Source organism: Promicromonospora sp. NPDC023805, assembly GCF_040639635.1.
Taxonomy (GTDB): domain Bacteria; phylum Actinomycetota; class Actinomycetes; order Actinomycetales; family Cellulomonadaceae; genus Promicromonospora.
In genome coordinates, this window is record NZ_JBFAAH010000002.1 from 1 (window position 1) to 54,372 (window position 54,372).

57 protein-coding genes and 1 tRNA gene (1 of these 58 only partly in view) are annotated in these 54,372 nt (G+C 70.3%); 16 read left to right on the forward strand and 42 right to left on the reverse strand.

What is annotated here, in order from left to right; all coding sequences use genetic code 11:
* Positions 1-104 precede the first annotated feature (104 nt).
* From AB0F70_RS03310 to AB0F70_RS03320, 3 genes are read left to right on the forward strand one after another with little or no spacing between them, the layout of a single operon-like run.
* On the forward strand, positions 105-998 hold the full coding sequence (locus tag AB0F70_RS03310; RefSeq protein WP_357443609.1) for an alpha/beta hydrolase: 894 nt from the start codon (positions 105-107) through the stop codon (positions 996-998).
* Positions 991-1,617 carry a WHG domain-containing protein gene (locus tag AB0F70_RS03315; RefSeq protein WP_357443611.1) on the forward strand — a complete coding sequence of 209 codons (627 nt, stop codon included), beginning with the start codon at positions 991-993 and terminating at the stop codon, positions 1,615-1,617. The genes AB0F70_RS03310 and AB0F70_RS03315 overlap by 8 nt, the downstream gene beginning before the upstream one ends.
* On the forward strand, positions 1,614-2,249 hold the full coding sequence (locus tag AB0F70_RS03320) for a hypothetical protein (RefSeq protein ID WP_357443613.1): 636 nt from the start codon (positions 1,614-1,616) through the stop codon (positions 2,247-2,249). The genes AB0F70_RS03315 and AB0F70_RS03320 overlap by 4 nt, the downstream gene beginning before the upstream one ends.
* 73 nt (positions 2,250-2,322) lie before the next feature.
* Here AB0F70_RS03320 and AB0F70_RS03325 read toward each other — a convergent pair whose 3' ends face one another.
* Positions 2,323-3,219: a Bax inhibitor-1/YccA family protein gene (locus AB0F70_RS03325; protein WP_357443615.1), complete on the reverse strand. Its 897-nt coding sequence runs from the start codon at positions 3,217-3,219 to the stop codon at positions 2,323-2,325.
* A gap of 222 nt (positions 3,220-3,441) precedes the next feature.
* Here AB0F70_RS03325 and AB0F70_RS03330 point away from each other — a divergent pair, with 222 nt between their 5' ends.
* On the forward strand, positions 3,442-4,395 hold the full coding sequence (locus tag AB0F70_RS03330; protein WP_357443617.1) for an ATP-binding cassette domain-containing protein: 954 nt from the start codon (positions 3,442-3,444) through the stop codon (positions 4,393-4,395).
* Complete coding sequence (locus AB0F70_RS03335; protein WP_357443619.1) at positions 4,392-5,279, forward strand: ABC transporter permease subunit; 888 nt, start codon at positions 4,392-4,394, stop codon at positions 5,277-5,279. The genes AB0F70_RS03330 and AB0F70_RS03335 overlap by 4 nt, the downstream gene beginning before the upstream one ends.
* Before the next feature lie 131 nt (positions 5,280-5,410).
* Here AB0F70_RS03335 and AB0F70_RS03340 read toward each other — a convergent pair whose 3' ends face one another.
* Entirely contained in the window at positions 5,411-8,923 is a 3,513-nt protein-coding gene (locus AB0F70_RS03340; RefSeq protein WP_357443621.1) for an efflux RND transporter permease subunit, read from the reverse strand.
* 265 nt (positions 8,924-9,188) lie between these two features.
* Here AB0F70_RS03340 and AB0F70_RS03345 point away from each other — a divergent pair, with 265 nt between their 5' ends.
* The 3 genes from AB0F70_RS03345 (at position 9,189) to AB0F70_RS03355 (ending at position 10,890) form a co-directional block, all read left to right on the forward strand.
* A complete protein-coding gene (locus tag AB0F70_RS03345; RefSeq protein WP_357443623.1) occupies positions 9,189-9,404 on the forward strand; it encodes a hypothetical protein in 216 nt (71 codons plus the stop codon).
* A 62-nt stretch (positions 9,405-9,466) separates the two neighbouring features.
* A complete protein-coding gene (locus AB0F70_RS03350) occupies positions 9,467-10,165 on the forward strand; it encodes a helix-turn-helix domain-containing protein (RefSeq protein WP_357443625.1) in 699 nt (232 codons plus the stop codon).
* 122 nt (positions 10,166-10,287) lie between these two features.
* Entirely contained in the window at positions 10,288-10,890 is a 603-nt protein-coding gene (locus AB0F70_RS03355; protein WP_357443627.1) for an ATP-dependent Clp protease proteolytic subunit, read from the forward strand.
* Between the two features lie 4 nt (positions 10,891-10,894).
* On the opposite strand, the gene AB0F70_RS03360 is transcribed toward AB0F70_RS03355, so the two are convergent.
* Complete coding sequence (locus AB0F70_RS03360) at positions 10,895-11,392, reverse strand: helix-turn-helix transcriptional regulator (protein WP_357443629.1); 498 nt, start codon at positions 11,390-11,392, stop codon at positions 10,895-10,897.
* 171 nt (positions 11,393-11,563) lie between these two features.
* Here AB0F70_RS03360 and AB0F70_RS03365 point away from each other — a divergent pair, with 171 nt between their 5' ends.
* Entirely contained in the window at positions 11,564-13,804 is a 2,241-nt protein-coding gene (locus tag AB0F70_RS03365) for an excinuclease ABC subunit UvrA (protein ID WP_357443631.1), read from the forward strand.
* 15 nt (positions 13,805-13,819) lie between these two features.
* Here AB0F70_RS03365 and AB0F70_RS03370 read toward each other — a convergent pair.
* The 5 genes from AB0F70_RS03370 to AB0F70_RS03390 form a co-directional block, all read right to left on the reverse strand.
* Positions 13,820-13,893, reverse strand: a tRNA-Leu gene (locus tag AB0F70_RS03370).
* A 133-nt stretch (positions 13,894-14,026) separates the two neighbouring features.
* Positions 14,027-15,484 carry an NAD(P)/FAD-dependent oxidoreductase gene (locus tag AB0F70_RS03375; protein ID WP_357443633.1) on the reverse strand — a complete coding sequence of 486 codons (1,458 nt, stop codon included), beginning with the start codon at positions 15,482-15,484 and terminating at the stop codon, positions 14,027-14,029.
* A gap of 202 nt (positions 15,485-15,686) precedes the next feature.
* Positions 15,687-16,637, reverse strand: coding sequence for a Ppx/GppA phosphatase family protein (locus AB0F70_RS03380; protein ID WP_357443635.1), 951 nt, complete (start codon positions 16,635-16,637; stop codon positions 15,687-15,689).
* A gap of 93 nt (positions 16,638-16,730) precedes the next feature.
* On the reverse strand, positions 16,731-17,231 hold the full coding sequence (locus AB0F70_RS03385; protein WP_357443637.1) for a DUF501 domain-containing protein: 501 nt from the start codon (positions 17,229-17,231) through the stop codon (positions 16,731-16,733).
* Between the two features lie 68 nt (positions 17,232-17,299).
* Complete coding sequence (locus AB0F70_RS03390) at positions 17,300-18,139, reverse strand: septum formation initiator family protein (RefSeq protein ID WP_357443639.1); 840 nt, start codon at positions 18,137-18,139, stop codon at positions 17,300-17,302.
* Positions 18,140-18,264: 125 nt separating this feature from the next.
* On the opposite strand from AB0F70_RS03390, the gene AB0F70_RS03395 reads away from it, so the two are divergent.
* Together AB0F70_RS03395 and AB0F70_RS03400 are read left to right on the forward strand one after the other, a co-directional pair.
* On the forward strand, positions 18,265-18,411 hold the full coding sequence (locus AB0F70_RS03395) for a hypothetical protein (protein WP_357443641.1): 147 nt from the start codon (positions 18,265-18,267) through the stop codon (positions 18,409-18,411).
* Positions 18,412-18,522: 111 nt separating this feature from the next.
* Positions 18,523-18,933 (forward strand): glutathione peroxidase, encoded by a 411-nt coding sequence (locus tag AB0F70_RS03400; RefSeq protein ID WP_357443643.1) that lies wholly within the window; start codon positions 18,523-18,525, stop codon positions 18,931-18,933.
* Positions 18,934-18,976: 43 nt separating this feature from the next.
* On the opposite strand, the gene AB0F70_RS03405 is transcribed toward AB0F70_RS03400, so the two are convergent.
* A complete protein-coding gene (locus AB0F70_RS03405; RefSeq protein WP_357443645.1) occupies positions 18,977-19,252 on the reverse strand; it encodes a hypothetical protein in 276 nt (91 codons plus the stop codon).
* Positions 19,253-19,442: 190 nt separating this feature from the next.
* Between AB0F70_RS03405 and AB0F70_RS03410 the strand changes: the two genes are divergently transcribed.
* On the forward strand, positions 19,443-19,916 hold the full coding sequence (locus tag AB0F70_RS03410; protein WP_357443647.1) for a GNAT family N-acetyltransferase: 474 nt from the start codon (positions 19,443-19,445) through the stop codon (positions 19,914-19,916).
* A 12-nt stretch (positions 19,917-19,928) separates the two neighbouring features.
* Here the strand turns inward: AB0F70_RS03410 and AB0F70_RS03415 are convergent, their stop codons facing one another.
* From AB0F70_RS03415 to AB0F70_RS03450, 8 genes are all read right to left on the reverse strand, one after another.
* On the reverse strand, positions 19,929-20,570 hold the full coding sequence (locus AB0F70_RS03415; RefSeq protein ID WP_357443649.1) for a response regulator transcription factor: 642 nt from the start codon (positions 20,568-20,570) through the stop codon (positions 19,929-19,931).
* The gene (locus AB0F70_RS03420; RefSeq protein ID WP_357443651.1) at positions 20,563-21,858 is read right to left on the reverse strand and encodes a histidine kinase; all 1,296 of its coding nucleotides are present in this window, start codon (positions 21,856-21,858) and stop codon (positions 20,563-20,565) included. Before AB0F70_RS03420 ends, AB0F70_RS03415 begins: the two co-directional genes overlap by 8 nt.
* Before the next feature lie 50 nt (positions 21,859-21,908).
* Positions 21,909-23,021: a hypothetical protein gene (locus AB0F70_RS03425; protein ID WP_357443653.1), complete on the reverse strand. Its 1,113-nt coding sequence runs from the start codon at positions 23,019-23,021 to the stop codon at positions 21,909-21,911.
* Between the two features lie 137 nt (positions 23,022-23,158).
* Positions 23,159-24,523, reverse strand: coding sequence for a copper amine oxidase (locus tag AB0F70_RS03430; RefSeq protein ID WP_357443655.1), 1,365 nt, complete (start codon positions 24,521-24,523; stop codon positions 23,159-23,161).
* A 134-nt stretch (positions 24,524-24,657) separates the two neighbouring features.
* The gene (locus tag AB0F70_RS03435; protein ID WP_357443657.1) at positions 24,658-27,303 is read right to left on the reverse strand and encodes a choice-of-anchor G family protein; all 2,646 of its coding nucleotides are present in this window, start codon (positions 27,301-27,303) and stop codon (positions 24,658-24,660) included.
* Between the two features lie 408 nt (positions 27,304-27,711).
* Positions 27,712-29,973, reverse strand: a complete 2,262-nt coding sequence (locus tag AB0F70_RS03440) for a helix-turn-helix transcriptional regulator (RefSeq protein WP_357443659.1) — start codon at positions 29,971-29,973, stop codon at positions 27,712-27,714.
* A 354-nt stretch (positions 29,974-30,327) separates the two neighbouring features.
* The gene (locus tag AB0F70_RS03445) at positions 30,328-30,792 is read right to left on the reverse strand and encodes a hemerythrin domain-containing protein (RefSeq protein ID WP_357443661.1); all 465 of its coding nucleotides are present in this window, start codon (positions 30,790-30,792) and stop codon (positions 30,328-30,330) included.
* Between the two features lie 32 nt (positions 30,793-30,824).
* Positions 30,825-32,501, reverse strand: coding sequence for an NAD(P)H-hydrate dehydratase (locus tag AB0F70_RS03450; protein ID WP_357443663.1), 1,677 nt, complete (start codon positions 32,499-32,501; stop codon positions 30,825-30,827).
* Positions 32,502-32,671: 170 nt separating this feature from the next.
* On the opposite strand from AB0F70_RS03450, the gene AB0F70_RS03455 reads away from it, so the two are divergent.
* Complete coding sequence (locus tag AB0F70_RS03455; RefSeq protein ID WP_357443665.1) at positions 32,672-33,721, forward strand: LLM class F420-dependent oxidoreductase; 1,050 nt, start codon at positions 32,672-32,674, stop codon at positions 33,719-33,721.
* 13 nt (positions 33,722-33,734) lie between these two features.
* On the opposite strand, the gene AB0F70_RS03460 is transcribed toward AB0F70_RS03455, so the two are convergent.
* The 4 genes from AB0F70_RS03460 to glmS all read right to left on the reverse strand — a co-directional run bounded on the left by AB0F70_RS03460 (position 33,735) and on the right by glmS (position 37,561).
* Complete coding sequence (locus AB0F70_RS03460; RefSeq protein ID WP_116673618.1) at positions 33,735-34,085, reverse strand: holo-ACP synthase; 351 nt, start codon at positions 34,083-34,085, stop codon at positions 33,735-33,737.
* A gap of 308 nt (positions 34,086-34,393) precedes the next feature.
* The gene (locus tag AB0F70_RS03465; protein ID WP_357443667.1) at positions 34,394-35,221 is read right to left on the reverse strand and encodes an alpha/beta hydrolase; all 828 of its coding nucleotides are present in this window, start codon (positions 35,219-35,221) and stop codon (positions 34,394-34,396) included.
* A gap of 26 nt (positions 35,222-35,247) precedes the next feature.
* The gene (locus AB0F70_RS03470) at positions 35,248-35,604 is read right to left on the reverse strand and encodes a pyrophosphatase (protein ID WP_357443669.1); all 357 of its coding nucleotides are present in this window, start codon (positions 35,602-35,604) and stop codon (positions 35,248-35,250) included.
* A gap of 55 nt (positions 35,605-35,659) precedes the next feature.
* Entirely contained in the window at positions 35,660-37,561 is a 1,902-nt protein-coding gene (gene glmS, locus AB0F70_RS03475; RefSeq protein ID WP_357443671.1) for a glutamine--fructose-6-phosphate transaminase (isomerizing), read from the reverse strand.
* A gap of 121 nt (positions 37,562-37,682) precedes the next feature.
* On the opposite strand from glmS, the gene coaA reads away from it, so the two are divergent.
* A complete protein-coding gene (gene coaA / locus AB0F70_RS03480; protein WP_357443673.1) occupies positions 37,683-38,678 on the forward strand; it encodes a type I pantothenate kinase in 996 nt (331 codons plus the stop codon).
* Between the two features lie 4 nt (positions 38,679-38,682).
* Here the strand turns inward: coaA and AB0F70_RS03485 are convergent, their stop codons facing one another.
* From AB0F70_RS03485 to rplM, 4 genes are all read right to left on the reverse strand, one after another.
* A complete protein-coding gene (locus AB0F70_RS03485) occupies positions 38,683-39,405 on the reverse strand; it encodes a DedA family protein (protein ID WP_357443675.1) in 723 nt (240 codons plus the stop codon).
* Between the two features lie 190 nt (positions 39,406-39,595).
* Complete coding sequence (gene glmM, locus AB0F70_RS03490; RefSeq protein WP_357443677.1) at positions 39,596-40,960, reverse strand: phosphoglucosamine mutase; 1,365 nt, start codon at positions 40,958-40,960, stop codon at positions 39,596-39,598.
* Positions 40,961-41,085: 125 nt separating this feature from the next.
* A complete protein-coding gene (gene rpsI / locus AB0F70_RS03495) occupies positions 41,086-41,571 on the reverse strand; it encodes a 30S ribosomal protein S9 (RefSeq protein WP_357443679.1) in 486 nt (161 codons plus the stop codon).
* A gap of 43 nt (positions 41,572-41,614) precedes the next feature.
* Complete coding sequence (gene rplM / locus AB0F70_RS03500) at positions 41,615-42,064, reverse strand: 50S ribosomal protein L13 (protein ID WP_116673612.1); 450 nt, start codon at positions 42,062-42,064, stop codon at positions 41,615-41,617.
* 281 nt (positions 42,065-42,345) lie between these two features.
* On the opposite strand from rplM, the gene AB0F70_RS03505 reads away from it, so the two are divergent.
* The gene (locus tag AB0F70_RS03505; protein WP_357443681.1) at positions 42,346-42,771 is read left to right on the forward strand and encodes a DUF5709 domain-containing protein; all 426 of its coding nucleotides are present in this window, start codon (positions 42,346-42,348) and stop codon (positions 42,769-42,771) included.
* A gap of 82 nt (positions 42,772-42,853) precedes the next feature.
* Here AB0F70_RS03505 and truA read toward each other — a convergent pair whose 3' ends face one another.
* The gene (gene truA / locus AB0F70_RS03510) at positions 42,854-43,771 is read right to left on the reverse strand and encodes a tRNA pseudouridine(38-40) synthase TruA (RefSeq protein ID WP_357443683.1); all 918 of its coding nucleotides are present in this window, start codon (positions 43,769-43,771) and stop codon (positions 42,854-42,856) included.
* Between the two features lie 39 nt (positions 43,772-43,810).
* Here truA and AB0F70_RS03515 point away from each other — a divergent pair, with 39 nt between their 5' ends.
* Positions 43,811-44,572 (forward strand): ROK family protein, encoded by a 762-nt coding sequence (locus AB0F70_RS03515; protein WP_357443685.1) that lies wholly within the window; start codon positions 43,811-43,813, stop codon positions 44,570-44,572.
* An 81-nt stretch (positions 44,573-44,653) separates the two neighbouring features.
* On the opposite strand, the gene rplQ is transcribed toward AB0F70_RS03515, so the two are convergent.
* The 16 genes from rplQ to rpsH all read right to left on the reverse strand — a co-directional run.
* Positions 44,654-45,238, reverse strand: a complete 585-nt coding sequence (gene rplQ, locus AB0F70_RS03520) for a 50S ribosomal protein L17 (protein ID WP_357443687.1) — start codon at positions 45,236-45,238, stop codon at positions 44,654-44,656.
* A 55-nt stretch (positions 45,239-45,293) separates the two neighbouring features.
* A complete protein-coding gene (locus tag AB0F70_RS03525) occupies positions 45,294-46,310 on the reverse strand; it encodes a DNA-directed RNA polymerase subunit alpha (RefSeq protein WP_116673607.1) in 1,017 nt (338 codons plus the stop codon).
* Positions 46,311-46,493: 183 nt separating this feature from the next.
* Positions 46,494-46,898 (reverse strand): 30S ribosomal protein S11, encoded by a 405-nt coding sequence (rpsK, locus tag AB0F70_RS03530; protein WP_116673606.1) that lies wholly within the window; start codon positions 46,896-46,898, stop codon positions 46,494-46,496.
* Positions 46,899-46,973: 75 nt separating this feature from the next.
* Positions 46,974-47,348 (reverse strand): 30S ribosomal protein S13, encoded by a 375-nt coding sequence (rpsM, locus tag AB0F70_RS03535; RefSeq protein ID WP_253869160.1) that lies wholly within the window; start codon positions 47,346-47,348, stop codon positions 46,974-46,976.
* Positions 47,349-47,532: 184 nt separating this feature from the next.
* On the reverse strand, positions 47,533-47,646 hold the full coding sequence (rpmJ, locus tag AB0F70_RS03540) for a 50S ribosomal protein L36 (RefSeq protein ID WP_003956441.1): 114 nt from the start codon (positions 47,644-47,646) through the stop codon (positions 47,533-47,535).
* Positions 47,647-47,771: 125 nt separating this feature from the next.
* Positions 47,772-47,993 carry a translation initiation factor IF-1 gene (infA, locus tag AB0F70_RS03545; RefSeq protein WP_116673604.1) on the reverse strand — a complete coding sequence of 74 codons (222 nt, stop codon included), beginning with the start codon at positions 47,991-47,993 and terminating at the stop codon, positions 47,772-47,774.
* A gap of 294 nt (positions 47,994-48,287) precedes the next feature.
* A complete protein-coding gene (locus AB0F70_RS03550; RefSeq protein ID WP_357443691.1) occupies positions 48,288-48,674 on the reverse strand; it encodes a hypothetical protein in 387 nt (128 codons plus the stop codon).
* 99 nt (positions 48,675-48,773) lie between these two features.
* Positions 48,774-49,661: a type I methionyl aminopeptidase gene (map, locus tag AB0F70_RS03555; RefSeq protein WP_357443693.1), complete on the reverse strand. Its 888-nt coding sequence runs from the start codon at positions 49,659-49,661 to the stop codon at positions 48,774-48,776.
* Positions 49,662-49,664: 3 nt separating this feature from the next.
* Positions 49,665-50,222, reverse strand: a complete 558-nt coding sequence (locus AB0F70_RS03560; RefSeq protein ID WP_357444071.1) for an adenylate kinase — start codon at positions 50,220-50,222, stop codon at positions 49,665-49,667.
* A gap of 80 nt (positions 50,223-50,302) precedes the next feature.
* Complete coding sequence (gene secY / locus AB0F70_RS03565) at positions 50,303-51,598, reverse strand: preprotein translocase subunit SecY (RefSeq protein ID WP_357443695.1); 1,296 nt, start codon at positions 51,596-51,598, stop codon at positions 50,303-50,305.
* Between the two features lie 213 nt (positions 51,599-51,811).
* Complete coding sequence (gene rplO, locus AB0F70_RS03570) at positions 51,812-52,264, reverse strand: 50S ribosomal protein L15 (RefSeq protein WP_116677494.1); 453 nt, start codon at positions 52,262-52,264, stop codon at positions 51,812-51,814.
* A gap of 2 nt (positions 52,265-52,266) precedes the next feature.
* Positions 52,267-52,449, reverse strand: coding sequence for a 50S ribosomal protein L30 (rpmD, locus tag AB0F70_RS03575; RefSeq protein ID WP_020016131.1), 183 nt, complete (start codon positions 52,447-52,449; stop codon positions 52,267-52,269).
* Positions 52,449-53,102 carry a 30S ribosomal protein S5 gene (gene rpsE / locus AB0F70_RS03580; RefSeq protein ID WP_357443698.1) on the reverse strand — a complete coding sequence of 218 codons (654 nt, stop codon included), beginning with the start codon at positions 53,100-53,102 and terminating at the stop codon, positions 52,449-52,451. Before rpsE ends, rpmD begins: the two co-directional genes overlap by 1 nt.
* A 31-nt stretch (positions 53,103-53,133) precedes the next feature.
* Positions 53,134-53,505, reverse strand: a complete 372-nt coding sequence (gene rplR / locus AB0F70_RS03585; protein WP_274993158.1) for a 50S ribosomal protein L18 — start codon at positions 53,503-53,505, stop codon at positions 53,134-53,136.
* 2 nt (positions 53,506-53,507) lie between these two features.
* A complete protein-coding gene (gene rplF / locus AB0F70_RS03590) occupies positions 53,508-54,044 on the reverse strand; it encodes a 50S ribosomal protein L6 (protein WP_357443701.1) in 537 nt (178 codons plus the stop codon).
* A gap of 21 nt (positions 54,045-54,065) precedes the next feature.
* On the reverse strand, positions 54,066-54,372 hold the 3' portion of the coding sequence (gene rpsH, locus AB0F70_RS03595; protein WP_357443703.1) for a 30S ribosomal protein S8. The gene runs 92 nt beyond the window's last position; the window shows 307 of its 399 coding nt (coding positions 93-399); its start codon lies off the right edge, out of view — the gene reads right to left on this strand; it ends in the stop codon at positions 54,066-54,068.

Genomic DNA, 54,372 nt, shown 5'->3' on the forward strand with positions numbered 1-54,372 from the left:
ACGTGTCAGACGCTCAGGTCACCCGGGTGACCTGAGCGTCTGACACGTGCGCGAAGTTCTGACAAGTCTTGCGCCCCTTGGCTAATGGGCGTAGCTTTCTGGCTATGAGGACCAGCCATAGCACCCCGCTCGCCTTCCTTTCCCGCCCCGAGGGCAACATCGCGTACAGCGACACGGGCGCCGGGCCGCTCGTCGTCGCCGTCCCCGGCATGGGTGACCTCCGGTCCACCTACGACGACGTCGCCCCCGCACTCGTCGACGCCGGCTACCGCGTGGTCGTCGTCGACCTGCGGGACCACGGCGACTCGGACACCACGTTCCGCACGCACGGCGACGACGCGACGGGCACCGACCTCGTCGCGCTCGTCGAGCACCTCGGCGCCGGCCCGGCGGTCCTGGTCGGCAACTCGATGGGCGCCTCGGCCGCCGCCTGGGCCGCCGCGGAGCGCCCGGACCTCGTGCGCGGCCTGGTCCTGCTCAGCCCGTACCTGCGCCAGCCCGGCTCCCCTGGCATGCAGAAGGTCATGGGGGTGGCGTACCGGGTGCTCTTCGCCCGGCCGTGGGGCGCCGCGTTCTGGGGGTCCTTCTACACCTCGATCAGCAAAGGCCGCCGCTCTCCCCGGCACGCCGAGCACGTCGCCGCGATCCGGCGGAACATGAGCGACCCGGCCCGCCTGCGCTCCCTCCGCGACCTCGCGGTATCGCTCGACCACTCGGTCGTCGAGGCCCGCCTGGCGGCCGTCAAGGCCCCTTCCGTCACCGTGGTCGGCGCGCTCGACCCCGACTTCTCCGACCCGGCGGCCGAGCTCGACTGGATCACCGGGGCGATCGACACCCGCGGCATCCTGGTCCCGGACGCCGGCCACTACCCGCAGCACCAGGCGGCCGACGTCGTCGTACCCGCCGTGCTCGAGCTCCTCGCCGGGCTCCCGCCCCTCCCGGCTCCCACCACCGCCGAGACCACCGCACAGGCCCAGGACGGGGGCGCGCGTGCCTAGGGCGGGCCTGTCCCCCGACGCCGTAGTGCGTCTGGCGGTCGAGGTCGTCGACGCCGGTGGGACCACCGGGTTCGCCGACCTGACGCTGGCCAAGGTCGCCGCGAGGGCAGGCGTCGCGGCCCCCAGCCTCTACAAGCACGTCGGCTCGCTGGCCGACCTGCGCCGCGAGGTCACGCTGATCGCCGTCGGGGAGCTCACGGCAGCCGCCACCTCGGCGACCGTGGGCCGGTCCGGGGCCGACGCCCTCCGCGCTCTGGGGGCAGCCTGGCGCACCTACGCCCTGGGCCACCCCGGGCGGTACGCGGCGACCCAGATCGGCCCCGACCCGGACGCTCCCGCTGACGCCGCGCTCCGCGACGCGGCGGCCGAGAGCGTTCAGGTGGTGGTCGCCGTCCTGCGCGGCTTCGGGCTCCCGGACGCCCGCCTGATCGACGCCGTCCGTGCGGTCCGCGCGGGCGTGCACGGCTTCGTCACCCTCGAGCTCGGCGGCGGCTTCCGGATGCGGGAGGACGTCGACCAGAGCTTCACGGTGCTGCTCGACATGATCGTCGCGGGAGTCGCCGCGCTCGCACCGTCCGACACACCTCAGAGCGACACCACCACCGGGAGCCACTCATGACCACCGTCCGCTGGACCCGCGTCGCCTTCGTCGCCGCCGGCCTCGCCTTCCTCCTCTTCCCCCTGCTGCGGCCCTGGCCGGACGAGACGGTGGCTACCGCCGAGCTCGCCACGGCCTTCGCGTCCGACCGCTGGGTGGTGGCGCACCTGTTCGGGATCCTCGGCCTCGCCCTTCTCGCGCCCGCACTCCTCGGGCTACGGGCGATCCTCGCCCAGGCCGGTGTCGGTGCCGCGACCTGGGCGCTCGTCACCACGTGGACCGGTGCCGGTCTGGCGGCGCTCTACTTCGGCGCCGAGATCTTCGGCATCCGCACCATCGCGGAAGCCGCGCTGCGGGACGGCGACCTCGGGCTGCTCGCCGACATCGAGGTGCTGCGCATGCAGCCGTGGGCAGTCACCCTGTTCGCCACGGGTCTGCTCCTGCTCGCGGTGGCCGGGGTGCTGGTAGGGGTCGCCCTGTGGCGGGCGGACACCCGCATGAGGTGGGCCGGCATCCCGCTGGCGATCGGCCTGGTGCTCGTACTTCCCCAGTTCTTCGGCGGGCCGGAGCTGCGGATCACGCACGGGTTCCTGTTCGCCGCGGGATGCGTGCTGGTCGCGGTCGCCACACCTTCCCGAACAGCTCGGGCATAGTCTCCGCGCACGACGACGGCCCGGTCACCTTTCGCTGGAAGGTGACCGGGCCGTCAGTGGTACAGCAGGTGAGTCAGTCGCTGCCGAAGCTGCTGATGATCGTCACGAGACGAAGCAGCTCGAGGTACAGCCAGATCAGCGTCACCAGCAGGCCGAAGGCCGCCGCCCAGGCCATCTTGGCCGGCACGCCGGCCTCGACACCACGCTTGATGGAGTCGAAGTCGACGATCAGGGAAGCCGCGGCGAGGCCGACGGCAACCAGACCGACGATCACGCCGATCGGACCGTTACGCATGCCGAAGCCGTCCAGCACGCCGGTCATCATCAGCACGAAGTTGATCAGGCTGAAGAGGGCGTAACCCAGCAGGGCGAACATCAGCCAGCGAGTGAACTTGGGGGTCACCCGGACCTTGCCGCTCCTGAACAGGAACAGGCTCACGGCGAACACCGACGCGGTGCCGAGCACCGCCTGCCACACGGCGCCTTCGGCCATCTGGTTGAACATCAGCGAGATCGCGCCGAGGAACGCGCCCTCGAACACCGTGTACGCCACGATCAGCGCGGGGCTCGGGTTGCGCTTGAACGCGTTGACCAGACCGAGGACCAGGCCACCGATCAGGCCGACGATCATGACGATGCCCAGCATGGGCCGAGGCACCAGCGTCCACGTCGCCGCGGCCACCACGACCAGGAGGGCGAGCAGCCCGCCGGTCTTGATGATCACGTCGTCATAGGTCATGCGCTTGGTGTCCGCCGTGGTGGCGGACGGCGACTGGTACATCGCGTCGAGATCTGACGCGTCCATGGGCTGCTGGCCGCCGTACTGGCCGTACTGGCCGGCCTGCGGCGGGGTGCCGTATGCGGGAGTCTGGTTGGGGTAGGTGGCGGTGCCGCCACGGCGTGCGCCAGCTGCACCGGTGCGACGGGGCTCACCGAAGACGTCGCTTCTCGAAAAGACGGGGTTGCTCATCTGCTCCTCCTGGTCTGTCGGACCATCCTAGGGAACGCTGGGAAGGTCTCAGTAGTTCCCGGGTCATACCTTCGGATGAACTCGGTCCGTCCGAGGGATGATCCGGGCTGGAAAAGGGTGCGGCGGGTGCCGTCGGCTCCCTAGTCTCGTCGTAACCAATCTTGTAGTGACCGACCAGTGGCCGCAGAGGCCACCCCGGCGTGCCAGATGGAAGGGCAAGTGATGATCGAGGCCACAGGCCTGACGAAGAGGTACGGCTCGAAGACGGCCGTCGACGGAGTCACGTTCACCGTGCAGCCGGGCCAGGTGACGGGCTTCCTGGGCCCGAACGGCGCCGGAAAGTCGACCACCATGCGCATGATCGTGGGCCTGGACAAGCCCACCGCGGGCACGGTCACCGTGAACGGCAAGCCCTACGCCGCGCACCGCAGCCCGCTCGCCGAGGTGGGCGCGCTGCTCGACGCGAAGGCCGTGCACACCGGGCGGACCGCCCGCAACCACCTGCTCGCCATGGCAGCCACTCATGGCATCCCGACGAAGCGGGTCGACGAGGTGATCGAACTCACAGGCCTGCGGCCCGTCGCGAGCAAGCGTGTGGGCGGCTTCTCGCTCGGCATGGGCCAGCGTCTCGGTATCGCCGCCGCCCTGCTCGGCGACCCGCGCACGCTCATCCTCGACGAGCCCGTCAACGGTCTCGACCCCGAGGGTGTGCTCTGGGTCCGTAACATCGCGAAGTACCTGGCGTCGGAGGGCCGCACGGTCTTCCTGTCCAGCCACCTGATGAGCGAGGTCGCCCTCACCGCCGACCACGTGCTCGTCATCGGCAAGGGCCGCATCCTCGCCGACGCACCGGTCTCCGAGATCGTCGACGGCGCCGCACGCAAGATCGTGCGGGTCCGGTCGCCGCAAGCCACGGTGCTCGCCGAGCTCCTGAAGGGCACCGACGCCGAGGTGGACGCCGTCGAGCCCGGTCTCCTGGAGATCCGGGGCACGGACGCGGCCACCATCGGTGAGCTCGCCGCCTCCGCCAGGGTCGTGCTGCACGAGCTCACGCCCGTCGCGTCCACGCTCGAAGAGGCCTACATGTCGCTGACCGCCGATTCGGTGGAATACCAGTCCGAGGCGATCGCAGGCCACGCGGGCACACAGTCCGACCTCGAGGGGAGCAAGGCATGAGCGCGACGGTCACGGTTCCGGCGGGCGGATCCGCCCCGGGCACGACGGCGGGAAAGACCGAGGTACGCAACGTCACGTTCTGGCGGGTGCTGCGCTCCGAGTGGATCAAGCTGTGGAGCCTGCGCTCGACGTGGTGGACGCTCGGTTCGACGGTCGTGGTGATCGTCGGCTTCGCGCTGATGATGGCTCTCATCGTCCAGCTCGTCGGGAACGAGATGGAGGGCGCCGCACCTGAGGACCAGGCCGCCATGGGCGGGATGCTCGGCGGGACCATGGTCGTCAGCGCGGGCTTCGACATGGCGGCCCTCGTGGTCGCGGTGCTCGGCGCCCTGATGATCACCGGCGAGTACTCCACGGGGATGATCCGTTCGACGTTCGCGGCGGTCCCCAGCCGGCTTCCGGCCTTCTTCGGCAAGGCGGTCGTGCTGGCGCTCGTCACGGTGGTGCTCATCACCGTGTCGCTCGCGCTGAGCTGGCTCGTCACCTACCCGATCCTGAGCTCCAACGACGCGACCGTCGACTTCGGCGACAGCGGTCAGGTGCGGTCGCTGCTCGGCACCGTGCTGTACGTGACGCTCGTGGCGCTCTTCGCGCTGGGGCTCGGCGCCCTGCTGCGGCATACGGCGGGCGCGATCTTCACGGTGGTCGCGATCTTCCTCGTGATTCCGACCATCGTCCAGATCGCTACGTTCGCGGCCTCCCAGCTGGAGTGGGTAGGCACGGTGAACAAGCTGCTGCCCAGCGTGGCCGGGGCGCAGATCACCCCGAACGCCGGCGCGTTCCCCGACGTGCTCGAACCGTGGGTCGGCATCAGCGTGCTTGCGGGCTACACGGTGCTGGTCCTGACCGGCGCGGCGATGCGCCTGAAGCTTCAGGACGCGTAGCAGGCCGACGTCGGCCGGTCGCCAGCACCAGGCGCTCCGGCTGAGGCCCGCTTCCGTCACGCGATCAGGCACGGTTCTGGCCCCAGAACCGTGCCTGATCGCGTTCTCCAGGCGGACGTCGGAGCCCGCCGTCAGTCGGGCGGATCCAGCGGGTGGGGCCAGGCCGGAGGGGGCGTTGGCCGTTGGTAGGCCGGCTCGGCGACCGGCCCGGGCGGCGGTGGCCACGGTGACGGAGGTCGCCGCTGGGGCGTCTGGATCTGCGGCTGGAACTGAGGCGGCTGGAACTGGGGCGGCTGGTTCTGCGATGGCTGGTTCTGCGATGGCTGGTTCCGCGGCGGCCAGGCGGCCGGAACCTGAGCCGGGGTCGGCTTGCTGTGCCGCGCCGGGCGCGCCTGGTCGGGTCGCGCCGGCGGCCAGGTCGGCTGGACCGGTCCGCCCTGCGCCCGACGCCGCGCCGCAGCCTCCCGTCCGACGGTCTGGAAGGCACCCGTCGCCACGCTGGGGAAGGCACCGGTCAGTGGCCGGCGCGTGCTGCGCCCGGCTGCGTCGTCCGCCGCTCGTCGGCGCTCGGCCCGGCGTTCGAAGATCGTGTAGATCACGGGCACCACGTACAGCGTCAGCAGAGTGGAGGACACGAGCCCGCCGATCACCACCAGCGCCAGCGGCTGCGAGATGAACGCCCCGCCGCCGGTCAGCCCGAACGCCATCGGCAGCAGCGCGAAGACCGTGGCGAGGGCGGTCATGACGATGGGCCGCAGCCGCTTCCGGGCGCCCTCACGCACGGCTTGGTCGAGACCCATGCCGTCCTGCCGGTACTGGTTGATCAGATCGATCAGCACTATCGCGTTCGACACGACGATGCCCACCAGCAGGAGGGTGCCGATCAGCGCGGGCACGCCCAGCGGCGTGTTCGTGGCGACCAGCGCTACCAGAGCCCCGACCGCCGCGAACGGGATAGACACCAGCAGGATGAACGGCTGCGCCAGGCTGCGGAACGCCGCCACCATGACGATGAACACGAGGGCGATGGCGGCCAGGAGCGCCATGCCCAGGTTCGCGAAGGCCTCCGCCTGGTCGGCCGCCGCACCACCCACCGACACCGTCGCCCCTGCCGGCAGGTCTGTCGACCCGACCTCGGCGTTCACCGTCTCGGTGACCGCGCCGAGGTCGTCGCCCGCTGGCGTCACCGAGACGGTCGCCGACCGGTCGCCGTCGATCCGGCTGATCGACGTCGGCGTCCTGGCGACCTCGACGTTCGCGACGTCGCTCAGCGGTATGGCGCCGACCGCCGTCGGGACCGGGATCTGCTCGATCTCGGCAATGGTGCCCGGCACCGCACCCGCGGCGAGCGTGACCCCGACCGGCCCCTCGGCGGTGTGCAGCTCGCCGATCTCCCGTGCACCGGCCAGCGCGGCGGACGCGACGGCGGTCACCTGGGTCTCGGTGAGCCCGTACCCGGCCGCGGCCTTGCGGTCGACGGTCACCTCGACGATCTCCTGTGCCGCCGCCAGGTCGTTGCTGACCTCGGCCACCCCGTCCAGACCGCTCGTCGCTTCCTGCAGCTGATCGGTGGCCTCGGTCAGGGTCGCGTCGTCGCGCGCACGAACGACGAGGTCGATCGACGACGTACCCACGGAGTCACCGGCGGACACGGAGACCTCGGTCGCGGGTTCCTCGGTCAGCCCTCCGACGGCGGTGCGGATTTCGGCTGCGGCGTCCGCGCCGTCGGCATCCTCCGCGAGGGTGACCGCGAAGGATGCCTTGAGGCCCGCACTCGCCCCGCCGAAGGCCGCCATCGACATGTCGCCGCTGCTGCCGACGGTGGCCTGCACGCTCTCGACCGCGTCGACGTCGGCCAGAGCGGCCTCCACCTGCCGCGCCGCCTCGTCCTGCCCTGCGAGCGACGTACCGGGCGCGTAGTGCTGCGTGACGGTCACCGTGTCCTGGCCGCTGTCCCCGAGAAAGCTCGTCTCCATGTTCGGGACGAGGGCTGCCGTACCGCCGAGGATCGCGACGGCGACCGCGATCGTCACGACCGGCCGGCCCAGCGCGCCGTTCAGCGTCGGCACATAGATCCGCTGCCAGACGCCGCGGCTCTCCTTCTCCTCGGCCGCCGCCCGGGCGAGCGACGCGCCGCGGCCTGCCTTCTTCGGCGGGCTGATGAACCAGTACGCCAGCACCGGCACGATCGTCAGCGCCACGACGAGCGAGGCGAGCATCGCTATCGACACGGTCAGGGCGAAGGGCCGGAACAGCTCGCCGACCATGCCGCCGACGAACGCGATGGGCAGGAAGACGGCGACGGTGCAGATCGTGGACGCGGCGATGGCCCCGCCGACCTCACGCACGGCCGCGAGGATCGCGGTGGTCTTCTCCTCGCCGTACGACATGTGCCGCTTGATGTTCTCGATCACGACTATCGCGTCGTCGACCACGCGGCCGATCGAGATCGTGAGCGCACCCAGCGTCAGGATGTTGAGGGTGTAGCCGCCCGCGCTCATGGCGATGAACGTCACCGCCAGCGACAGCGGGATCGAGATCGCGGACACGAGCGTCGAGCGCATCGACATCAGGAAGACCAGGATGACGAGGACGGCGAACAGCAGGCCGAGCCCACCCTCCGTGGCCAGCCCGTGGATCGAGTCCTCGACGAAGGGCGCCTGGTCGAACACGACGGCTGTGTCGACGCCGCGCCCGGTCAGTGTGTCCGCCACCTCGCGCTCGGCGAGTGCCCGCTCGATCGCATGGGACACCTCGACGGTGTTCGCCTCCGGCGTCTTCGTGATGGCCAGGCCGAGGGAAGGCTCGCCGTCGAGGCGGGAGTACGACGTCGGCTCCACGGGCTCGAGCCGCACGGACGCGACCTGCCCCAGCAGCGGCGGGCTGTCCGGCACGGCAGGCGCACCCTGGACGACGGGCAGCTGTGCGATCTGGTCGACCATGTCGACGGGCTTGCCGAGCTGGACGGACCAGGCGCGCCCACCCTCGGTGATCTCGCCCGCCGGCAGGACCACGCCGTTGTCCTGCAGCACGGTGGTCAGGTCCTCGGCAGTGAGGCCCGCAGCGGAGAGCTTCTCCTGGTCGGGCAGGATGCGGACCTCTGTCTCGCGCTCGCCGGTGACCGCGACCGCGCGGACGCCGTCGACGTCCTCCAGTGCGGGAACGACCACGTTCTCGACCGTGTCGGCGAGCGCGTCGGAGCTCTTGTCGCCCGCCACGGCCAGCTGGACCACCGGCACGTCGTCGACGGAACCGGTGGTGACCTGTGGGCTGACGCCCTCCGGCAGGGCGGGCTGGATGCCTGCCACCGCGGTCTGGAGACGTTGGGAGGCGGCCTCCATGTCGGTGCCGTAGGTGAACTCGACGGTGGTGAGCGAGACACCGGTGGACGCAGTGGACCGGACTGACGCGATCGCGTCGATCGAGGCGACGGCCTCCTCGATCACGTCGGTGACCTGCTCCTCCACGACCTCGGGTGACGAGCCCTGGTACTGCGCGCTCACGATGCCGGTCGGGAGCTGCAGGGACGGGATCAGCTCCTGTTTCAGGGAGGTCATGCTCAGCACCCCGAACACAGCTATCGCGATGGTCAGCAGCGCCACGACCGCTCGGTTCGCGAGGGACAGCCGGGCGAGATGGAACACGAAGACTCCACGGTGCGGACGAGGTTCGGGCATACGGCACGACGCCGCCGTCGTGGCCTGGTTCGGACCAAGGGGGTGAAAAACGACGGAAGTCACAGAGTAGGGCAGGGCCCTGCGCCGCCCGCAAGCCCGGCGGGACGGCTCCACACCGAGGTGCCGCTCCAAAGAACCGGTTGCAAAGAAAGCCTTGCAAAGAGATATTTGCCTGCGTAGAGTCGTGCGCACCTGCTACTCCCCTCACGAGCCCCGAAGCCAGGAGATCGCGATGAGCGTCTACGCACCCACCATCCGCACCGCCGTTCCGCAGCCCCTCGGAGTCCCGCTTGCCGCCGCCCCCGCCAGGGTCCGGCGGCCCGCTGCGCCGCGGCAGACCGACCCCGAGGCGCAGCGCCGCGAGGCCGAGCGCGCCGAGCGGCAGCGAGCCCAGGCCGAGCGGGTGCGCGACAACATGGCGGCTCGCCACCCGCTCTCCCTGCGCTGATCGCCGCGCGCCCCGTGGCCACCGCCCGGTCTCGGTCACGTCGAGTGGGTAACGTCCTGCCTATGGCGACAGCACGTAAGAACCTCCCGGGCGGGCAGGCGGGACGAGACTCTCGCTCCTCGGCGCCATTACCTCGTGCGGTCCCGGACAGCGCCGCGTCCACCGTCGCGGGCCCGCCGGCCGAGCTCGGCCCCGCAGCACTGCGCGCGCTCGCTCATCCACTGCGCATCCGCATCCTCGACCTGCTGCCGATCCGCGGACCCCTCACGGCCAGCAAGCTCGGCGAGATCGTCGGCGAGTCGAGCGGCTCCACGAGCTACCACCTCCGCCAGCTGGCCAAGCACGGACTGGTCCGCGAGGTCGAGGGCAAGGGCACGGCGCGGGAACGCTGGTGGGAACGCACCCCCGGTGGGTTCAGCATCTCCAGCGCGGGCAAGGACTCCCCCGCGGGCCGGCAGACCGCCGAGGCGGTCAACATGGAGTTCCTGCGCCTCCGCAACGAACGAGTGCTGGCCTTCGCCCGCGCGGGACAGGACGCCGACGAGGAGACCCTGGAGTCGTGGATGGGCTCCGCCACGTTCGTCACGGTCAACAAATGGGCCACGCGGGAGCAGGCGAAGGCGGTCGTCGAGGCCTGGGAGCAGTTCGCAGCGGAACATCTCGACCCGCTCAGCGGCCAGGAGGGCAACCCTGGAGCCGTGCCGTTCGAGATCCACTTCGACGTGTTCCCCACTATCGACCCCGAGGGCAATCCGCTCTGAAGCACGGGGTCTGAAGCACGGGGTCTGAAGCACGCGATCTGACGCACGCGGTCTGCCGTCAGCAGATCTGCGGCGGGCAGAGACCGCTACCCGGCCGGCCCGCACGGGACGATCGTGGGGGCATGACCGAGACAGCGCACACCCAGCCCTTCGACGACCACCTCGGCTCGCGGCTCCTGCACCAGCGCATGGTGCTCGTCGGCACCGAGATCGACGACGCCGTCGCCAACCGCGTCACCTCGCAGCTCCTGCTGCTCTCCGCCGAGGACTCCGGCGCCGAGATCAGCCTCTACCTCAACTCCCCCGGCGGCTCCGTCAGCGCCGGGCTCGCCGTCTACGACACGATGAGGCTCCTGCCGAACGCCGTCTCGACGGTCGCCATCGGGTTCGTGGGCAGCATCGGGCAGTTCCTGCTCGCCGCGGGCACCAAGGGCAAGCGCTACGCGCTGCCGCACGCGCGGATCATGATGCACCAGCCGGCGGGCGAGGTCAGCGGTACGACGAGCGACGTCGTCGTGCAGGCCGAGAACATCCGGCACCTCAAGGACGTCATGACCCGGTTGCAGTCCGAGCACACCGGCCAGCCCGTCGAGACCGTCGCCGCGGACGCGGAGCGCGATCGCTGGTTCACCGCCGAGCAGGCACTGGCCTACGGCATGATCGACAAGATCGTGGACCAGGTGGACGACGTCCGCCCTGGCGGAAGGCGACGCGCCGGGCTCTGAGGCCTCACGCCGCGAGCAGCACCGCCTCGCCTCGCCGGCCGGCGCCGGAGGTGCCGGCCGGTGCCGCCGTCTGCTCCGCCTGCAGCGGATGACGGGACGACGAGAAGCCCGCCGCACGACGAGCAGCGGACGACAGGACACGAACCCTGCGGCTCTCCTCCTGCGCCGCCAGCGCGAGGGCGAGCTCGGCCCATGCCCGCTCCACCAGGTCGACGAGCCGCATGCCGAGCGCCTCGCACACGGCGGCGAGCACCTCGGAGGATGCCTCCTTGCGCCCGCGCTCGACCTCGGACAGATAGGCGGTGGAGACCCGGGCGTCAGTGGCGACGTCGGCAAGTGTGCGCCGTTGCTCCCGACGGGTGCGCCGCAGGATGCCGCCGACCAGGTCGCGCAACAGCGGTTCGCGGGTGTGTTCGAGCGTGCCGGGTCTGGTCCCGGGCCCGCCCTCGTTCGTGGTGCCGAGCCCAGCAGTACGTGCGGTACCCATTGAGATCATTGCCATCTGCCCACTCCCGCCGTTGGTACCCGTCACGGTACCCAACCCCACTGACACCGTAGGTCGTTCCGGCGTCTGCTCCTGGCGTAACGGCCCTCAGCCGTAAAGCCCGCCAGCGTAGTCAGGGTGCGTGTCAGTGCCTGCTGGCACGATGGGACCACCGACCAGGAAAGGACAGTGGTGTTCGGATCTATCGAGGTGCGCGGAGCCCGAGAGAACAACCTGCGGGGAGTCTCGGTCGACATCCCCAAGCGGAAGCTCACCGTCTTCACGGGAGTGTCCGGCTCGGGTAAGAGCTCGCTCGTGTTCGGCACTGTCGCCGCCGAGTCGCGGCGGCTGATCGACGAGACGTACTCGGCGTTCCTCCAGGGCTTCATGCCGTCCCGGCCGCGGCCCGACGTCGACACACTGTCGAACCTCTCTGCCGCGATCGTCGTGGACCAGGAGCCCATGGGCGCCAACGCGCGCTCGACGGTCGGCACCGCCACCGACGCCTACACGATGCTGCGCGTCATCTGGTCGCGGCTGGGCCAGCCGCACATCGGCGGGTCCAACCTCTTCTCCTTCAACGACCCGCAGGGCATGTGCGGGAACTGCGAGGGCCTGGGCCGCGTCTCGGCCATCGACACCGAGGCCCTCGTGGACCGCAGCAAGTCGCTGAACGAGGGCGCCATCACGTTCCCGAACTTCGGAGTGGGCAGCTGGTACTGGAAGGTCTACGCCGACTCGGGCCTGTTCGACGTCGACAAGCCGCTGGCGGACTACAGCGAGACCGAGTGGCACGACCTGATGCACGGCGCCGAGCGCAAGATCGTCGCGGGCGGCATCAACGTCACGTACGAGTCGCTGGTCCCCAAGATCACGCGCCTCTACCTCGTCAAGGACGTCGAGTCGATGAAGGGCGCGATGCGTGCCGCCGTCGACCGGCTCGCCACGTTCACGGCCTGCCCGGCGTGCGGCGGCACCCGGCTCAACGACCGGGCCCGGTCGTCGCTGGTCAAGGGCAAGCACATCGGCGAAGCGGCCGCCCTGCAGCTCACCGACCTCGCCGAGCTCGTGCGCGACCTCACCGACCCGCAGGTCCAGCCCATTCTCGACGGCCTCGGTGACCTGCTCGCCACGTTCGAGCAGATCGGGCTGGGGTACCTGTCGCTGGACCGGGAGTCGTCGTCACTGTCCGGCGGAGAGGCTCAGCGCACCAAGATGGTGCGGCACATGGGTTCGGCCCTGACGGACATGACCTACGTGTTCGACGAGCCGACGATCGGCCTCCACCCGCACGACGTGCGGCAGATGAACACGCTGCTCCAGCGGCTGCGGGACAAGGGCAACACGGTGCTCGTCGTCGAGCACAAGCCAGAGGTCATGGCTGCGGCCGACCACCTCGTCGACATGGGCCCGGGCGCCGGCAAGCACGGCGGCACCGTCGTCTACGAGGGCGACATCGCGGGGCTGCGCAGCTCCGGGACCGCGACGGGCAAGCACCTGGACCAGGCCGTCACGGTCAAGCAGACGCCGCGCACCCCCACGGGCTTCCTCCGGATCGAGCACGCGACCCTGCACAACCTCCAGGACGTCACGGTCGACGTCCCGCTCGGTGTGCTCGTCGCGGTGACAGGCGTGGCCGGGTCGGGCAAGAGCTCCCTCATCCACGGCTGCCTGCCGCGCGACGGCGTGACGTTCGTGGACCAGTCGGCGATCCGCGGGTCGCGGCGGTCGAACCCGGCCACCTATACCGGGATCCTCGAGCCCATCCGCAAGCAGTACGCCCGCGCGAACGGCGTCAAGCCCGCACTGTTCAGCGCGAACTCGGCCGGCGCGTGCCCGGCGTGCAAGGGGGTCGGCCTGAACTACACCGACCTCGCCTTCATGGCGGGTGTCGCGAGCCCGTGCGAGGCGTGCGGCGGCAAGCGGTTCACCGACGAGGTCCTCGACTACACCCTGCGTGGCAAGAACATCGCCGACGTGCTCGCCATGTCCGTCGAGGAGGCGCTGGGCTTCTTCACGGAGAAGGCGATCGTGCCGATGCTCTCCCGGCTGTCCGACGTCGGGCTGCACTACATCTCGCTCGGGCAGCATCTCAACACCCTGTCCGGCGGCGAACGGCAGCGGCTCAAGCTCGCCATCGAGATGGGCGGCGACACCCCTGCGTTCGTCCTCGACGAGCCCACCGCCGGCCTGCACATGCAGGACGTCGACAACCTGGCCGGCCTGCTCGACCGCCTGGTGGACTCCGGCCGGTCGGTCATCGTCGTGGAGCACAACCTGTCGGTCGTCGCGCGTGCCGACTGGGTGATCGACATGGGCCCCGGTGGCGGGCACGACGGCGGGCGGGTCGTCTTCGAGGGCACGCCCGCCGACCTGGCACGCGAGGAGGCGTCACTGACCGGCCGTCACCTCGCCGAGCTGCTCTCCTGACGCCGGAGCGCCGAGTGCCCCCACCCGGGTTCGAACCGGGACTGTGCCGGGTTTAAGCCGGCTGCCTCTGCCAGTTGGGCTATGGGGGCGCACCCCAGAGACTACCGAGGCAGCGGTCGTCGTAGTACGTACACGGCCATCAATGGTCGAGCTTGTCGAGACCACCAGGGTCTCGACAAGCTCGGCCAGCGGTACGGCCTGAGCCGGACCGGTGTCAGCTGGTCAGGACTTGGCGCCCGACTCGGCACGGTCGGCGGACGACTCCGCCTTCTGCTCGACCTTCTCGCCCGCCGGCTTCGGCGGCACGGAAGCGTTGCGGAACTCCTGGCGCGGGTCGTGCAGCGAGCCCAGCGAGACCAGCTCACGGCCCATGAGGAACTGCCCGATCCAACCGATCAGGATCCGGATCTTGCGGTTGCCGGTCGGCATCGCCATCACGTGGTAGCCACGGTGCGCCACCCAGGCCGGGAACCCGCGCAGCTTGATGAAGCCGAACAGCTCGGCGACACCCTTGTACAGGCCCAGCGATGCGACGACGCCCAGGTTCTTGTGGTCGTAGTCGACGGCGGGCTTCTCCTTGTAGAGCGCCACGATGTTGTCGGCAAGGCGCACCGCCTCGCGGATCGCGTGCTGCGCGTTCGGCGGGCAGAACTTGCCGGGGTTGTTCACGTCCGGCACGGCGGCGCAGTCGCCCGCGGCCCAGGCACCTTCGACGATCTCGCCGTCCTCGGTCGCCACCTGCAGCGTTGGCAGCACGGTGACGCGGCCCATCTTGTCGAACGGGAGGTCGGACGCCTCCTTGATGACCGGGTTCGCCTTGACGCCCGCGGTCCACACGATGGTCTCGGTGTCGAACTCGACGCCCGTCGACGTGACCACGTGCCCGTCCACGCAGGACGAGAGGAACGTGTTGAGGTGGAACTCGATGCCGCGCTTCTTCAGCTCGGCGAGGGCGTACTCGCCCATCGGCTCCGTGACCTCTGGCAGGATGCGCCCGGCGCCCTCGATCATGACGAACCGCAGGTCGGACGCCTCGATCGTCTGGTACTGGCGTGTCGCGTAACGCGCCATGTCCTCGATCTCGGCGAGGGCCTCGATGCCGGCGAACCCGCCGCCGACGAAGGTGAACGTGAGCATGCGCTTGCGCAGGTCGGCGTCCCACGTGGAGGACGCGACGTCCATCCGGTTGATCACGTGGTTGCGGACCGCGATGGCCTCTTCGACGTTCTTGAAGCCGATGGCCGACTCCGCGAGGCCGGGGATCGGCAGCGTGCGCGACACCGAGCCGAGGCCGACGACCAGCTGGTCGTACGACACCTCGTACTCCTCGCCCGACTCGGGCTGGATCTTCACGTGCTTGCGGCCGTGCTCGATCGCGGTGACCTTGCCCTGCAGCACGTCGATGCCCTTGAGGGCCTTGCGGTGCGGTGCTACGACGTCGCGGGCGTCGATCGACCCAGCGGCCGCCTCGGGCAGGAAGGGCGCATACGTCATGTACGGCCGCGGGTCGACGACGACGATCGCCGCCTCCCGCTTCTTCAGCTTCTTTCGCAGGCGGCGCGCCACGTAGAGGCCGACGGACCCGCCGCCGAGCACCACGATGCGCGGCACCTTCCGCGGGCGCGGCGTGCTCGCCGCATCGGAAGCATGGCTGACCGAGGTCAGGTCGTTCTGAGGCATGATTCCCAGGATACCGCGCACCGCGCATTCGCATTGACACGCCAAAGAACGGCGTGTGCGTGATGCACCCCACGCCGTCGTCGCCGCTGCAGGAACTTCCTCGATCCTCTGGCACCCACAACGGGCCACCGCCGCCGGAAGTTCCCGGCGGGCGGAAGTCACGCCCTGCGGGCATGGCGTGAGCCTGCGGTTCCGCTTCGGCTCACGCCATGGACAGCGCGATCCCGTCGAGGATGTCCTGCTCGCTCGTCACCACGCTCGTCAGCGAACCGCCGGCGGCCGCGACGTCGGCGGCCACGCGGGTGATCACCTCGGACCAGACGAGCGCCCCGGCCGCGATGACGTCGACCCGGCCCGGGTGCAGGAAGCCCATCGCCGCTCGCTCGGCGCGCGGGGCCTCGACCAGTGCCGCGCAGGAGTCCAGCACCACCTGCACCGGCAGCTCCGCCTGGTTCACCCGCTCGCGCCGGTACTCCGTCAGTCCCAGCGCGTGTGCGGTCACCGTGGTGATCGAACCGGCCAGCCCGACCAGGGTGGCCGTCTTCGCGAGCGGGACCGCGCGGGCGGCGTCGTCCAGGTGTGCCCGCACGTCCGCGCGGGCCGCCGCGATCTCCGCCGCCGACGGGGGATCGCTGTGCAGGTGCCGTTCGGTCATCCGCACCGAACCGACGTCCATCGAGACGCTCGCGTCGACCGAACCGGTGCCGAGGACCAGCTCCGTGGACCCGCCCCCGAGGTCGACGACGAGGAACGGGCCCGCGTGCGCCTCCGCGACCGCGCCGGTGGCACCGCGGAACGACAGCTGCGCCTCCTCGCCGCCGGAGATCACCTCGACCTCGACGCCGAGCGCCGAGCGCACGCCGTCGAAGAACGCGTCCCGGTTCCGCGCGTCCCGGGTGGCCGACGTCGCCACGAAACGCACCTGCTGCGCTCCGGCGGCCTCGATCGCCGCCGCGTACCGGCGCGTCGCCGCGAGGGTGCGCTCCAGCGCCTCGGGCGCGAGCTCACCGGTACGGTCCACACCCTGGCCGAGCCGCACCACCTCCATGCGGCGGTCGAGCTCGGTGAGGTTTCCGGCGGCGTCGACGTCCGCGAGGAGCAGGCGGATCGAGTTGGTGCCGCAGTCGATCGCGGCCACACGAGAGGAAGTCACGCGAAGATTCTTCCAGGCCCTCCGCCGCGAGGCGTCGAAGAAGCCGGATCCGCGAGAAACCTCACGCGGCCGCGGAGGTGGGTGCCGGCCCGGTCAGCAGGTGCAGCGGTCCGGGCGCCAGCTGTCCTTGGCCAGCTCCAGCGCCTCGTCGCCCAGCGGGTTCACGCCAGGGCCCGCGGCGAGCGCGTGCGCGAAGAGGACGTGCAGGCACTTGACGCGCGTCGGCATGCCGCCGGCCGAGATGCCGGCGATCTCCTCGACGTGCCCGATCGCCTCACGCTGGGCGAGGTAGTGCTCGTGCGCCTTCCGGTAGGCGGCGGCGAGCTCCTCGTCCTGCTCGAGTCGCGCCGTCAGCTCCTTCATGACGCCGTTCGCCTCGAGCGTCGACGCGGCCGCGGTCGCACCGGGGTGGGTCAGGTAGAAAACGGTCGGGAAGGGGGTGCCGTCGGGCAGGCGCGGCGCGGTGCGCACCACGGTCGGACGGCCGCACACGCAGCGCGCCGCGATCCCCACGACGCCGCGCGGCTCGCGGCCGAGCTGCTCGGCCAGGACGCGCAGATCGTCGTCGGACACTGTCTCGATCACGGAGTTCACCGCTCCATTGTCCCTCAAGAGACTGTCCCCAGGAGCGATGCGGCACGTGATCTGGCGAACGCGCGCGCCTACTCCTCGCCGCCCGCGATCCGCACGGAGTCCCACACGCTCGTGAACCAGGGGGTATCCGCATCCTCCGACGCGCCGGGCGACGGCTCGACGACACCGGGCGGCGGCTCCTCCTGCTGTACGGAGTCGGTGTCCAGGGGACGCCACACCTTGTCCCCCGGCATGACGAAGTGCAGCCGCGACCGTGCCTGCTCGATCACGTACGACGGGTCGTCCCAGCGTGCGAGCTCGGTGTCGAGCTCCTCCTTCTGGACCAGCTGCTGGTTCAGCTCGGACCGCAGCTCGCGCAGCTCGGCCTGCTGGGTCACGGCGGCGCGCACGGTCGGCAGCAGGAGCACCACCGCGAGGAGCACCACCACGGACAGCACCATCGCGCGGACCGTCAGCACCTCGGGCAGCACGAGCCCGAAGCTGCCGCGCTTACGGTCGGCACGCGGCGGCGGGACGCTGCCGTTGACAGCGCTGCGGCGACGCGGCTGCGTGGGTCGCTTCACCCCGCCGCCCGACGCCGGCCGCGCAGCCCTCGGGGCGGCAGACGCCGGGCGCGCGGCAGACCGTGCAGGCGCGCTCCGCGGCGTGGGAGCACGGCGGCTCGCCGACGACGGCGCGGCGGGCTGACGAGCGGCCGACCCGCCGGGCGCCGAACCTCTCGCGGTGGAACCACTCGCCGTCGGACCGGACGGCTTCTTCGGGGCGGCCTTGCCCTTCGGCGTCGGCTTCGAGTCCTTTGCCTTCTTCACGCCCGACGCACCCGCTCCGGCACGCGGAGTCGACGACGGGCGTGCGCCCGAACCGCGCGCCGAGCCCGAGGGTCGCGCCGGACGACGTGAGGAAGGCATGGGTCGATTGTGCCGATTCGCGAGGCCTTTGTACCGGCATTACCTCCGGCGCGCCGTGAACAGGAAAGTCCGCCTCGTCCATCTTCCGGACGTTCCTCAACGTCAACGGCGACACGCTCGTCGCGATGCTCGTCGCGAACGCGAGCGGCGAGATCGACCGCGACGTCTACGACGAGCGGAAGACGGTAGCGGAGAGCGACATCTCCGCCGCCGACGAGTCGAACACAGATGAGTCGAACACCACAGCCGCTCCGGAGATCCAGCCCGTCTGAAACCTTGCAGTGAGTGCAACAAAGATGGACGATGCGGGAATGGACCTCTACGACATCCGCTTCCACACCATGGACGGCACCGAGATCTCGCTGGCCGAGCACTAGGACGACGTGGTGCTTGTCGTCAACGTGGCATCGCGGTGCGGCCTGGCGCCGCAGTACGCGACCCTGGAGGAGCTGCAGAAGAAGTACCAGGACCGGGGGTTCACGGTGCTGGGCTTCCCGAGCAACCAGTTCCTGCAGGAGCTGGGCTCGAACGAGAAGATCGCCGAGTTCTGCTCCATGACGTACGGCGTCACGTTCCCCGTGCTCGACAAGATCAGGCTGAACGGCAGAAACGCTCACCCGCTCTACGAAGAGCTCAAGAAGGCAGAGGACGCCGAAGGGCACTCGGGCAAGATCCGGTGGAACTTCGAGAAGTTCCTGGTCCTGCCCGGCGGCGATGTGCGCCGCTACTCACCGAAGACCCTGCCGGACGACCCGGCGATCGTCGGCGAGATCGAGGCACACCTGCCGCGCTGAGGGTCAGGCCGCCGCCGCCGTCGAGGCGGCGGCGGCCTCCTCCTCAGTCATCACTGGGCGCGAGCGTGAGCCGCATGGCGACCGGCACCACGTCCGAGGCGTCGCCGAGCCAGCCGGTCCACACCCTCGTCAGGCCAAGCTCCCTTCCGGGGTCGGACTCCTCCGCGATCAGCCTGTGCTTGCTCACGAGCGGCAGGGCCGTGAGCTCGCTGACCGTCAGAATGTCGATGACCAGCACGTCGACCCGATCAAGGCCGAACGCGAGCCAGTCCTGACTCACTCGCAGCGAGAGCGTGTCGAGCGCCGTCAAGCGGGACATCACTGCACTGAATGCTGTATCTGTCATGCAGCCTTGACGCTCGAACCGCGCTGAGGTCACAGCACTTCCGGGAAATCTTTCACCCGATCTTCAGCAGCTGGGCCAGCCGGTAGGGTGCCCGGTCGATCGCGGCCCTCCGCAAATCTCGACGGTGGTGCCCGCGGCGCAGGCGGGGCATACGCTGTTGAGCATGGAACCGACCCGATTCCGGCAGGCCACGCCCGAGGACGCGCAGGCACTCCTCGATGTCGAGCGCGCCGCTGGGATCGCGGCGCTCGGCCATATCTTCCCGCCGGGCATGTATCCCTTCCCCGCCGACGAGGTCCGGGCCAAGTGGGAGTCCGCGCTCACCGAGCCAGGTGTGCGCGTGCTCGTCCTGGACGACGACGTGGACAGCTCCCGGCTGGCCTGCTTCGTCGCCCACGACGAGCGGCTGCTCCGGCACCTGGCGGTGCACCCGTCCCGCTGGGGCGCCGGCCTCGCCCGCGCGGCGATGGACGCGGCGGTCGCCGAGATGCGCGACCCGCGCCTGTGGTGCCTCGCCGACAACGACCAGGCCATCGGCTTCTACGAGCACCTCGGCTGGCGCCGGACCGGACGCACCCTGGCGTCCGACTACGCGCCGTTCCCGGACCAGGTGGAGATGGCCCTCCCCCGGGACTGACGCCCGGACCAGCTACAGGTCGACGAGCCCTGCCCGGTACCCGAGCACCACCGCCTGCGTCCGGTCCCGGGCCTGCAGCTTCCCGAGGACCGACGCCACGTGCGTGCGCACCGTCTCGACGCCGACCACTAGCGCGGCGGCGATCTCCGCGTTGGTCATGCCCTGGGCCACCAGCCCCAGCACCTCTCGCTCGCGCGGCGTCAGCACCGGCGCGCCGGCCGCCGCACGCGGACGGGTCCGGACCAGGTCCCGGAGCGCCTGTGGGTACAGCAGGCTCTGCCCGACGGCGACCGTCCGGACCGCCTGCACCATCTCGTCGGCGCCCGCCCGCTTGAGCAGAAATCCGGACGCCCCTACCGTCAGCGCGTCGAGCACGTAGCCGTCGTGCTCGAACGTCGTCACCACGAGCACGCGGGGCGGGTCCGGCAGCCGCAGCACGAGCTCCGTCGCGCGCAGCCCGTCCACGCCGGGCATCCGCACGTCCATGCAGACGACGTCGGGCCGCAGGGCGCGCGCCAGCTCGACCGCCTGGGCGCCGTCGCCCGCCTCGCCGACGACCTCGATATCTGGCTCGGCGTCGAGGATGAGACGCAGACCGCTGCGGACGAGCGGTTCGTCGTCGGCGACGAGCACCCGGACCTGGGTGTCAGGCATCTGGATCCTTCCGGTTGGCCCCGCCTGTTGCCTGGGGCGCGCAGGGCAGCGTCGCACGGAATGCCCACCGGTCGCCGTCCGGCCCCGCGTGGACGGCGCCGCCGAACAGGGCCACGCGCTCCCGGATACCCGACAGGCCGCGCCCTCCGGACTGGCGCCTGCCGGGACGCGCACCGAGGAGAATCGGGTTCACGACCTCGATCCGCACCTCGTCGCCGCCGTGCCCCACGGTGAGCCGTACGGGGCCGGGAGCGCCGTGCCGGTGGGCGTTGGTGAGCGCCTCCGTGACTATGCGCTGCACGGTCCGGCCCAGCAGAGCCGGCAGACCCGGAGGCAGGTCGATGCGGGCGGCCAGGTCGAGTCCTGCCCGGCGGTGGGCGGTGACGACGTCCTCCAGCGCGGGTGCGAGCGCCACGGGTGCGTCGTCGTCGGCGTCGTCCCGCAGGATCGCCAGCAGCTGGTCGAGCTCGGCGAGCGCCGACCGTGCGGTGTCCTCGATGGCGGCCAGCGCCTCGGCCGCCGCATCGGGGTTGACCGCGACCACCCGGCGTCCGGCCGCCGCCTGGACGCTGACGACGGTCAGCGCATGGCCTATCCCGTCGTGCAGCTCGCGCGCCAGGCGGGTGTGCTCCGCCTCCCGACGAGCCCTGGCGAGCGCCGTCTCCATGCGGTCGTGCGGCGTGGGCCCGAGCACCCGGCCGGCGAGCGCCGCGGCGGCGGCACCCAGCGGCCACGTGGCGATCAGGGCCAGCAGTGCGAACGCGGCGCACGCGACCAGCCGCAGCGCGAGGGACACCGGCCCGGTCGGCAGCGGCAGCCCGGTGTAGAACGAGTCCCCGGAGCGCAGCGCCTCCCCGGCGACTGCCTCAACGCCGATCAGAACCGCCATCGGGACGCCCGCGAACAGCCCGGCCGCCACGAGCAGGCCGGAGGCGAGGTGTCCCGCCACCCAGGCCGCCGTCCGGAGCCGGTGCGCGGGGCGGGGCCGGGCCGGGACCACCAGCTCGTCGTCCACGTCGAGCAGCGCGCGGGCCGCGGTGACCTCCAGCTCCCGTGCGCCGGGTACCAGCCCGAGCCCGATGGCGGCCGCGACCGTCGCAACCGCCACCACCCAGGCGGGCAGCCCTCCGGCGACGATGTTCAGCAGGCTGTAGACGAGCAGCACCAGGGCCAGCCCGATCGCCCCGCCCAGCATCTGCCAGGCGAACCGCCGAGCGAGATACCGAGCGAGATCTCTGGTGAGTTCCCTGGCGAGACCCCTGGTGAGCTGCCGCCTCGTCGCCCGCATGCCGTCATCCTCTCCGGTCCTCAGGTCCACCCGCCAGGCAACCTGCTGCCTCAGACGGCCGGGACCTGTTCCCGGGCGGGCGTCCCGGCGTCGGGCACCGGCGAGCGCTCGGACCGGGTCCGGTGGGCGACGTAGCCCCAGACGGCGAGCGCCAGGGCCGGACCCCAGTACCAGCACGGGAACACGACGGCCCCCACGACACCCTCGACGAGGCTCTGCCCGCTGAACATCACCAGCATCGGGACCACGGAGAAGACAAGGGTCACCGCGATCAGACCACCGGGCACGGCGGCCGCGGCGATGGGTACGCGGCGCCCGGCAAGCCCCGGCATCCAGCGGGGGAACACCTCGCCCCAGGGTCGGATCAGGCCCAGCGTGAGGAAGACGCCGAGCCAGGCGCCGCTGGACAGCGTCAGCCCCCAGATCCGCGTGGACATGTCCAGGTCGAACCCGAGCTGCGGCCACGGGGTGAGCCAGGTGAGCCGCACGAGGGCGTACGGGAGCGGTCCGGTGGCGGCAACTATCGTGATGGCCTTGCGGTGCCGCACCACCCAGTCCGTGGTGCGTTCCATGACCGGCGTGCCCGCCAGGGCCTGTACCCCGACGGCCGACCACAGGGTCCCGGCCGCGAGCACCAGCAGGGAGAGCAGGAGCCCTGCACGGTTCTCGAACAGGCCGGCACCGAGCATGCGCACCATCCCGGCGAGGGCGTCCCGCGCCAGGAACCCGCCGACGACGAGCAGGGCCAGGCCGGGTACGCCGACCGTCCAGCGGGCGACGCGGTACCGGCGCACCACCTGGACGAGCAGGACCACGACGGCCAACGGCATCGCCATGGCGACGAGGTAGCCCATGGTGGACAGCGGGCCGCTGCCCTGCAGCACCACGCCGAACACGACGAGCTGCAGCGCCGCTGCCCAGACCCGGCCCCGCATGCGCAGGACGCCGGCGAGCGCCGCGATACCACTCGCGACGCCGGCCAGCGCCGTGACGACGTGGACGGTGGTCGCGGCGTCCTGTCGGGCGAACCGGACCAGGAGTGCGGTTGCGGGGTCTGCGTAGACGTTCGGCAGGAGTCCGAGCATCCAGGCCAGGCCGAGCAGCGCGGTGGCGCCGCTCGCGATGGTGGCGCCGATGAGCGTGGCGCGGGGCAGGCGTTCCATGACGGTTCCTTCCGGTCGGTCGTGCGGTGTGCCTCCACACTCCCGTCCGCCACGTGCTCTCCCCCTCCCCCGACCGGGGGATATCGGCTGGTGGCCGGGGGATACGCGGGGATACCCTCTGGCTCAGGGCGGCTGCGTCAGGGCAGCTCGGCGGGCTTCCCGTTGACGTCCTCGCGGGCCGACGGCGGGTCGACGCGCTGGGCGGTCAGGTCACGCGGCGTCAGGGTGAAGCCCTGCCAGTGCATCTCCATCGGGCTCTGGTCCTCGTCGCGCGCGACGTGGTGGAAGCCGACGGCGACCCAGGTGACGACGTCGGACAGCTCCGCCTTGTCCTGCGCGAAGTCGAGCACACCCGAACCGCACGTGCCCTCCTTGTTCGCCGTGGCGAACAGCTGGCAGTCGTCGGCCTCGGTGAACGCGATCGCGTACCCGGCGTCGTCGACGTCGTCGTGATGGTGGTCCTGGGTGAGCTCGAACGGCGTCGTCGCGCCGAGATCGACCTGGTAGGAGATCTCGTGCCCGTCCTCGTTGAGGACGGCGGGGTTGACCACGCGCCACCAGCGGCGGTCCGCCGCCGCCGCGGTGCCCTCGTGCGTGATCGGGGTGAGATCGCCCTCCACGAGCGGTGCCCGCGGCCCCTGCTCGCCGGTCGGTGCGGCGTCGTACTGCTCGACCGCCTGCTTGCTCGGGCCCCCGAGCGCCCAGTGCACCCGCCACACCGCGTTGTGCGAGTGGCTGGTGGCGTAGTCGGTGTCTCCCGGGCCGACCGGCCAGCCGTGGGCGGGGTCGTCGCCGTAGTCCTCCGGCGACAGGTCGCCCGTGGCGCCGAGGTCGGACCGGATGGTCCCGTCGCTGCCGAACGTGTACTGGCTGACGTACTCGTACCAGCCGACCTTCGAGATGGTCGCGAGCCGCAGGTCGGTGCGCCGTGCCACCTCGGCACCTTCGCCTTCGCCGCTGCGGTACGCGATGCCGCCGTCGACCACCTCCTGGCAGAGCACCTGACGCTTCGCGCCGCCCCCGCCCAGCGAACCGTCGCCGACCTTCGGCAGGTACGTCTCGAGACGCTCGCCCAGGCACTCGGTCGGGGTGAGCGTCATCATCTGGGGGCCGCCGAAGCCCTGCGTGGTGATGTCCTCGGTATTGCGCAGGCCCGTGTCGTACGGCACCTCGAGCTGCCCGATGGACAGCTCGGCCAGCACCTGCACCGGCTTGTGGCCTGCCGGCGTGAAGTGGACGTCCTCGAGCACCAGCCCGCGGCTGGAGTCCACCCGCCAGCACATGGTCCAGGTCGAACGGCTGAGCAGCTCCTGCGTGATCGACTCGTTCTCCGGGCACCTCAGGTCCACACCGCCCGACGCCCTGTTCTCTTCCGTCAGCGGGGCAGGCGCTGCAGGTAGCGCGTGCTCCACGACCAGGATCGCAGCCACGACGAGCGCGACGATGGCCGCTGCTGCGACGACCGCCGGAATCACCCCTCGTCTCGGCGACAGCTCGGACACGACTCCCCCTTGGATCTCGGGCACACGGCCCGTTGGTGGGCCGTTCGGGAACAGGACCGGCCCGGTGCGACGACGTCGCACCGGGCCGGTCTTACTGCGTCAGACACTTGCTACTGCGTCAGAGACTCAGCTCATCAGACGGCAGGCTTGTCGCCCGACATCCGGCCCATCGCGGTGGCGAAGGCCTGGCTGATCTCGCGGCGACGCTTGATCATGACCGCACCGGCACCGAGCAGCAGCACCATGGCGGCGATCAGGACCGCGACGTTCGCACCGGTGTTGGCCAGGCCGCCGTCGCCGTTACCGGCGCCCGCACCCGAACCATCACCGTTGCCGTCACCGTTGCCGGAGCCGCTGTTGCTGGCCACGACGGTGATCGGCGTCTGCGCGCCTTCGCCGCCGTCTTCCGGCTGGGCGTCGACGATGATGACACCCGGCGGGGTCCCCTCGGGAACCGTGATCGGGGTCTCGAAGCCGCAGTCGTCGCCGACGGTCACGGTGACGGGGTCACCGATGTCGTTGCCCTGCGTGTCCTTCAGCTGGACGATGACCGTGGAGCCGGCCGGGAAGCCCGAACCGGTGACCATGACCTCGTCGCCGGCCTCGACCACTGCCGGGTCAGCAACGATGCTCGGGTTCGTGCACTCACCCGGGGGGTTCGTGCCCGGGGGCAGGATCTCGAGCGGCGCCTCGGCACCCTCGCTGCCGTCCTCAGGAACGGCCTCGACGACGTGGTCGCCGGGCTCTGCGTCCTCAGGAACGGTCAGGTCGGTGATGAAGCCACAGGCCTCGTCCGGGGTGACCATGACCGCGTCGCCAACCGGGTTGCCCTCGGCGTCGCGCAGCTGCACGGCGACCGGAACGCCCGCCGGGAAGCCCTGGCCGACGATCGAGACGGTGTCGCCCGGGTAGACAGCACCCGGCTCGACGGTCAGCGTCGGGTCCATGGCGCAGATGTCGGATCCGGCGACCACTGCCAGCGGGGCCTCAGCGGCCTCACCGGTGGTGTCGTCCGTACCCACGACCGGGTAGACGCCGAGCTCGGCGTCAGCCGGAACCGGAACCGCGACGGTGAACGAACCGTCCGAGTCGGTGTCGACCGGGATGGCGTCGCCCACGGGGTTGCCCTCGGGGTCGGTCAGCTGAACGGTCGCGGTCGAGTCGGGCGTGTAGCCCTCACCGGTCGTGATCGTCGACTGGCCAGGAGCGACAGTGGCGGGGTCGACCGACAGCGACGGGTCGATGTCGCCAGGTCCACCGTCGTCCGGCGTGATGCGCACGGCGGCGTTGCCAAGGTTGATCCGAGCAAGCTCGTTCTCCCCCGGCAGGAGCGCGATGCTCAGCGCGTTCAGGTCGAGCGACGTGACGACCTCGGCCGCCGTGGCGGTCGGGGCAACCGAGTCAGACGTCTCGGTGACCTGACGGTTGATCGTGATCGAGAGGACCTTGGACAGGACATCGAAGACCGGCGAGAGCAGCTCGCGGATCGGGGCAGTGATCGAGTCCGTCTTGAGGTCGTTGATCAGCAGCTCGAAGATGTTGTCACCCTCGTCGCTGATCAGCAGCTCGTACACCGGGGCCAGGATCGGCGCGAGCGCCGGGCCGACCGTGTTGATGGTGTTGACCAGGACCGTGGCGACCGGGCCCATGGTGCCCGTGCTGTTGTTGACTGCCTCGGGGAAGTCGCCGTTCACGGCGTCCACCAGGGGCAGCGACCACGAGACGTCGAGGGTGCCGAGGGCGCCCTCCTCGTAGAAGGCGATGTTGATCGTGACGGAGTTCAGCGAGTCCTCGATCGCACCGATGAGGACGCGAGTGACTTCCTGCATGAGCTCGTGCACGGTCTCCGCGATGAGCGGGTAGGTCGTGTCGTCGATGAGCTCGGTGTTCGCGGGCAGGCCGTTGAGGCCTTCCTCGTTACCCTCGGGGCTGTCGACAAGCTTGTCGAGGTGGATCTCCAGCTGACCGGTCGACAGGTCGATCGTGATGAGCTGGTTCGCCGAGGTGATCGGCTCGCCCACGACGGACTCGAACAGGTTCTCCTGCATGTTGCTGTCGACGGTGATCGAGGGCGTCGGAACACCCGGGACCGCGTCGAACAGGCCGGTCAGGGCGCTGTCGTCCAGGTTCTCGTTGACGAGGTCCTCGACGGTCGTGTCGATGGTGCCGCCGATGTCGTAGATCGACGCGGCAGCGTCCTCGATGACCGGGGAGTGCAGGAACAGGTCCAGGTCGGCAACGCGGTACTGGCCGAGGCCACCCACGCCGTCCTGGTCCAGGATGACGCCGTCCTCGGCCTTGACCTCGGCTGCGGCAGCACCTGCCTCGAGCAAGAGCTGGTCGACGATCTTGTCGGTGAGGCCGTCGATGCCCAGCAGGCGCGCGACGGACAGGACGTCAACGGACGCCTTGCCGAAGTCCTCGGTCTTGCCGTCGAGGTGGACGCCGCCGTCCGCGCCGAGCAGGCCCGACACCGCGTACGCGTCGACTGGGGACGACGCCTCGCTCCTGCTGACGAGCGCGCCAGCCTGACCGTAGTCAAGGATCTCGTCGAGGCGAACCTCGATGTCATTGAGCTTGATGAGCTCGGAGCCGAGCAGCTCGACGTTGAGGTTGCCCTCGTTCGGCCCGGGGTTCGACTCCGAGCCGGCCTGCGAGTAAGCGGCTGCCAGCAGCGCCTCCTGGAAGAGCGTCGAGTCGAGGACGCTCGCAGCGGCCTCGGACGGCTCGTCCGGGTAGTTGTTCACTGCGACCGCAGGCAGTCCGGTGGCCGTAACCACGACTGCGGTTGCCGCGGCCGTCGCCAGGGTCCGGCGCCACGGGGCGCCGCCCTTCCGACGTCGGCCTGACGGTACTTGCGTTCGGTTCAAGAGAACTCACTCCTCCATATACACGCTTCAAGTGAAAGCGTCCGGATCGGTACGTGATCACGTCCGGAATCGGCTGGGGCGAGGCGTATGACACACCCGTGCCCGGGCTTTAGAGAACAGTGATTCCCAGGGACCTGCCAGGCGGAGCGGCAATCGTGCGCTGACGCAACTCAACGCAATTCGCCGTGCGCTCGAATCGATAAGAGGCGCGATAAAGGCGTGCGCATGCAAGTGCGCGGGGAGAAGTGAAGGAAGTCCGAAATGCCGGGTGAAAAACCCTACCAACAGCAGGTGAAAACCTTGCGTTCAGGTCGGGTGTCAGCCACCGGCAAGCCAAGCGGGGGGACGGGTCTCGGCGAGCCGCACCAGGTCCCTACGGTCCCGGATGCCGAGCGTGGCGTAGGCCCGGCGCAGCCGGTTCACGACTGTCCGCTCGGACACGAAGGTCGCCTGGGCGATCTGCGAGTTCGTCGCACCGTGCACCGCCAGCTTGACCATCTCCCGCTCGTGCGTGCCGAGCACCTCCCACTCGGGGCCGGCACCACCGCTCGCATCGGCCTCCGCGAGGAAGACGTCGATACCCCGCAGCCAGCCGGCCATCCCGGCCAGCCGCACGAGCGTCCTCGCCTCGTCGAGCATCGCGTTGCCGGTGGCGCGGCCGCCGCGCGTCACCGCGTACCGGCCGTACGCGACGAGCATGCGGACCCGCTGCCACGGCGACATGGGGGCGGACGGGGCGTGCAGCGCGGTCTCGAACGCTACCGACGGCACACCGTCGTCGGCCAGCAGCGCACAGAGCCTTGCATAGGCGGCGGCGACGTCGGGCGTCGACCGTTCCTCGGGCGCCACGGGCGGATCGAGCAGCCGCTGGGCTCGTGGCCCCACCCTGCCGGGCGGCGTGGAGGCCATGACGGACTCCACGAGGTCGCACCGCACCTGCACGCGTCCCCGGTAGGGCCAGGCGCAGTGCTCGAGCGCGATGGTCAGCAGCGCGACCGCTCCTTCCGCCTGTCCGACGACGAGGTGGGCGGCGCCAAGGTCCGCGGCGTACTCGCCGAGCACCCGCGCCGACCAGCTGCCCGCCTGCGCCGGCATCGTGCTGCCAGGGACGGTCCCGTCGACGACGGCGTCCGCCGAGGCACGCATGCCCCGGGCCGGCAGCCACGCCTCGACGGACGGGCGCAGCTCGGTGGCGTGCGCGATATGCGTGCGGACGTCGACCGCGCGCCCGTCGAACGCGGCCACCCGGGCCGCCGCGAGGTCGCGCGCGACGATCTCCGCGACCGCCCTGTCCGGCGTCGCGCCGGAGTGGTCGGCGAGGAGACCGCGTGCGCCGACCACGTCCCCCAGCGTCAGGAGGGCGCGTACCTGGATGTCGACGCCCACCCAGTCCTGGCCGGGCGTGGGCCCGATCAGCCGCAGGTCTGCCCGCAGCGCGCCGGGGTCCGGCAGGTCGCCCGTGTCCTCGAGGCACAGCAGCGCCTCGGCGACCCGTGCTCCCGCGGCGCGGGCATCCGCGCCGACGCCCGTCAGGTCACGCCACCACAGGTGGTCGGTCCAATCAGCGCCCACCCCGTCCGGCACCAGCGAGCCGGCCAGATGGTCGCGCCAGGCGCGCCCGGTCATGAGGGACACCCCGACGGCGCGCGCAGCCAGGTGCGGGTCGGGCGCGGCCGCCACGGCCGCCCACGCGCGCGCCGGCAGCTCCTCCAGGTGCAGCCCGTCGAGGATCCTCAGCAGCGCGCCGGCGTCGGTGACGTCGCGTTCCGGCGCCAGGGTGTCCCGGCCATCCATCTGGCCGTCCGCACCCCGCACCTCCTTGCACAGCAGGGCGAGCAGCGGGTGCCGCACGCTCGAGCGGCCGTCCCGGCGCGCCGCCGAGGCGCCGCCGAGGGGTGCGGTCGCGAGCGCGGTCATGGTCGCCGGGTCGAGCCCGGCAAGCATCGCGCGGTAGGCGCGCCGAGCGGCCGAACCCACTGTCTCGGGTCCGGCCCAGGAGACGTCCCCGCGCAGCTCCGCGGCGCTCAGCGAACCCGCGAGCTCGAGGGCGAGGCGCGGGTTGCCTGCGCTCCACCAGCGCAGGTGCTCGACGACGTCGGCAGCCACCGGGGCGCTCATCTCCGTCGCGAGCGCACGGCGCAGGGACATCCGGTCGAGCGGGCCGAGCTCGAGCACCTCGACGTCGTCGGAGAGCGGCTCGACCGCGATGCTCCGCACCGCGGCGATCACCCGCCAGTCCTGTCCGTACGCCTCGTCCGCCAGGTGCTGGAGCCAGCGCGCTCGCTCAGCGGTCAGCACCCCGACGTCGTCGACGAAGAGGACACGCGGCCCGGAGCCGCCGTCGCCTGCCCAGACCGAGACCGCGCGCAGGAACCCTGCCGCGTCGAAGCCCGGGCCGTCCTCCGGATCGTCCGGCACGGACCAGGCCGACAGGTCGACCCGCCGGCTGTTGTCCAGGTCGTGCGCCGACGGCCTGGATGAGCACGGCCGTACCACGCGGACCGCTGACGAGCCCGCGCCGACCTGCTTCAGCGCGTGGAGCACCGTCGAGGTCTTGCCGATCCCGCTCAGTCCGCGCACGACAAGGACCGTCGGGTCCAGGTCGGTTGCGAAATGCCCGATGACCCGCAGCTCTCGATCACGCCCGTGGACCACGAGGTCCCTCCCCCTGCTGCCTGCCTGGTTCGTCCATGCCTTCGGCACTGCCGAAGGCACTGCCACGGAAGGCCCGTTACTTGATGGCACGCACACCCCAATTCGCCACTTACATGAATGTCTATCAGTAGCGCCTCAGGAGTCTATGACAGGAGATGAATCGTGCAGGATGAGCGTGTGGTACGGGATATTACGGCTCTACTGGCGGATCTCGGACAGGTAGGGGAAACTCCGCACCCGCAAATCCGGGCGGAATGTCTCATTCCAGGGGCGGGGGCGTCACGCCAGGGGGCCGAGCATTTCCTGTCTGCCCACGTCGGGCCGCACCGCGCCGTCGAGCACGTCGACCAGCTTCTTCTCCTCGTACCGGAAGTGCGTCTCCATGACGGCCTCGATGCCGTCGAGGTGCCGCAGCAGCTCGTCCTGCGCCGCACCCGACACGGCGGCGCGCTCCAGCTCGCCCAGGAGGTGGTCGAGCATCGAGTGGTCCCGCTTCAGGTCGGCGACGACGGGCGCCAGCTCGGGCCGGTCCGCCAGCACCACGTCGAACAGCGTCGCGTCCTCGCTGCGGTGATGGCCGGTGAGTGCCGCGCAGAAGCCCACGCAGTAGAGCTGCAGCTCCCTCGCCGCCGCCGGCCCCTCCGCGCCGTCCTCGACCGCGGACCGCGCCACGGCGAGCGCGTCCCGCAACCGCCGGTGGACCTCACGGAGCTCCTGACCCCAGGCGACGACACGTTGACTCATCGCAGCAACCCTAGCCCGGGGCGCGCCCGGTCTCAGGCGCGCAACAGCTCGGCGACGACGGCGGGCACCGCCCGGGCGATCTCCAGGGCGGTCACGGGACCACCGGCGGACGCCCGCGCCGCGGCCCGGCCGTGCACGAGCACGGCGACGGCCGCGAGCCGGGCCGCGAGCGTCTCGTCCTCCACGACGTCGGCGGAGCGGCCGGCGAGCAGCGTCCCCAGGATCCCCGCGAGCACGTCACCCGCCCCGGCCGTTCCGGTCCAGGCCGGCGCGTCGGCCTGGGCGTACACGTCGCCCGGCCCCGCCACGACGGTGATCGCGCCCTTGAGCAGCACGGTCGCGCCGGTGGCCTGGTGCGCGGTACGCACCCAGTGCAGCGGCTGCGCCTCGACCGCCGTGCGGTCGACGTCGTGTCCCAGGCCCTGCAGCAGCTCTGCCAGCTCGCCGGCGTGCGGGGTCAGGACCGCCCAGGCCGGGAGCCTGTGCTCCAGCATGGTGAGCGCGCCCGCGTCGATGACGGCGGGCATCTTGCCGCCGGTCACGTCCTCGGAGAGCACGCCGGTCACCGCGGCGAGCGCCCCGAAGATCCGGCGGGCCTGGCCGTCGTCGTCCGGCCCGTCCTCGGGGCCGAGCGCGGGGACACCCGGCCCGAGTACCCATGCCTGCACCCGGCCGCCCGCCACGACCACCTCGGGGTGGGCCAGCAGCACGCGCGCGCCGACCGCCTCGGGCCCCAGGTAGCGCACCATGCCGGGTCCGGCCAGCACCGCACCCGACGTCGCGAGGACAGCCGCGCCCGGGTAGGTGCTCGTACCCGCGATCACGCCGACCACGCCCCTCGTGTACTTGTGGTCGTGCGTGCTGGGGACGGGCCACAGCCCGGCGACGTCGGCCGGCTCCATCCGCCGCACCCGGCCCGACGCCGGGTCCGTCCCGCTCATCGCGTGCCTGCCCGTCGCCACGCCCCACACGGTGCCTGACCAGCCTTCGGCGCCCGCGACCACGGGGAAGCCGACGTCGACCAGCTCGACGTCGCCCCCGAGGTGGGCCGCGGGCGGCAGGAGCAGGCCGGGCTTGAGCGCGCCGAACGTCACCGTGCGGTCGGCGCGCAGGACGGGGCCGGGTACCGCGCCGTCGTCCACGCCGATGCCGCTCGGGATGTCGACGGCGACGGTGAGCGGCCAGCGCTCCCCCGCCTTCTCGCGGGCCTCCGCGAGCGTCCGGACCAGGCCGCCGGCCGGGGGACGCAGCGCGCCACGTGCGCCGACGCCGACCAGACCGTCCAGCAGGACGTCGGAGGCGAGTGCGGCCTGGACCACTGCCGGGACCCGGACGTCGGCGAGCGTCAGCACCTTTCCGCCCGCCGCCCGGAACGCCGCGAGGCCGTCCTCGTGGGCGCGCGCCGACGCGAGCACCGCGGTGACCGTCATACCGCGCCGCACGAGGTGCGCGCCGGCGAACAGGGTGTCGCCGCCGTTGTTACCGGGTCCGACGAGCAGCAGAGCGCTGGTGCCGCGTACGTCGACCCTGGGGCCGGTCGCGCGGCCGGGGCGGATGCGGGCGGTGCCGGGGAGTCCGTCGGAACCGAGGCTGCCGCGCAGGCGGACGGTGCCCGGACGGCCGAGCCGGTGATCGGGGGCGCGCCCGGCCCGCGGCGCCGCCACCTCGCGGAGCACCGCCTGGGCCAGCGCGTACGCCGCTCTGGCCATGAGCGGCTCGCCGGCAGCGATCAGTGGCTCTTCGGCCTTTCGTACCTCGTCGGAACTCCACGCGTCTTTCACAGTCCTATAGTGCCGCTTCCGCCACCGTCCGAGGTACAAATCCTGGGCGAAATGGACGGCCCCTCCCGTCCGCAACCTTGTCGGCATAAGGTCGGACCATGCGATTCGGACTCTTCATCCCGCAGGGCTGGCGTCTCGACCTGGTCGACATCCCCCCTGCCGATCAGTGGGCTTCCATGCTTTCCCTCGTGCACCGCGCGGAGAACCAGGCGGCGGGCGAGGCCGTCCCCGGCGGCGAGTTCGCCTGGGAGTCGGCGTGGGTCTTCGACCACTTCCACACCGTCCCGGAGGTGACCACCGAGGCCACGCACGAGGCCTGGTCCCTCATGGCCGCGTTCGCGGCCGCCACCCAGCGCATCCGGCTGGGCCAGATGTGCACCTGTATGGCGTACCGCAACCCGGCACACCTCGCCAAGGTCGCCTCGACCGTCGACACGATCTCCGGTGGCCGCGTCGAGATGGGCATCGGCGCAGGCTGGTACGAGCACGAGTGGCGCGCGTACGGCTACGGCTTCCCGTCCGCAGGCGAGCGGCTGCGGGCGCTCGACGAGGGCGTGCAGATCATGTCGAACATGTGGCGCACCGGCTCCTCCGGCACGTTCGAGGGCAAGCAGTACCAGGTCGACGGCGCCCTCTGCTACCCGCAGCCCCTGCAGCAGCTCCCGGTGGGCGACGGCGGCGCCGAGGTGCCGTCCATCCCGCTGTGGATCGCCGGCGGCGGCGAGAAGAAGACGCTGCGCATCGCCGCGCAGCACGCCCAGTACACGAACTTCGACGGCAGCCCCGACGGGTTCGTGCACAAGTCGGGCGTGCTCGAGGCGCACTGCAAGGACGTGGGGCGCGACTTCGGTGAGATCACCCGGTCGGCGAACTACAACGTGGTGATCGGTGAGAACGACGCCGAGGTCGCCGAGCGGCTGGGCTGGATCGAGGCGCACCTGCGGAAGTGGGTCCCCGAGAAGGCCGACCAGGAGATGAACACCTGGCGCAGCGGGCTCCTGGTCGGGACACCCGAGCAGATCGTCGAGCGGCTGCAGGACATGCGTTCACGCGGCATGGAGTACGCGATCACGTACTTCCAGGAGGCCGCCTACGACCAGACGGGCCTGGAGCTCTTCGAGAAGCAGGTCATCCCCGAGCTCCAGTAACTGGGGCGGAAGGTCACCCTTCCGCGATCACCATGGCCGACGCGATGCCCGCGTCGTGCGAGATCGTGATGTGCCAGGTGCGCACACCGAGCTCGGCGGCGCGGGCGGCCACGGTGCCGCTCGCGTCGATCCGGGGCGGGCCACCCACCGTGCGGTGCACCGTGACGTCGTGCCACCGGAGGTTTCCCGGAGCACCGAGCGACTTCGCGATGGCCTCCTTCGCGGCGAACCGGGCGGCCAGGGACGCCGGCGGCAGCTCGCGCTCGACCTCGGTGAACAGCTTCTCGCGCAGCCGGGGCGTCCGGTCGAGGGTCTCCATGAACCGGGCCACGTCGACCACGTCGATGCCCGTCCCGATGATCATTGGCACAGCCTAGGTGGCCGCCGACGGCCGCAGGCTCCGTCCCGTCCCACAACCGCAGTCTTGCGCAGGATGCCCGACTTGGGGCACCATGTCACAGTAACGTAACGGTAAAGATTGCGCCCGCGTTCTGCCCGCGGCGCATCATCTTTCATTTTCAGGAGGTAACCATGCCTGCGGACGACGACAAGCTGCCCTTCCCCAAGGTCATGGTCCTGGTCTTCGGCGTCATGATCGCCGCCATCCTCACGTTGCTCGTCTACGTCGCCGTGTCGGGCTGAACCCTCGGCCGCACCCGGCGCGCCCCGCGCTCACGCCGCACCCGCCTCCTCGACGCGGTCCAGCCACTCGCCGACGAGCGCCTCGAACAGCCCACGCTGCTCGAGGTGCAGCGAGTGCCCCGCGCGGTCCAGCACGGCGAAGGCCGCCCGGGGGTAGTGCTCGACGAGCCCCCACGCGTCGCGATAGCCGGTGACCGAGTCCTGCCGCCCGACGAGCACGAGCGCCGGCTTGTCGAAGGGCACCGGCTCGACCGGGAAGCCCCCTGCGTAGTGCGCCTCGACCCGCGCGACAACCTCTGGGTCGGCTGCGGCCAGGCCGGGATCGACCTCCTGCCGCGACCGCGTCCAGGTCTCGTCCGTCTGGACCACGAGGACCTCCTCCGCCGCGAGCGCCTCCGGCCCGACCCGCTCCACGAGCGCCGGGTCCTGGACCAGCACCTGACGCCGCGGGAGCTCGCGCAGTTCGTGGCGCGGTTCGACGACGGTCACCACGACGGCCAGGCCGGCCACTCGTCCGGCGTCGGCGGCAGCGAGCCCGCGCGCCAGGTACCCGCCGTACGACTGCCCCACGACGGCGTACGGCCCCTCCGGCACGAGCGCCTGAACGGCGGCCCGCAGGGTCCGGAAGACGTCGTCGGTGCTCGCGACGTCCGGCGCAACCGTCCCGCCCATGCCCGGCAGGTCGACATAGAGGCGACGCCAGCCCGGCCGGTCCGCGAAGACCGGCTCGAACGCGCCGACCATGAGCCGCTGGTCCACCGGGAACCCGTGGACCAGCACCACGGTAGCCACCCCAGGCCCTGCCGAACCGTGCTCCACGTAGTGCACCCGGACCCCGTCAACCTCCACGTACGCCATGTACGCCCCTCTCGTCAGCCATGAGGTTAGACGGGGTCACCGACATCCCGGATGCCCGCGGTGTCCTCCGGCTGGACGAGGTGCCGCCAGCGGAACCACTTGCGCTCCAGCTCCTCGGGCAGGTCGACGTCGAACCGCCGGGCCACGAGCAGCAGCTGCGCCAGGGCGTCCGCGACCTCACCGCGGAACGCGTCCCGCGTCTCGTCGTCGGACAGGCCGCGGTCGCGCGAGCGGCCGGACAGGTTGAGGAACGCCTGCGTGAGCTCGCCGACCTCTTCGTGGAGCTTCAGCATGAGCCAGTCGTCGGTGCGTTCGACGCCGTATATCCGCGCGTACGCGCGGCTGATGATCTCGACGTCGTCGGAGAGCTTCTTGAGTTCCACGCCGCCGAGCGTGCCACAGCGGGACGCTCGGTTCGGCGGGAACGGCCAGGACGGACTACTCCACGGTGACGGACTTGGCGAGGTTGCGCGGCTGGTCCACGTCGAGGCCCTTGGCGGTAGCCAGCGCCATCGCGAAGATCTGCAGCGGCACCACGGCTAGCAGGGGCTGGAGCAGCGTGGGCGCCTGCGGGATCCAGAAGATCTCGTCGGCGTACGGGCGCACCGCGTCGTCGCCGTCCTCCGCGATCACCAGGGTGCGCGCGCCGCGCGCCCGGATCTCCTGGATGTTCGAGACGACCTTCGAGTGCAGGGAGTCGCGCCCGCGCGGGGAGGGTACGACGACGAACACGGGCTGGCCCTCGTCGATCAGTGCGATCGGGCCGTGCTTGAGCTCACCCGCCGCGAAGCCCTCCGCGTGGATGTACGCGAGCTCCTTGAGCTTGAGCGCACCCTCCAGGGCAACCGGGAACCCGACGTGCCGCCCCAGGAACAGCACCTTGTCGGACTTCTCCATGGACCGGGCGGTCGCGCGGACGTACTCGCCGCGCTCGATCACCGTCTGGATCTTGCGCGGCATGTCGCGCAGCTCGTCGAGCAGCGTGGCGATCTCGTCCGGGAACTTGTTGCCGCGCAGCTGCGCCAGGTACAGGCCCAGCACGTAGGCGGCGGTGATCTGCGCGAGGAACGCCTTGGTGGAGGCGACGGCGATCTCGGGGCCGGCGTGCGTGTACAGCACTGCGTCGGACTCGCGCGGGATCGTGGAGCCGTGGGTGTTGACGATGGAGATCACCTTGGCGCCCTGCTCGCGCGCGTGCCGCACGGCCATCAGGGTGTCCATGGTCTCGCCGGACTGGGTCACGGCGACCACCAGCGTGCGCTCGTCGACGATCGGGTCGCGGTAGCGGAACTCGTGCGCCAGCTCGACCTCGACGGGGATGCGGCACCAGTGCTCGATCGCGTACTTGGCCACGTGCCCGGAGTAGGCGGCCGTGCCGCAGGCGACGACGATGATCTTGTTCACCGCGCGCAGCACCGACTCGTCGATGCGCAGGTCGTCGAGCACGAGGGCACCGGAGGCGTCCGTCCGGCCGAGCAGCGTGTCGGCGACCGCCTGCGGCTGGTCGTGGATCTCCTTGTCCATGAAGGAGTCGAAGCCGCCCTTCTCGGCGGCGGCGGCGTCCCAGTCGACCGTGAAGCGCTTGGCGTCGGCGGGCTTGCCGTCGAAGTCGGTGACGACCACCGACGTCGGGGTGATGGTCACCACCTGGTCCTGGCCCAGCTCGAGGGCCTCCTTGGTGTGCGCGATGAACGCCGCGACGTCGGAACCGAGGAAGTTCTCCCCCTCGCCGAGTCCCACCACGAGCGGGGAGTCGTGCCGCGCCCCTACCACCGTCTCCGGTGCGTCGGCGTGCACGGCGAGCAGCGTGAACGTGCCGTGCAGGCGCCCCGCGACGACCGTCATGGCCTCCGTGAGGTTGCCCGTCTCGCGGTACGCCTTGGCCAGCAGGTGAGCGGCGACCTCGGTGTCGGTCTCCGAGCGGAACGTCACGCCGTCGGCCAGCAGCTCTGCCTTGAGCTGGGCGAAGTTCTCGACGATGCCGTTGTGGATCACGGCGAGCCGGTCGCCGTCGGCCAGGTGCGGGTGGGCGTTCGCGTCGGTGGGGCCGCCGTGCGTGGCCCAGCGCGTGTGGCCGATCGCCGCGGTGGCGGCGGGCAGCGGGTTCTGCTCCAGTGCCTCGATCAGGTTGGCGAGCTTGCCCGACTTCTTGGCCCAGGCGACGCCGTCCAGCCCAGGCGCGACGAGCGCGACGCCTGCCGAGTCGTACCCGCGGTACTCCAGCCGGCGGAGCCCTTCGACCACCACCTCGAGAGGCATGCCCGACGGCGCGGCGGCACCTGACGCGTTGCCGTCCGCGATAGTCGGAGCAGTTCCCGTGTAACCCACAATCCCACACATGCGGGCGAGTCTAGCGAGCGTCCGGGCCTGCCCCCATGACCGGGCTCACAGGCCCGCACCCCGGGCACCGCGCGAGGTCGCGCAGCGGCCGGTGGAGATTCCCGCGCCCGGTTGGGGCACAATGCTGCAGGTGGTTTCCCAGTTTCCGACGACGGACCTCAGCGAGCACCTGCTGGCCCTCGCGCCGTCCTCGCCCTATGTGGATCTCGACCGTGCGGCGTGGAGCCGCCTGTCGGCCTCCACTCCGCTGCCGCTGACCGACGAGGACGTCGAGCGCCTGCGCGGTCTCGGTGACCCGATCGACCTTGCCGAGGTCGACGCGATCTACCGCCCCCTGTCGCGCCTGCTCAACCTGTACGTGCAGGCCACCGCCGGCCTGCACGACGCGACGTCCACCTTCCTGCACGAGGATCCGCCCCGCACGCCGTACGTCATCGGGGTGGCCGGCTCCGTCGCCGTCGGCAAGTCGACGACGGCGCGCGTCCTGCGCGAGATGCTCGCCCGCTGGCCCGAGACGCCGCGCGTCGAGCTCATCACCACCGACGGGTTCCTCTACCCGAACGCCGAGCTCGAACGGCGCGGCCTGATGGAACGCAAGGGCTTCCCCGAGTCGTACGACCGGCGCGCCCTCATCCGATTCCTGTCCCGTATCAAGGCCGGGCAGCCGGAGGTGCGCGCACCCCTGTACTCGCACGTGATCTACGACATCGTGCCGGATCAGGAGCTGGTGGTGCGCAAGCCCGACGTCCTCATCGTCGAGGGCCTCAACGTGCTGCAGCCGGCCCGGCCGTCCACGGTCGACGAGTCGACGGTCGCCGTGAGCGACTTCTTCGACTTCTCGATCTACGTGGACGCCCGCACGCGGAACATCCGGCAGTGGTACGTGGACCGGTTCCTCGAGCTGCGCAGGACCGCGTTCACCAAGCCCGACTCCTACTTCCGGCGGTACGCCTCGCTCTCCGACCAGGAGGCGACCGAGCGGGCCATGAAGATCTGGGAGTCCATCAACGCGCCGAACCTGGAGCGGAACATCATCCCGACCAGGGGCCGCGCGACGCTGGTGCTGACCAAGGGATCGGACCACGCGGTGCAGCGGGTCCGCCTCCGTAAGCTCTAGCCGGTCAGCGGGCGGCGCGGGGCTTTCCGTCGCCGTCCGCCGGGACGGTGACCTTCTCGTCGGCGTGCTCCTCGGCGTCCGTCGCGCTCGCCGTCTTCTCGGGGTCGAGGTGCCGGTGGGAGAACCAGCCCACCACGACGTCCACGACGAAGCCCATAGCGACGCCCAGGACCACGCCGATGCCGATGGCCAGCATCGGGTTGTGGCCGAACCACTGCGCGGCGACGAGGCCGATCCCCGCCGAGTAGAGCGCCCACATGACCGCCGCGATGGCGGCGATGAACATGAACCGGCGCCGCGGATAACCGACGGCGCCCGCCGTCATGTTCACGGCCACGCGGCCGATCGGGATGTACCGCGCCGCCAGGATGAACGAGGCACCGCGCCGGGACAGCGCACGCTCGGCCCAGGCCACCGCCCGGCGCCCGCGCCGGTTCCGCAGGAACGGCACGCGGTCGGTGCCGATCATCTTCCCGATCTGGTACGCGATCTGGTCGCCCACCCACGCCCCTGCCGCCGCCGCGATCAGCACGAGCCACATCCACGGCGTGCCCGTGGTGTGCGCGGAGACCGCCAGAGTGATCACCACGGACTCGCTGGGCAGCGGCGGGAAGAACCCGTCGATGGTCGCGAAGGCGAACATCGCCGGGTAGATCCACGGCGAGGCGGCCATCGCGAGGATCCACGCCTCGGTGGCGCTCAGGACGGTGGAGATGAGATCGAGCACGGGACCTCGAGAGTCTCGTCGGGAGCTACCCTGCGAACGGCTCAGGGCGGCGCCCGGGGGCGGGGAGAGCACTTCTTAGTGCCTGGTGCCAGCCTACGCAAGGGGCGCCCCTGAAAAGCATCAGGGGTGCCCCTGGTAGGACCCCGCTTCCCAAGCATTCACGGGGTGTTCACGGCGGTCCCGCCTACCCCTACAACGCGAGCCGCTCCCGCACGACGGCGGCCAGGTCGTCCGCGACCTTGTCCGCCTCGTCCTGCGCCGGGGCCTCGACCATCACGCGCACCAGCGGCTCCGTGCCGGACTGGCGCAGCAGCACCCGCCCGGTGTCCCCCAGTCGCGTCGTCGCGTCCAGCACGGCCGCCTGGACGCCCTCGTCGGTGCCCGCGCGGGACTTGTCCACACCACGCACATTGACGAGGGTCTGCGGCAGGCGCTCGATCTCACCCGCGAGATCACCCAGTCGCTTGCCCGACGCCTTGACCCGCGCCGCGAGGTGCAGCGCCGCGAGGACGCCGTCGCCGGTCGTGGCGTGGTCCGCCAGGATGATGTGGCCGGACTGCTCCCCGCCCAGGCTGAAGCCGTTGGCGCGCATCTCCTCCAGCACGTAACGGTCGCCGACCGCGGTCTGCACGGTGGTGATGCCGCGCTCCCGCATCGCGAGGAGCAGGCCCAGGTTGCTCATCACCGTCACCACGAGGGTGTCGCCCGGCAGGCGGCCCTCCTCCTTGAGCGCGGTGGCGAGGATCCCGAGGATCTGGTCGCCGTCCACGATGGCGCCGGTGTGGTCGACGGCGAGGCAGCGGTCGGCGTCGCCGTCGAACGCGACACCGAAGTCCGCCTCGGACGCCACGACGACGGCCTGCAGCTGCTCGGGGTGCGTGGAGCCGCACTTCTCGTTGATGTTCCGGCCGTCCGGGCTCGCGTTCATCACGACGACGTCGGCGCCCGCGGCGCGCAGCGCCTCCGGGCCCACCTCGCTCGCGGCGCCGTTGGCGCAGTCGAGCGCGATCCGCAGGCCCTCGAGCGGCCGGTGGTCCGGCGTGGTGCCGACGCTGTCGGTCAGGTGCCGCACGTAGCGCTCGGCGGCGGCCTGGCCATCGGTGCGGATACGTCCGACGGCGGCGCCCGTCGGCCGCTCCCAGTCGTCGCCGAGAGTGGCCTGGATGGCGTCCTCCACGGCGTCGTCGAGCTTGAGACCGCCGCGGGCGAAGAACTTGATGCCGTTGTCCGGCATCGGGTTGTGCGAGGCGGAGACCATGACGCCGAGGTCGGCCTCCAGCTCGGTCACGAGGTACGCCAGCGCGGGCGTTGGCAGCACGTTGAGCATCACCACATCGACGCCGGCGGACGCCAGACCGGCGGCGACGGCGCCCGCGAGGAACTCGCCGGAGGCGCGCGTGTCGCGCCCGACGACCGCGCGCGGACGCGGCCCCAGCAGCTCACCCTGCGCGGTCAGCACCCGCGCGGCGGCGGCGCCCAGCTCCAGCGCCAGCTCCGCGGTGATGTCCTTGTTGGCGAGGCCCCGAACTCCGTCGGTGCCGAACAGCCTGCCCATGCCGGTTCTCCTCAGATCGTTCGAATCCCACCGTAGCGGGCCACCGGCACCTGCCGGCAAATGCAGATGGCCCCGCTGAACAGTGTCGACACTGTTCAGCGGGGCCATCCAGCCACGCGCTGGGGTCAGCGCTTGCTGTACTGCGGAGCCTTGCGGGCCTTCTTGAGACCGGCCTTCTTGCGCTCGACCGTACGGTCGTCGCGGCGGAGGAAGCCGGCCTTCTTGAGCTCGGCGCGGTTGGCGTCGCGGTCGATCTCGTTCAGCGCACGGGCGATGCCCAGGCGCAGAGCACCGGCCTGGCCCGACGTGCCGCCACCCGTGATGCGGGCGATGATGTCGAAACGGCCTTCGACCTCGACCAGGCTCAGCGGGCTGTTGACCAGCTGCTGGTGCACCTTGTTCGGGAAGTACTCCTCGAGGGTGCGACCGTTGACCTTCCAGGTGCCGGTGCCGGGGACGAGGCGCACGCGCGCCACGGCCTCCTTACGGCGCCCGAGGGCCTGAGCCGGGGCGGTGATGGACGAGCCGCGCGTTGCGGGCGCAGTCGTCTCGGTGGTGTAAGAGCTGGGCGCCTCGGCGTCCTGCTCGATGTCGACGGTGGTCTCGGCCACTGTGGTGTCCTCGCGTCCTTCAGCGTTGCGATCCGGCAGCGGCTCAAGCCTGCTGCGAAACCTGGGTGATCTCGAACGGCTTGGCCTGCTGCGCCGTGTGCGGGTGCTCAGAGCCTGCGTAGACCTTCAGGTGGGTCATCTGCGTCCGACCGAGCGAGGTCTTGGGGATCATGCCGCGCACGGCCTTCTCGACGGCGCGTTCCGGCTTGGTGTCCAGGAACTCGCCGTAGGGGGTGGCAGTGAGGCCGCCCGGGTAGCCCGAGTGGCGGTAGGCCAGCTTGGTCTCGCGCTTGTTGCCGCTCAGCGCGACCTTGTCCGCGTTGATGATGATGACGAAGTCACCACCGTCGACGTGCGGAGCGAAAGTCGGCTTGTGCTTCCCGCGCAGCAGAATGGCGACCTGGCTTGCCAGGCGGCCCAGGACGACGTCGGTCGCGTCGATGACGTGCCAGTCGCGCTGGACGTCGCCGGGCTTGGGGGTGTACGTACGCACGGTTCGTAACCTTTTCGTTTTCGGTGTCGTCGGGCGAGAAGCAGCGCCCGAAGAGTCAGGTCGTTGTGCGCGGGGGTCAGAGTGACGTCCGGGCCGTTCGTCGGCACACGAGTGGGCTCGGTGCTTACGCAGGACGTCGTGACAAAGCACAACGACTCATTAGAGTACCTGGCCGGTTCCCCGGGGGTCAAAGCGAAGCGGGTCAGGGGACGTGATCGGCCGCATGAGGTTCGACACGTCTGCCTGTGGCGTCTGCACGGAACTGGTGCGACGGTAGGGGCATGACCGAGGAAACCCCAGGCACCATGCCAGGACCGGACGGGATCGCTGAGGGCGACACCGACCAGCTCACCTCCGATGACACGCTGCTCAACCGCGGCCTCGCGGACAACCTCGACGAGGGCTACTCCCCGCCCGAGCGCCCCCGTAGCAACCACTGGGGCGAGACCTCGTGGGAGGAGCGGCACGGCGAGCCGATGGACCAGCGCCTCAGCGAGGAGGAGCCCGACGTGTGGCAGGCCGACCCGCTCGACCGCGCGGACACGTCACGCGCGGGACGGCTCGTGTCCGACCCCGACGCGGACCCCGGCAGCTACGCGGCCGAGGACGGCAACCGCCAGAACGACGTGTACGGCACCGACGCGGGCATCGACGGCGCCGGCGCCAGCGCCGAGGAGGCCGCGGTCCACTGGGTCGAGGAGCCGTAACCCGCCGAGGTAGATCCGTGGCGAAGTAGAACCAGGGCGACGTAGAACCGCAGCGGACCTGCGGTTCTACGTCGCCCTGGTTCTATCTCGCGGTGGTTGTGTCGTCCCAGACGTCCTCGTCCATCCGCTTGGCGCGGACGGCGTCCGCGCGGGCGGCGAGCTCTTCGTCCGGCGGGAACGTGATCTCCTCGAGGCACAGCCCCTCCGGGGGCACGACGAAGACGCCCGCGTCCCGCCGGCGGCTCGCCAGGAGCTCCGCGGGCCAGCTCACGGGGCGCCGCCCCTCTCCCACCCCCATCGACGCCCCGACAAGGGCGCGCACCATGTTGTGGCAGAACGCGTCGGCGACGACGTGCCCGACCACGAGGCCCGCATCCGGTCCGTCGGCCGGCCGCTCCCAGGCGATGTGCTGCAGCTCCCGGATGGTCGTCGCGCCCGGGCGGGGCTTGCAGTACGAGGCGAAGTCGCGCACCCCGGTGAGCGGGCGTACGGCGTCGTCCATCGCGGCGGCGTCGAGCGGCTTGCGGGACCACAGGACGTGCCTGCGTCGCAGCGGGTCCCGGAGGCCCGGCGCGTCGGCGATCCGGTACGTGTAGCGGCGGCGCAGGGCGGAGAAGCGCGCATCAAAACCGGGCGCCGCCTGCCTGGCGCCGCGTACGACGACGTCGGTGGGCAGCACGCCCGTCAGCCGGGACACCAGCGCCTCCGCAGGGGTACGGCTGGACCGCCCCGAACGGCCGGGGAGCGCCGCCCAGGCATCGGCCTCGAGGTCGACGTGCGCCACCTGGCCGCGCGCGTGGACGCCCGAGTCGGTCCGCCCGGCGACGGTGAAGCGAGGCGTCGGCCGGCCGAGCTGCTCGCTGCGCAGGACCCGTGCCAGACCGTCCTCGAGGGCACCCTCCACGGTGCGTAGACCCGGCTGGCGCGCCCAGCCGGCGAAGTCGGTGCCGTCGTAGGCGAGGTCGAGCCGAACCCTGATGAACTCGTTCACGCCTGCCATCTTCCCCGATCCCCGTCCCAGAGTTCGTACAGTGACGTCATGGCAGACATCCTCACGCTTGCGGTCGACTGCGGTGGTGGCGGGATCAAGGCAGCGGTCCTCGACTCGTCGGGCACCGCTCACGCGGCGCCGGTCCGCGTACCGACGCCCTACCCGCTGCCGCCCGAGCTCCTCGTGGACACGATCGCGAAGATCGCCACCGACCTCCCTGCGGCCGGGCGGGTCACGGTCGGCATGCCCGGCATGATCCGCAGCGGCGTCGTCGTGCACACACCGCACTACATCACCCGGTCGGGGCCGCGCTCCCGCGTGGATCCGGCTCTGCTCGACGCGTGGCACAGCTTCGACATGCGCGCGGCCGTCGCCAGCCGGCTGAACCTGCCCGCACTGGTCCTGAACGACGCAGAGGTGCACGGCGCGGGCGTGGTCGCCGCGTCGGGCCTCGAGCTGGTCATCACGCTCGGCACGGGCCTCGGGACCGCGATGTTCCACGGCGGCCGGATCGCGCCGCACCTGGAGTGGTCGCACGCCCCGGTGCGCCGCAGCCTGACGTACGACCAGTACATCGGCGAGCCCGAACGACGTCGGCTGGGCGACGGCCTGTGGTCACGGCGCGTGGTCACCGTCGTCGACGGGCTGCGGCCCGTCTTCCACTGGGACCGGCTCTACCTCGGAGGCGGTAACGCGCGGCGCATCACACCGTCGGCGCTGGCCAGGCTCGGCGACGACGTCGTCATCGTCCCGAACTCCGCCGCCCTGGTGGGCGGCGCGCGAGCATGGGACCTGCTGCCTGCTCAGTGACGTGCGGCCACGCACGACGACGCCGGGCCGCACCCTCCGTACGGAAGGTGCGGCCCGGCGTCGTGCAGGGGAGAAAGAGGCTCAGGCCTCCTTCTTCTCCTCGGCGGCCTTCTTCTTGGGAGCCGCCTTCTTCTTCTTGGGGGCCTCGGCAGCGGCGTCCTCGGCGGGGGCGTCGGTGACGTCCTCGGCCGGGGCGTCCTCGACCGGAGCGTCCTCGACGACGACGTCCTCGGCCGGGGCCTCGGTCACGTCAGCGGCCTTCTCGGCGGCCTTGGTGGCCTCCTTGACGACTGCCTGCTTGGGGCTCACGGGCTCGGTGATGAGCTCGATGACCGCCATGGGCGCGTTGTCGCCCTTGCGGGTGCCGATCTTGGTGATGCGCGTGTAGCCACCGTTGCGCTCGGCCATGGCCGGGGCGATCTCGGTGAAGAGCGTGTGCACCACGCCCTTGTCACGCACGACGGTGAGCACGCGGCGACGGGCGGACAGGTCGCCCTTCTTCGCGAACGTGATCAGACGCTCGGCCAGGGGACGCAGGCGCTTGGCCTTGGTCTCCGTGGTCGTGATGCGGCCGTGCTCGAAGAGGGAGGTGGACAGGTTCGCGAGAATCAGACGCTCGTGAGCCGGGCTACCGCCGAGCCGCGCGCCCTTGGTAGGGGTAGGCATTACTTGTCTCCTTGGAAGTGGTTCCGCACGTCCGGCCTAGGCCGGACGTGGGACGTCAGTACGACTGCTCGTCGCCGCTGTAGGCCGCGGAGTCGCTACCCTCGAAGTACGAAGCGCCGGCCGGATCGAAGTCCAGCGGCGAGTCCTTCAGGCTGAGGCCGAGCTCGGCCAGCTTCTCCTTGACCTCGGTGATCGACTTCGCACCGAAGTTGCGGATGTCGAGCAGGTCCGCCTCACTGCGGGCAACAAGCTCGCCCACCTGGTGGATGCCCTCGCGCTTGAGGCAGTTGTACGAACGGATGGTGAGGTTGAGCTCCTCGATCGGCAGCGCCAGGTCCGCGGCAAGCGCGGTGTCCGTCGGCGACGGCCCGATCTCGATGCCCTCGGCCTCGACGTTCAGCTCACGTGCCAGGCCGAACAGCTCGACCAGGGTCTTGCCAGCCGAGGCGAGCGCGTCGCGAGGCGTGATTGCCTGCTTCGTCTCGACGTCGACAATGAGCTTGTCGAAGTCGGTGCGCTGCTCGACTCGGGTGGCCTCGACCTTGTACGTGACCTTGAGGACCGGCGAGTAGATCGAGTCAACCGGGATGCGCCCGATCTCCGCGTCGAACTGCTTGTTCTGCGCGGCGGACACGTACCCACGGCCCCGCTCGACGGTCAGCTCGATCTCGAGCTTGCCCTTGTCGTTGAGGGTGGCGATGTGCAGGTCGGGGTTGTGGACCTCGACCCCCGCCGGCGGAACGATGTCCGCAGCGGTCACGACGCCGGCGCCCTGCTTGCGCAGGTACATCACGACGGGCTCGTCGTTCTCCGAGGAGACGACGAGGTTCTTGATGTTGAGGATGATCTCGGTGACGTCTTCCTTCACGCCCGACACGGTGCTGAACTCGTGCAGCACACCGTCGATACGGATGGACGTGACGGCCGCGCCCGGGATGGACGACAGCAGGGTGCGACGCATCGAGTTGCCGAGCGTGTAGCCGAAGCCAGGCTCGAGCGGCTCGATGGAGAAGCGGGAACGGCTCTCCGAGATGACCTCTTCGGTCAGCGTGGGGCGCTGTGCGATAAGCACTGTGGGTGTCCTTTCGAGTGTGCGTCCGCTATATGACGCATCACGGCTGCGATCTCTCGCGGCCCAGACGGATCTCTGTCACCGTCCGGGCAAGGTGCTCACCGCGAGCGGTGAGCGTTGTCGCGATCGCGGTGCGGTCCCGCAGCCCTGGGGCCGCGCGGCCGCACCGCGGCGCGACAGATATCAAACGCGGCGACGCTTCGGGGGGCGGCAGCCGTTGTGAGCCTGGGGCGTCACGTCCTGGATCGAGCCGACCTCGAGGCCGGTCGCCTGAAGCGAACGGATCGCGGTCTCACGACCGGAACCCGGGCCCTTCACGAAGACGTCGACCTTCTTGACGCCGTGCTCCTGCGCACGACGGGCGGCCGACTCGGCTGCCATCTGCGCGGCGTACGGGGTCGACTTACGGGAGCCCTTGAAGCCGACGTGGCCGGCGGACGCCCATGCGATCACAGCACCCGAGGGGTCAGTGATCGAGATGATCGTGTTGTTGAACGTGGACTTGATGTGCGCCTGGCCGAGCGGGACGTTCTTCTTGTCCTTGCGGCGCGGCTTGCGGCCGGCTGCGGCGCGAGTCTTGGGAGGCATGTGTTTTTAGATCTCCTGGTCTGATCGGACCGGGGCGGTCTCAGCTCGATGAGCCGACCGCTCCACGGACTGCTATCAGCGGGCCTTCTTCTTGCCCGCGACGGTGCGCTTGGGACCCTTGCGGGTACGCGCGTTGGTCTTTGTGCGCTGACCACGCACCGGCAGTCCGCGACGGTGGCGGATGCCCTGGTAGGTACCGATCTCGACCTTGCGGCGGATGTCGGCCGCGACCTCACGGCGGAGGTCACCCTCGAGCTTGAAGTTGCCCTCGAGGTGGTCGCGGAGCGCAACGAGCTCGGCGTCGCCGAGGTCCTTGACGCGGACGTCCGGGCTGATGCCCGTGGCGGCCAGGGTTTCCTTCGCGCGGGTACGACCCACACCGAAGATATAAGTGAGCGCAACCTCAAGCCGCTTGTCGCGGGGGAGGTCGACGCCGATAAGACGTGCCATGTGCCTTCCGGCTCCTGTACTGCTCATCGGAGGTCTGCCGCACCGCCATCCCGCGATTCACGCGAGCCCCGGCCTCCGGGCCGAGGGTTCCCCTCACCTGTGCGGTTACCCGCTGGGTGAGGTTCGAGGTGGTGCGCTGGTGGTGGCCTCAGCCACCGACCCCGGGCGGATGCCCGGGACGTGATCAGCCCTGGCGCTGCTTGTGGCGCAGGTTGTCGCAGATCACCATGACGCGACCGTGCCGGCGAATCACCTTGCACTTGTCGCAGATCTTCTTGACGCTCGGCTTGACCTTCATGGTTTTTCCTCCACCACGGCGCCCGGTCTCTCGGTGCGCACGCAGCAGTGTCGTGGGTGGTCGATCGTGCGGCGACATCACCTCTGGCCAGGCCGCGAGTGACATAGCCCCGGATCGGGGACTGACTACTTGTAGCGGTAGACGATCCGGCCGCGGGACAGGTCGTACGGGCTGAGCTCCACCACCACGCGGTCCTCGGGGAGGATCCGGATGTAGTGCTGTCGCATCTTGCCCGAGATGTGCGCGAGAACCCTGTGACCGTTCGACAGCTCGACGCGGAACATCGCGTTCGGCAGAGCCTCGATCACACTGCCCTCGATCTCGATGACACCGTCCTTCTTTGCCATATCCTCCGCTAACTCTCGTCGTGACTGCTTCCACGCCCACGGCACCGCAGGAGCCCTGCGGAGCCGACAGTCGGGTGTGGATGTCGTGTGTGTCCGTGTACCGCCAACCTCGTGTGCCTCGGCCTGCGCCCCGCTCGCGCGGGGACCGGCAGGCGCCTCGGCACCCTTTCAAGAACTGGAGGCGTTGAACGGACTACACCCAGCGGTCCAGCCTACGTCACTTCGGAAAGCATTCAAAGCGCAGCACGACGGCGAGGGCCGTTCTCGGCCGTGAGCCTCGCCACGAGAGGCCCTTCAGAGGTCGTACTCGACACCCGGCAGGCCGATCATCGTGTGCGGGAGGCTGGTGACGAAGAAGAACAGCAGGGGCAGCCAGCCGAGCACCATGCCAAGGCCGAGCGCGACGAGCACGTGCCTGCCCTGCGCCTTCCAGAGCCACACGCCGAGCAGCCACACCACCGCGCCGAGCAGCAGGACCGACTCCCACACGAACAGCGAGGTGCCGAACCCGAGTACCGCGCCGACCCAGAGGAACGGGCTCGGCGCGAGCCGGCGGCCCCAGGTGGCGATCCAGCGTCCGGACCGTTCGAGGCCACGTCGCGCAGCCGGAAGAACCCGCGTGCCCGCGCCGCGCCCAGGAGTGCCGGCACTGCCGGGCGGGGTGTGCGCTTCATCGGTCACAGGCCGATCGTAGCCAACTGACTCCGAGTTAAATAGGCCTCGGGTGAAAGTCGTCTCAGGCTCTGCAGCTATCGGCCGAGCCTGCGCTTCCACTTCGACTCAGTCGAGCGTGACCGGCTGCACGCCGAAGACGCCGAGGCGCTCCGCTCCCCCGTCGACCGCCGTGAGGACGATGATGCCGTCCTCCATGATCGCGGTGGAGTGCTCCCAGTGCGCCGCACGGGAGCCGTCGACGGTGACCACTGTCCAGTCGTCCTCGAGGACCCTGGTCTCGGACCCGCCGCGCGTGATCATCGGCTCGATCGCCAGGCACATCCCCGACCGCAGCCGGGGGCCCGAACCGGACGTCTTGTAGTTGTGCACGTCCGGGGGCTGGTGCATGGCGCTGCCGATGCCGTGCCCGACGTACTCCTCGACGATGCCGTAGTCGATGCCGATGAGCTCGCCGGCCATCTCGACGGCAGCCTCCACCGCCTGGCCCACCGCGTTCAGGCGCTTCGCGGACGCCAGCGTGGCGATGCCCGCCCACATGGCGGTCTCCGTGGTCTGGATGAGCGCGATGTCGGCGAGGTCCGCACCCGCGGCGACCAGGTCGTCGTCGGGCAGCGTGTGGTCGAGTGCCCCGTCTGGGCCCAGGACGAACGAAACGGCCGAGTCGCCGTGCCAGCCCTCGACTATCGCACCGCAGTCGATCGAGACGAGGTCACCCGCAGCCAGCACCCGGTTGCCCGGGATGCCGTGGATGACCTCGTCGTTGACCGACGTGCAGATGACTCCGGTGAACCCGTGGTAGCCCAGGAACGAAGGCGCCGCACCGGCGTCGTCGATGGCCTTGGCAGCCACGGCATCGAGGTCCGCGGTGGTGACGCCGGGCCGGGCCGCGGACCGGACCGCGGCAAGAGTGTCCGCGACCACCAGACCGGCACGCCGCATGAGGCGTATCTGGTCCGGTGTCTTGTACTCGACCCGGTCCCGCCCGAAGACCACGCCTCAGCCCAGCTGGGCCGCGAGGGCGGCGACGATGCGGTCGGTGACCTCGGTGATCTCACCGACGCCGTCCACCTTGGCCAGCAGCCCACGCTCCGCGTACGCCGCGGTGAGGGGGGCCGTCTCGGTGCCGTAGATGTCGAGCCGGCGGGCGATCCCCTCAGGGGTGTCGTCCTCACGGCCCTCGTCACCGGCACGCTTGGTGAGACGCTCCATCAGGACGTCCCGGTCCGCCGTCAGCTCGATCACGCCGTCGAGCTCCCAGCCGAAGCCGGCGAGCGTGGTGTCCAGCTCAGCGACCTGGGCCGCGTTGCGCGGGTAGCCGTCCAGCAGGAACCCGCCCTTGACGTCCTCGTCGCCGAGGCGGTCGCGGACCATCGCGTTGGTGATCTCGTCCGGGACGAGCTCACCCTTGTCGATGTACTCCTTGGCCGTCGTGCCGAGCTCCGTGTTGCCCTTGATGTTGGCCCGGAAGATGTCGCCGGTGGAGATGGCGACGATCCCGAACACCTCGGCGAGGCGCGCGGCCTGCGTGCCCTTGCCGACGCCCTGCGGGCCCATGATGACCAGGCGCGTGACCTGGCCCTCCTTGTCCGGACGAGCGTGGAGCTCGCGACGAGAGGCGGTGGAGGGGGTCTGACTCAACGGAGAAATCCTTCGTAATGGCGCTGCTGCAGCTGTGAATCGATCTGCTTGACCGTATCCAGCCCGACGCCGACCACGATGAGGATCGAGGCACCGCCGAAGGGCAGGGCCGTGCTGACGCCCAGGAAGACGAGCACCAGCGTCGGGATCAGCGCAACCAGCGCGAGGTACACGGAACCGGCGGAGGTGATCCTGGTGATCACGAAGTCCAGGTACTCCGCCGTCGGGCGGCCGGCCCGGATGCCGGGGATGAAGCCGCCGTACTTCTTCATGTTGTCCGCGACCTCGTCCGGGTTGAACGTGATCGAGGTGTAGAAGAAGCAGAAGAAGATGATCATCAGCGTGTAGATCGCGATGTACAGCGGCGACGACTGCTGGACCAGGTTGTTGCTGATCCAGACGACCCAGTCGGAACCCTGGTCCCCAAACTGCGCGAGCAGGCCAGGGATGGCGAGGATCGACGCCGCGAAGATCACCGGGATCACACCGGACATGTTGATCTTGATCGGGATGTAGGTGCTGGTGCCGCCGTACATCCGGCGACCCACCATGCGCTTCGCGTACTGCACCGGGATGCGGCGCTGCGACTGCTCGACGAACACCACGAGGCCGATGACCAGGATGATCACGAGGATCATGATGGTGAAGTTCAGGACTCCGTTGGCGCCACCGGCGATCGACCAGAGCGACGTCGGGAAGCTCGCGGCGATCGACGTGAAGATCAGGAGCGACATGCCGTTGCCGACACCGCGCTCGGTGATCAGCTCGCCGAGCCACATGACGAGGCCCGTACCGGCGGTCATGGTGATGACCATGAAGATGGAGGTCAGAACACTGTCATCGGGGATGACAGGAACCAGACAGTTCGGGAAGAGCAAGTTCTGACGCGCCGTCGTGATGACGGTGGTCGACTGCAGGATCGCGAGACCGATGGTGAGGTAGCGCGTGTACTGGGTCAGCTTCGTCTGACCCGACTGGCCCTCCTTCTGCAGCGCCTCGAAGCGTGGGATCACCACGCGAAGCAGCTGCACGATGATGCTTGCCGTGATGTACGGCATGATCCCGAGGGCGAAGATCGACAGCTGCAGCAGTGCGCCACCGCTGAAGACGTTGATCAGGCCGAGGAGGGTGTTGTCCCCCTCCCCAGCGATGCATTGCTGCACGTTCGCGTAGTCCACGCCGGGAGTCGGTATGAACGACCCGAGCCGGAAGATCGCCATGATCGCGATCGTGAACAGCAGCTTGCGCCGCAGGTCTGGCGTCCGGAAAGCCCGGCCGAAAGCGCTGAGCACCCTATCCTCCTGGCCCGCCGTTGCGGGATCTAGTGTCGCCGACGCAACGCCGGCGAGATGTTTCGAACGTGGGCCAGACCACAACGGTGCAGCCAGACCGTGTCGGATTCTACGTTGCTCACGGGGTCTTTCGGACCACAAGAGCCCCGGGAAATTCTCAAGAGAGCACACAGGGCCGGCCGCGCATCATGCGCCGCCGGCCCTGTAGCTGTATCAGGCCTCCGAGACCGTACCGCCAGCCGCCAGGATCTTCTCCTTGGCGGTTGCCGAGACGCGGTCGACCGCGATCTCGAGCTTGACGGTGATCTCACCGTTGCCGAGCACCTTCACGGGCTGACCCTTGCGGACCGCCCCCTTGGCGACGAGGTCCTCGACGGTGACGGAGCCACCATCGGGGAACAGCGTTGAGAGCTTGTCCAAGTTCACGACCTGGAACTCCACGCGGAACGGGTTCTTGAATCCACGCAGCTTCGGGAGGCGCATGTGCAGAGGCACCTGCCCACCCTCGAAGCCTGCGGGGACCTGGTAACGAGCCTTCGTACCCTTGGTACCGCGACCTGCCGTCTTACCCTTCGAGCCTTCACCGCGACCCACACGGGTCTTCGCGGTCTTGGCACCGGGGGCCGGACGGAGGTGATGCATCTTCAGCGGCTTGTTCTCCGCCATGATCACTCGACCTCCTCGACGGCGACGAGGTGCGCCACCGTCTTGACCATGCCACGAATCTCCGCACGGTCCTCCTTCACGGCGGTGTCGCCGATCCGCTTGAGGCCGAGGGTTCGCAGCGTGTCACGCTGGTTCTGCTTGCCGCCGATGGCGGACTTGGTCTGAGTCACCTTGAGTCGAGCCATCACGCACCCGCCTTTGCAGTCGACTCGGCACGACCGGCGGCCTGCGCACGCAGGAGCGCGGCCGGGGCCACGTCCTCGAGCGGGAGGCCACGACGAGCGGCAACAGCAGCCGGCTCCTCGAGGCCCTTCAGGGCCGCGACCGTGGCGTGCACGATGTTGATCGCGTTGGACGAACCGAGCGACTTGCTCAGCACGTCGTGGATGCCGGCGCACTCCAGCACGGCGCGCACCGGACCACCGGCGATAACACCGGTACCCGGCGACGCCGGACGCAGGAACACGACACCGGCGGCCTTCTCACCCTGGATGGGGTGAGGGATGGTGCCCTGGATACGAGGGACGCGGAAGAAGCTCTTCTTCGCCTCCTCGACACCCTTGGCGATCGCCGCGGGCACCTCCTTGGCCTTGCCGTAGCCGACGCCTACGGTGCCGTCACCATCGCCCACCACGACGAGCGCGGTGAAGCTGAAGCGGCGGCCACCCTTGACGACCTTGGAGACGCGGTTGATGGAGACGACCTTCTCGATGAAGGCGCTCTTTTCCTCACGCGCCCCACGACGGTCGCCGCCACGACCGCCACCACGGCGGTCGTTACGGTCCTTGTTCTCGGTGGCGGCACCCTGGGGGGCGCCGCTGCGCTGCCCTGCAGCCATCAGAGAGTCCTCTTCTTCCGTGCGTTGGTCATCACAGGGCCAGACCGCCCTCGCGGGCGCCGTCAGCCACTGCAGCGACGCGACCGTGGTACTTGTTGCCGCCGCGGTCGAACACGACGGTGTCGACGCCGACAGCCTTGGCACGCTCGGCGACGAGCTCGCCGATCTTGCGGGCCTTGGCCGTCTTGTCGCCGTCGAACGCACGCAGGTCGGCCTCGAGGGTCGACGCAGACGCGACGGTCTTGCCCACGCTGTCGTCCACGACCTGCGCCACCATGTGGCGCGAGGAACGGGTGACGACGAGACGCGGACGAACGGCGGTGCCAGCGATCTTCTTGCGCAGGCGAAGGTGGCGACGCTGACGAGCGACGGACTTGCCCTTACCCAGGATCTTGATAGCCATCGTCACTTACCAGCCTTTCCGACCTTGCGGCGGACGTTCTCGCCGGCGTAACGCACGCCCTTGCCCTTGTAAGGCTCGGGCTTGCGGATCTTGCGAATGTTCGCTGCGACCTCGCCGACCTGCTGCTTGTCGATGCCCGCGACCGAGAACTTGGTGGGGCTCTCGACTGCGAACGTGACGCCTGCAGGCGGTTCGATGACAACAGGGTGGCTGAAGCCGAGCGCGAACTCCAGGCTCGAGCCCTTCGCCACGACACGGTAACCAGTACCGACGATCTCGAGCTTCTTCTCGTAGCCCTGCGTCACACCGATGATCATGTTGGCGATCAGGGTGCGGGTCAGGCCGTGCAGCGCACGGGAGTTCCGCTCGTCGTCAGGACGCGACACCACGAGCTGGGCGTCCTCCTGAGCGACATTGATGGGTGCGGGCACGTTGTGCTCGAGAGAACCCTTGGGGCCCTTCACGGTCACGAGCGCGCCGCTGACAGTGATGTCCACGCCGGCTGGGACCGGAACGGGAAGCTTGCCGATTCGAGACATTGGCGTTTTCTCCTTTCCGGATTACCAGACGTAGGCGAGGACTTCGCCGCCGACGCCCTTGGCCTGTGCCTGACGGTCGGTGAGGAGGCCGGAGGACGTGGACAGAATCGCCACGCCCAGGCCGCCGAGCACCTTGGGCAGATCGGTGGACTTGCGGTAGACACGCAGACCGGGCTTCGAGATGCGGCGCACGCCCGCCAGGGCGCGCTCCCGGTTCTGGCCGTACTTCAGCTCGAGCGTGAGGGTCTTGCCCACCTGGGCGTCCTCCACGTTCCAGCCGACGATGTAGCCCTCGGCCTGCAGGATCTCAGCGATGTGCGTCTTCAGC

What these genes read in the sequence shown, in the direction of transcription:
- AB0F70_RS03425 (WP_357443653.1), bottom strand. Translation starts at nt 23,021, where the DNA reads ATGGAACGCCTGCCCCGCGCCACGCTCATCGGCGCCACCATCGCGAGC.
- AB0F70_RS03345 (WP_357443623.1), top strand. Translation starts at nt 9,189, where the DNA reads ATGAGCGTCTACGCACCCACCATCCGCACCGCCGTTCCGCAGCCCCTC.
- AB0F70_RS03395 (WP_357443641.1), top strand. Translation starts at nt 18,265, where the DNA reads ATGCTCGTCGCGAACGCGAGCGGCGAGATCGACCGCGACGTCTACGAC.
- AB0F70_RS03310 (WP_357443609.1), top strand. Translation starts at nt 105, where the DNA reads ATGAGGACCAGCCATAGCACCCCGCTCGCCTTCCTTTCCCGCCCCGAG.
- rplR (WP_274993158.1), bottom strand. Translation starts at nt 53,505, where the DNA reads ATGGCTATCAAGATCCTGGGTAAGGGCAAGTCCGTCGCTCGTCAGCGT.
- coaA (WP_357443673.1), top strand. Translation starts at nt 37,683, where the DNA reads ATGCTGCAGGTGGTTTCCCAGTTTCCGACGACGGACCTCAGCGAGCAC.
- rpsK (WP_116673606.1), bottom strand. Translation starts at nt 46,898, where the DNA reads ATGCCTCCCAAGACTCGCGCCGCAGCCGGCCGCAAGCCGCGCCGCAAG.
- AB0F70_RS03360 (WP_357443629.1), bottom strand. Translation starts at nt 11,392, where the DNA reads ATGGCAATGATCTCAATGGGTACCGCACGTACTGCTGGGCTCGGCACC.
- glmM (WP_357443677.1), bottom strand. Translation starts at nt 40,960, where the DNA reads ATGGGCAGGCTGTTCGGCACCGACGGAGTTCGGGGCCTCGCCAACAAG.
- rpsE (WP_357443698.1), bottom strand. Translation starts at nt 53,102, where the DNA reads ATGGCTGCAGGGCAGCGCAGCGGCGCCCCCCAGGGTGCCGCCACCGAG.
- AB0F70_RS03410 (WP_357443647.1), top strand. Translation starts at nt 19,443, where the DNA reads ATGGAACCGACCCGATTCCGGCAGGCCACGCCCGAGGACGCGCAGGCA.
- AB0F70_RS03455 (WP_357443665.1), top strand. Translation starts at nt 32,672, where the DNA reads ATGCGATTCGGACTCTTCATCCCGCAGGGCTGGCGTCTCGACCTGGTC.
- AB0F70_RS03320 (WP_357443613.1), top strand. Translation starts at nt 1,614, where the DNA reads ATGACCACCGTCCGCTGGACCCGCGTCGCCTTCGTCGCCGCCGGCCTC.
- AB0F70_RS03355 (WP_357443627.1), top strand. Translation starts at nt 10,288, where the DNA reads ATGACCGAGACAGCGCACACCCAGCCCTTCGACGACCACCTCGGCTCG.
- infA (WP_116673604.1), bottom strand. Translation starts at nt 47,993, where the DNA reads ATGGCAAAGAAGGACGGTGTCATCGAGATCGAGGGCAGTGTGATCGAG.
- AB0F70_RS03445 (WP_357443661.1), bottom strand. Translation starts at nt 30,792, where the DNA reads ATGAGTCAACGTGTCGTCGCCTGGGGTCAGGAGCTCCGTGAGGTCCAC.
- AB0F70_RS03515 (WP_357443685.1), top strand. Translation starts at nt 43,811, where the DNA reads ATGGCAGACATCCTCACGCTTGCGGTCGACTGCGGTGGTGGCGGGATC.
- AB0F70_RS03405 (WP_357443645.1), bottom strand. Translation starts at nt 19,252, where the DNA reads ATGTCCCGCTTGACGGCGCTCGACACGCTCTCGCTGCGAGTGAGTCAG.
- AB0F70_RS03415 (WP_357443649.1), bottom strand. Translation starts at nt 20,570, where the DNA reads ATGCCTGACACCCAGGTCCGGGTGCTCGTCGCCGACGACGAACCGCTC.
- AB0F70_RS03420 (WP_357443651.1), bottom strand. Translation starts at nt 21,858, where the DNA reads ATGCGGGCGACGAGGCGGCAGCTCACCAGGGGTCTCGCCAGGGAACTC.
- rpsM (WP_253869160.1), bottom strand. Translation starts at nt 47,348, where the DNA reads ATGGCACGTCTTATCGGCGTCGACCTCCCCCGCGACAAGCGGCTTGAG.
- AB0F70_RS03390 (WP_357443639.1), bottom strand. Translation starts at nt 18,139, where the DNA reads ATGCCTTCCTCACGTCGTCCGGCGCGACCCTCGGGCTCGGCGCGCGGT.
- rplQ (WP_357443687.1), bottom strand. Translation starts at nt 45,238, where the DNA reads ATGCCTACCCCTACCAAGGGCGCGCGGCTCGGCGGTAGCCCGGCTCAC.
- AB0F70_RS03325 (WP_357443615.1), bottom strand. Translation starts at nt 3,219, where the DNA reads ATGAGCAACCCCGTCTTTTCGAGAAGCGACGTCTTCGGTGAGCCCCGT.
- AB0F70_RS03375 (WP_357443633.1), bottom strand. Translation starts at nt 15,484, where the DNA reads ATGCCTCAGAACGACCTGACCTCGGTCAGCCATGCTTCCGATGCGGCG.
- rplO (WP_116677494.1), bottom strand. Translation starts at nt 52,264, where the DNA reads ATGGCGGAGAACAAGCCGCTGAAGATGCATCACCTCCGTCCGGCCCCC.
- AB0F70_RS03465 (WP_357443667.1), bottom strand. Translation starts at nt 35,221, where the DNA reads ATGGCGTACGTGGAGGTTGACGGGGTCCGGGTGCACTACGTGGAGCAC.
- AB0F70_RS03505 (WP_357443681.1), top strand. Translation starts at nt 42,346, where the DNA reads ATGACCGAGGAAACCCCAGGCACCATGCCAGGACCGGACGGGATCGCT.
- AB0F70_RS03335 (WP_357443619.1), top strand. Translation starts at nt 4,392, where the DNA reads ATGAGCGCGACGGTCACGGTTCCGGCGGGCGGATCCGCCCCGGGCACG.
- AB0F70_RS03560 (WP_357444071.1), bottom strand. Translation starts at nt 50,222, where the DNA reads ATGGGCCCGCAGGGCGTCGGCAAGGGCACGCAGGCCGCGCGCCTCGCC.
- glmS (WP_357443671.1), bottom strand. Translation starts at nt 37,561, where the DNA reads ATGTGTGGGATTGTGGGTTACACGGGAACTGCTCCGACTATCGCGGAC.
- rpmD (WP_020016131.1), bottom strand. Translation starts at nt 52,449, where the DNA reads ATGGCTCGACTCAAGGTGACTCAGACCAAGTCCGCCATCGGCGGCAAG.
- AB0F70_RS03450 (WP_357443663.1), bottom strand. Translation starts at nt 32,501, where the DNA reads ATGGCCAGAGCGGCGTACGCGCTGGCCCAGGCGGTGCTCCGCGAGGTG.
- truA (WP_357443683.1), bottom strand. Translation starts at nt 43,771, where the DNA reads ATGGCAGGCGTGAACGAGTTCATCAGGGTTCGGCTCGACCTCGCCTAC.
- AB0F70_RS03330 (WP_357443617.1), top strand. Translation starts at nt 3,442, where the DNA reads ATGATCGAGGCCACAGGCCTGACGAAGAGGTACGGCTCGAAGACGGCC.
- rpmJ (WP_003956441.1), bottom strand. Translation starts at nt 47,646, where the DNA reads ATGAAGGTCAAGCCGAGCGTCAAGAAGATCTGCGACAAGTGCAAGGTG.
- rplF (WP_357443701.1), bottom strand. Translation starts at nt 54,044, where the DNA reads ATGTCTCGAATCGGCAAGCTTCCCGTTCCGGTCCCAGCCGGCGTGGAC.
- AB0F70_RS03350 (WP_357443625.1), top strand. Translation starts at nt 9,467, where the DNA reads ATGGCGACAGCACGTAAGAACCTCCCGGGCGGGCAGGCGGGACGAGAC.
- AB0F70_RS03460 (WP_116673618.1), bottom strand. Translation starts at nt 34,085, where the DNA reads ATGATCATCGGGACGGGCATCGACGTGGTCGACGTGGCCCGGTTCATG.